The following is a 57671-nucleotide window of genomic DNA, read 5'->3' as shown; positions in this document are numbered from 1 at the left end:
TTGGTATAACTTTGGCCCTCAACCTTCCTTAGTCTATATGATAGTGGCAGCTACCTCGGTGTTGATCATCGCATGCCCTTGTGCACTTGGTCTAGCAACGCCGATTTCTACTATGATCGGTGTCGGTAAGGCAGCCGAGTTTGGCGGGCTAATCCGAAATGGAGAAGCGTTACAAAGAGCCAGTGAGTTGGATGTCGTCGTACTGGATAAAACCGGTACGATTACTCAAGGTAAACCTGAAGTAACAAATTTTGTCTCGTTGTCAGATGATTCAGAGTTTCTGCCTCTGGTCAATGCTTTGGAGAAAGGATCTAACCATCCGCTAGCTAAAGCGTTAATCGCATTTACTCAAAGTGAGGTGCGTGATGAAGCGCGCTTACCAGAAGTGTCAGATTTCGAGTCATTAACCGGACTTGGTGTTCAGGCTCAGTATGCGGGTCAACGCGTGTTGCTTGGCAATCGCAAGCTGATGAAACAGTTTAACGTCAATGTTGAATTGGTTACAGAGCATGCATTGCAGTGGGAGCAAGAAGCCACCACAGTGGTGTATTTTGCGATAGGCGCTCAAGTGCAAGCGCTGTTCGGTATCAGTGACCCGATTCGAGATGATGCTCGAAGTGCGATAAATCGTTTTCATCAGCAAGGCATTCATGTCGTGATGCTAACGGGGGATAACCACAATACAGCGAAGGCGGTGGCATCACTCGCGAATGTTGATGAATATCATGCGGAATTGATGCCTGAGGATAAGCTTGACTGGATTAAACAGTTGCAAGCGAAAGGGCATGTTGTCGGCATGGTCGGTGATGGTATCAATGATGCGCCAGCACTTGCTCAATCAGACGTTGGTTTTGCTATTGGCAGTGGTACGGATGTCGCGATTGAAAGTGCCGATATTACCTTGATGCGCAGCTCACTCCACGGTATCTCAGATGTGATTGGGATCAGTACTGCCACAATGAAAAACATTAAGCAGAACTTGTGGGGGGCGTTTATCTATAACAGCTTGGGTATTCCTGTGGCAGCTGGGCTTCTGTTTCCGTTCACGGGTTGGCTATTAAGTCCGATCATCGCTGGGGCTGCGATGTCACTGTCCTCTGTTACTGTTGTAACCAATGCTAATCGCTTGCGCTTTTATACACCAGCTTCAGCCTCTACAACCAATGAGGAGTAATACTATGTTAGTCAATATATTAGGTCTTACAGCAATCGTGTTTATAGTCTGGTGGTTTTGGGGTAAGAAAAACGGCTAAGGTGACAAAATTGTCATGAACCCCTCCCCACTCCTGATCTAAGCGTTGCGATAAACTGAGTCTCAGTTAAACGAGTTAAAGTTATTTTGGAGAGCAAGAGAATGAAAAGCAAAAAATCAGATTGTCACAAGAATGGTCATCATAAAGGTCATGGATGGATGATGGTTCTATGCGCGTTATTAATGGTGGGTATTCCATTATTTATTCTCTCTTCTAGCCAAGAGATATTTAGTTGGGCATACCTTAGTAGTGCGATTGTTCCATTAATCATCTGTTTAGCTATGCATGGTTTAATGATGAAGATGATGATGCCAAGTGAAAAGAAAGACTCCGAAGCCAACGAGCAATCGGTGGAAAAAATTGAAAACAATCAACAGTTCAAAGCATAAGTAAGGGTTAGGTGATGTTATGAAAAAGTTATATGTATCAGTGTTATTTAGTGGTCTAGTTGCGATGCCGGTGTTAGCAACAAGTTCCATCGATGATCAGCATCGACATCACAATGTCGCGCAAAATGAGAAAGTGCATGTTAAGCAATCTCACGCGGATAAGATGAAGGATCACGATAGGATGATGGAACACATGCAAATGATGCAAAGCATGAACATGGAAGACATGCCAGAAGAGTGCAAAAAAATGATGAGTAGCTGAACCAATGAAATACTCGTAATCAGAAAAAGAGATCCCCTTTACTTTTTCTAGTAAAAAAGAGCCGCCTCAGCTAACTGGGCGGCTCTTTATCGTTTATTGCCACAGGATTCATCGCAATTACAACAAGGCTGCTTATAGGGTTGCTTGATTTTGTTGTGGTGAAAAGTTTTTTGATTACCTACCACCTAAATCTCAATATGACAAAAATGTCATATTTGAGTGCCGGAAATCGTCACAATAATTTAGCTAAACTGAGTTCATCAAAACAGAAAAGGAAAAGTAAATGAACTTATTAAACAAAATGCTATTAACTAGCTCTATTTTGCTGACTAGCGCCGCTGCAATTGCTCAGCCGTTGTATACCGGTGGCAATTACATTAGTCGAGTAGATCATAAAACGGTATCTACTGATGCAGTGGGCTCTAAACAAGAAGCATACACGTTAGGGGCAGAAAAACTGTTAGAGTTTGAGGGTATGAGCGGGCGAGACTTAAATGCAGCTCTAGTCCTTATAAGAAGTTATGGTATTGGTCGAGATAAGACTCACCTAGAAGATGGAGGGTATGTAACTGTTCAAGAAAGATTGAATACTCAAGGTCAGCTAGAATATGTAGCGAAAGTACATCTTTATGTCCATTATAAAGAACGAGATGGCAACAACTAAACTCAGCAGAGCCCTTAGAACCTTAACTTGTTCTAAGGGCTAAGGAGCAGCTATGATTGATAAAGTTTCGGTAATATTTCAGGAACAAAAGCTTGAAGATATAGAATCGGTCCTCGCAGAGGAAGGAGTGCGAAGCTTCACGATTTATCAAGTACAAGGGCGTGGAAGTCATGCGAACCTAATTGATACCCATGCTTTAAACACACATTACCAACTCGATATTTTCATTGGTCATAACCATACTCAGAACTTGGTCGGTACTTTACTGGATACTTTATGTGTGTCACAAGAAGGGAATGGAATGACATCTATTATAGAAAACGTGTTGTTATTTGATAATAATACGAAAAATCAAATTTCTAATCCATCATATAATCACAAGCTCGATGTATAACATCCAAGGAAATCAAGGCATTTTTCTTATATGAAGTTACTCGTTGTAGAAGATGAAGAGAAAGCGGGAGCTTATCTTAAAAAGGGCTTAATTGAATCAGGCTACACTGTAGATCTATCTGCCGACGGTGTTGATGCTTTGTACTTAGCTACTACCAATGATTATGATCTGATAGTCTTAGACATTATGCTACCAAAGCTGAATGGGTGGCAGCTATTGCAGACGCTTCGCAGCAGTGAAATTTTTACACCTGTCATTATTCTATCCGCTAAAGATCAGGTGGAAGATAGAGTGAAAGGGCTTGAGTTGGGAGCGAATGATTACCTTGTCAAGCCGTTTGCCTTTGTCGAGTTACTTGCTAGAGTCAAAAATGCATTGCGTCATAAAACTACCACAGTTAAAACTGAGTCTGTTCTATGTATTGCTGATTTGAGCCTCGACTTGCTTAAACGAAAGGCGACTCGCAACAATGACACAATCCCTCTGACAGCTAAAGAATTTTCTTTGTTGGAGTATCTATTTGCAAAGAAAGGTCAAGTTGTCACTCGTACTCAGATAGCCTCCGCTGTTTGGGATATGAACTTTGATAGTGATACGAATGTCATTGATGCAGCAGTGAAAAGATTGAGGACGAAAATCGACAAGCCTTATCAGAACAAACTTATCCAGACCGTGCGAGGTATGGGGTACAAGCTTGATGACGCCGTAGAATGAAAAAATTACTAAATCAATCAATTGCACGCAAATTGGTGTTTATGTTTGTCACAGCCTCTTTTGTAGTTTTAGTCGTGTTTGCTTTAACGATCCAACACGCTATCAAGAACCATTTTAATGAGCAGGACTATAGGCACCTAGAAACAAAACTCCTTCCTTTAATAAGTACTGTTGAGCGAGATCTAGACTTGTTCCAGTCATGGGATATCTCAGCCTGGATATTAAACAATCAACAGGTGGTGCAAACGAACAATGAAGCTATTGACCTTCCATCTGAGCTGATAGGTAGCTCTTCATATGAATGGAGTGTAGGCAACAACCGTTTTCATGCTTTTAAGTTCGATTATCCTGAGGTAGAAAACGGTGCGATCGTGCTCGCAATGAATGTGACTCATCACAAGCTGTTTTTCGACAAGCTAAATACCATTCTATTTTGGACATTAGTTTTAACACTGAGTTTATCGGGTGCTTATGCATTAATCATTGTTAGAAATGGGTTACAGCCACTGAAACAATTAAAAGAGTATATCGAGCAAGTGAATACTAGCAACCTCAGCATTCGTATACCAAGTGACTCACTTCCAAAGGAGTTAAGCAACTTAATTATTTCTCAAAATGAAATGCTAGAGAGGTTGCAAGAAGGTTATCTCAGGTTGAGTGAGTTTTCATCAGATATTGCTCATGAGTTAAGAACACCGTTGAACAATATCTTGACCCAGACTCAAGTGGCACTTGGTATAGAGCGCTCCGTTGAAGAGTATCAAGACATTCTAGTATCAAACATCGAAGAGCTAGAGCGATTCAATAAGACCATTTCAGATACATTATACCTAGCTAAATCAGAGAATAGGCTTCTGCACAAGACCGATGCAGAGTTAGAGTTGAGAGAAGTAATCAACCCTTTGCTTGAATATTATGATGTGTTGGCAGAAGAAAAAAATGTTCGATTTACCCTAGATGGTTCCTCGACTCTGTTCGGTGACAAAGATATGCTTCAACGAGCATTTGGTAATGTGTTGTCTAATGCGTTGAGGCACTGCTTCCATAATACGGATATATCGGTAGTAATCTCCGAATCAGAAACGAGCAACAAGGTGATAATCAGCAATGTTGGTGAGCCTATACCTTTGAGCTCTTTGCCCTATATATTTGAACGGTTCTATCGTTCAGATAAGTCGCGTGCCCATAACGGAAGTGTTGGGGCTGGATTAGGACTTCCTATAGCTAAGGCTATCATGAAAGCACATCACGGAGATATCTTAGTAAATGCGAAGGATGAGCGAACTGAATTCGTCTTTATTTTCAATAATCTTTAACACCAATAAATTTGAAATATCACTATTGTTCATCAGTTTTTATAATGTATTATGAACGCGTAGTGAAAAGGTACGATATGACAGACTCTTTGAGACAAACAAGTATTTTGATTATCAGCATCTTAGCGATGTTGATGTCGAGCTACGTCTCGAGTATGCCAATGATGGATATGAGTGCAATATCGTCCTCTTCAATTCAAACCCAACGTTCTCACCATGACTCGATGGAAATGTCTGAGACTACAGCAAGCCATCATGCGATGATAGGCTGCCCACCGATGGATATAGAGATGACAAAGAGCGATAGTTCTACTCATTGCGATGGTTCATCTACCTCTGGTGGGGACTGCTGTAAAAGTGTGTGTACTAGCGTATTTTTTCCACTCTCATCTTCTCGATTAATCAGCATCTCTGAACCTGAACAGGCTCTGCGTCACCCAATCAAAATAGGCGTAACAGTAACTCGTATTCAGAGCTTACTGCGTCCACCCTCTGTTTAATTCAACTATCATAACTATTTAGCTCTCAATTCTATCTGCTGGAAGGCAGAAGTTGAGGTATGTCCATATCGTTTTATCGTGGATAAACAACAATGAGTATTGAATTAAACGGTTTCAGGGCATTTAACCCCCTGAGCCTTGGGTTTGCAATTGCACTTTATGCAATGCCTGCCCTGTCACATTCGGGGTCGAACGCGACTCCACAAACTATCTCAGCTTCGACGCAGCAGTTGAATGCACTAATTGAAGCGGCTTTAGCAAATGATACGAGTCGCTCTCAATATGCTGCGCAGTCACAGGCGATGCGTGAAACGGGCGTTGCAAGCTCGACTCTCATGGATCCAAAACTTAAGGTGGGCTTTGGCGGTTTACCTGTGGATTCATTTAAGTTTGACGAAGATCCCATGACGAACATTTCTGTTGGATTAATGCAACAGTTTGAACGGGGTGCAACGTTAGATCTTAACCAACGTAAAGCGAATCAACAGGCCGATGGTATGGCCTATCAGGTTCAAGTTCGTGAACGTGAAGTGGCGAATAGTATTACTCAACTATGGTTGGAGCTGGGCTACCTTCAATACGCAGAAACGTTGATTGAATCTAATCAACGTCTCATGGTAGAGATGGAGCAGTATATTCAAACCAATTACTCAATTGGTAAGAGTGAAGCGCAAGATCTGCTTAACACCCAACTTAAAGTCAACAAACTCGACGAAAAGCTGCAATCGAATCAACAAATGCAAAATCGAGCCGTAGCTCAGTTATCAGAATGGCTAGGCTCAGAGTGGTTAAATCACCGTTCCATTGATTCGAATCAGGCAGGCTATCAATTAGACTGGTCGCGTTTGAATACGCTTTTAGAGCAGCAAACCAGCAACACTCAGTACTACTCACTGCTTAACCAACATCCTATGGCGCAAATGGCTGACGCCAACATCTCTGCCAATCGCACCCAAGTGGAGGTTGCTGAACAATCTTATACACCACAATTTGGTGTCGAAGTGATGTATGCCTACCGTCAATCTGACAACATGAAAGGTGAGCCAGCTTCAGATTTGCTGAGTGCCTATCTTACTATGGATATCCCTTTGTTCACTGATAACCGCCAAGATAAAAATGTAGCGGCCGCTCAATACCAAGTGGGCGCAGCGCAGTATCAAAAAGATACGCTGCTCGCTCAAATGAACGCCCAAGTAAACGCATTAATGACGGACAGAATGAATCTCATTGAACGCATTCAGCGCTACCAAGAGCGCTTATTACCTCAGTCCAAAGCCCGCATTGAAGCGGTTGAGCGCGGTTATCAGAACAATACTGCTCAGTTTGGTGATGTCATCACTGCATCAACCGATGAATTGGCTCTTCAAATGGAGCTTGCTCGCCTAATCACCGATATGAACCAGGTCAATAGCAAGTTATCCATGTTACTTGGTGGTTTCGAATATCAAGTTTCTGCGCCAAACACTCAGTACAAAGAACAATAATAAAGGAATCAAGATGAGTACATTTAAAGTTGCAAGCCTAGCGCTACTGGTTGGTGGTGCATTGGGGTTCGGAGCGAATATTTACCTTTCAGGCATGAACCATAACATGGTTGGAATGATAGCTTCTGAGTCTAAATCAAGTGATGAACCTCTGTACTGGGTCGCACCGATGGACCCAAACTATCAGCGAGATAAGCCAGGAAAGTCCCCTATGGGGATGGATCTTATTCCTGTCTATGCTGATGATCTCAATGGTAGTAACGACAAGCCAGGAACAGTGAAAATTGATCCTGCTGTTGAAAATAACCTTGGCGTTAAAACAGATACTGTGCAGCAAGAAGTGCTTGCACCACGCATCGAAACTGTCGGCTATGTCGCCTTTGATGAGAGTCAACTTTGGCAGACCAATGTTCGAGTATCGGGTTGGGTTGAAAAGCTTTATATCAATGCTGTTGGTGAAAAAGTGAAACAAGGTGACACGCTGTTCACTCTGTATTCCCCAGAGCTTGTAAAAGCACAAGAAGAACTGATCAGTGCCTATAAGAGCCAGCGTAAAGGAATGATACAAGGTGCTACCGATCGTTTGATCACTTTGGGGGTTGACCGCAATCAAATTAAATCTATCGCCCGTCGAGGTAAAGCGTCACAAACCATTGAAATTAAAGCGCCGGCAGACGGCGTTATTGCAAGCCTCAATATTCGTGAAGGTGGCTACCTTTCTCCAGCTCAAGCGGTGATCAGCGCAGGTCCTTTGAATCAAGTATGGGTAGATGCAGAAGTCTTTGAGCGTCAATCTCATTGGATTAGACAAGGCAGTCAAGCATCCATGACGTTGGATGCCTTACCAGGTGGAGAATGGAATGGTGAAGTGGATTATGTCTATCCTATTCTTGACCCTAGTACGCGTACATTGCGTGTCCGCCTTCGATTCGATAATCCACAAGGTGAACTTAAGCCGAATATGTTCGCTAACGTCGCACTGAAACCGGTATCAAGTGATGAAGTGTTAACCATTCCACGCTCCTCAGTCATCCGTTCTGGCGGTATGACTCGCGTGGTTCTGGCTGAGGGAGAAGGAAAATATCGCTCTGCCAGAATTGAAGTTGGTCGTGAAGCCGCTGACAAGATTGAGGTCATAAAGGGATTGCAACGAGGAGATCGTGTTGTTACATCAGCGCACTTCATGTTGGACTCTGAGTCAAGTCAGTCTGCCGACCTATCAAGAATCAATGGCATCGAACCGACTGCCGAAACGGCTTGGGCAACAGGTGAAATTACTGATGCAATGCTTGGGCATAGGATGCTAACGATTAATCATAAGCCTGTTCCAGAGTGGGATTGGCCAGGAATGACCATGAACTTTATGGTGTCAGAGCAGGTTGAAATGGGACCACTTTCAAAAGGGAAAATGATCGACTTTGAAATGAAAAAATCTGAATCGGGTCAATATGAAATCGTTGATTACAAAGTCAGTGAGCTGAGCATAAATACAGAAGTATGGATAGACGGTGATATTTCTATGTTAATGGCAGACTTTGGTATGGTGACACTAAATCATGCCCCTGTGGCTGATTGGTCCTGGGATGCAGGTGAGCTCAACTTTTCAGTCGGTGGTGACTTTGAACTCTCAGGTTTTCAGGAGGGTGACAAAGTTCGGTTTCTAGTTGAGAAACAAGGATCCGATTATCTTCTCAAAGAGTTAGTTAAAAGTGAGGATAAGTAATGATAGGTGCCATTATTCGCTGGTCTATCAACAATCGCTTCTTAGTGTTGGTAGCCACTTTTGCCCTCGTATTTGGTGGGCTTTATAGCGTAAAAAACACTCCTGTAGATGCCTTACCTGATTTATCAGACGTACAAGTTATCATAAAAACAAGTTACCCGGGTCAGGCTCCTCAAGTAGTAGAAGATCAAGTCACGTATCCGCTTACAACGGCTATGCTTGCCGTTCCTGGTGCAGAAACTGTTCGTGGATATTCGTTCTTCGGTGATTCCTACGTGTATATCATTTTTAATGATGATACTGACATGTATTGGGCTCGCTCTCGAGTGCTCGAATATTTAAGTCAAGTAGCTCCAAACCTTCCCCCAAGCGCTAAGCCAACCCTTGGTCCGGATGCGACAGGTGTGGGCTGGATTTATAGTTATGTATTGCAAGACAAAACCGGACAGCATGATTTAGCCGAATTGCGTAGCTTACAAGATTGGTTCTTGAAATATGAGTTACAAACAGTTGATGGGGTGTCTGAGATTGCGACTGTTGGCGGTATGGTTAAACAATATCAAGTGCAAATTGATCCGGCTAAATTGCGTGCATACGACCTCACGTTACAACAAGTTAATATGGCTATTCAAGATGGTAACCAAGAGAGTGGTGCGTCCGTAGTAGAAGTTGCAGAAGCTGAGCACATGGTTCGAACCACTGGTTACTTGTCTAGTATTGATGACATTAAAGCGCTTCCACTCAAGGTAAGCAAAAAAGGAACCCCCCTATTATTAGGTGACGTTGCTGATATTGACCTCGGACCACAGATGAGACGAGGAATCTCTGAATTAAATGGAGAGGGCGAAGCCGTAGGTGGCGTAATTGTCATGCGTTTTGGAGAAAACGCGAGCGAAGTGATCAATAATGTTAAGGATAAGCTAAACGAGCTTCAGGGTAGCTTGCCTGATGGTGTTGAGATAGTGGCTACTTACGATCGTTCTACGTTAATCAATGCAGCGGTTGAGAACCTTTGGAAAAAGCTTGCAGAAGAGTTCATTGTTGTCGCTATTGTATGTGCGTTGTTCCTATTCCATATTCGGTCTTCGCTCGTTATCGCATTGAGTCTCCCTGTCGGTATTTTAGGAGCCTTTATTGTCATGCATTGGCAAGGTATCAACGCCAATATCATGTCGCTAGGAGGGATTGCAATCGCGATAGGTGCAATGGTAGACGGTGCTATCGTTATGATAGAAAACGTACATAAGCACATTGAACGGACTCCATTGACTGACAAAAACCGATGGCAAGTGATTGGTGATGCGGCGCAAGAGGTTGGTGCACCGCTGTTCTTCTCGCTACTGATCATCACGCTAAGTTTTGTTCCTGTATTCGCATTGGAAGGTCAAGAAGGCAAGATGTTCTCGCCACTCGCCTTTACTAAAACTTATGCAATGGCGGCAGCAGCCGGCCTTGCTATTACGTTAGTGCCGGTGCTCATGGGATATCTTGTTCGCGGTAAAATATTACCAGAGAACAAGAACCCTATTAATAAAGGTCTAATTGCCCTTTACAAGCCCTTACTGAATATTAGTCTCAAGCACCCGAAAAGCATGATTGTATTGGCTATTGCTCTTATGGGGTCTGCTTATTATCCAACAATGAAGCTCGGTAGTGAGTTCATTCCTCCTCTTGATGAGGGTGACTTGATGTATATGCCAACCACCTATCCAGGTATTTCTATTGGTAAAGCGCGAGAGTTGGTTCAGCAGACAAACAAGCTAATTAAGACGGTACCCGAAGTACAGACAACATGGGGTAAAGTCGGTCGTGCTGACACTGCGACAGACCCTGCTCCCTTAACTATGATTGAAACCGTTATTCAGCTTAAACCGCGTGATCAGTGGCGTGAGGGCGTGACAACTGAGTCGCTACGAAAAGAGTTTGATGACTTGATTCAATTTCCTGGTTTAACTAACGCATGGGTGATGCCTATAAAAACACGCATCGACATGTTGGCAACGGGTATCAAAACACCAATTGGAATCAAGATCGCAGGGAGTGATTTGGGCGAAATTGAGAAGATAGGTGCTCAACTAGAACCTATTCTTAACAATATTGCCGGCACTGCTTCTGTATACGCAGAGCGTGTTGCCGGTGGTCGCTATGTCACTATTGACATCAATCGAACAGCGGCAGCTCGGTACGGTCTTAACATCAAAGAGGTACAACAGGTAGTTTCTACCGCTGTCGGTGGTATGAACGTTGGAGAAACGATTGAAGGCCTTGAGCGTTATCCAATTAATGTCCGTTATCCACAAGATTACCGTGACTCAGTCGTTAAGCTAAAGCAACTGCCATTAGTTACCCCTAGTGGCGCTAGAATTGCCTTAGCTGATGTGGCTGATGTGCGCTATGAAGATGGACCACCAATGATTAAAACAGAGAATGCTCGTCCAAATGGTTGGGTGTTTGTTGATATCGATGGTCGAGATTTAGGCTCTTACGTTGAAGAGGCAAAGCAGGCGGTTGCAGAGCAACTTGATATGCCTGCAGGTTATTCAATTGCATGGTCAGGTCAATATGAGTACATGGAGCGAGCGAAAGAGCGCTTGGGTGTCGTGGTGCCTATTACGATTGCCATCATTATGCTTTTGCTTTACTTGAGTTTCCGCCGTATTGGTGAGGTGATGATCATCATGCTGACTCTGCCGTTAGCCATGGTAGGTGGCTTGTGGCTCATGCATTACCTTGGTTACAACTTCTCAATTGCGGTAGGCGTTGGTTTTATTGCTCTAGCTGGAGTTGCTGTTGAGATCGGGGTCATCATGTTGGTGTACCTCAACCAAGCATGGCACTACACCAAATTGGATGCCAAAGAGCAGGGCAAATCACTGAATGTAGATGATTTGAGTAGCTCGATTCAAGAAGGCGCTGGCTTGCGCGTTCGCCCGGTAATGATGACGGTACTTACTGTGATCATCGGTCTTATCCCAATCATGTACGGTGAGGGCACTGGCTCTGAGGTAATGCAGCGTATCGCAGCACCGATGATTGGTGGCATGGCCTCAGCTCTGTTACTAACACTTCTCGTTATTCCTGCGATTTTCAAGCTTTGGAAAATACGCGAACTCAAACACCACTAAACACACATACGGGCTAAGAACGAACTTAGCCCGTAAACTTATTAATGAAATAGTAAGGAATATAACCATGAAAAAGACACTACTAGCCGTATTACTTTCAATGACAGCAGCGTCAGCTATGGCAGAGATGGATCATTCAAAGATGGACCACAGTAATATGAACCGTGAGAGCATGGACCACAGTAATATGAATAATGGAGATATGGACCACTCTAAAATGGATCATTCAATGATGTCGATGGAAGGCATGTCTGATGTTGGCATGCCAGCAACAGGTGCAAAGCCTGATAAAGTGGTCCATGTTGTGTTGGCAGATGACATGACAATCAAGTTCAAAAAAGAAGTACAAATTGAACCGAATGATGTAGTTCAATTTGTGGTTATGAATGCTGGCAAGATTGATCACGAGTTCACTATTGGTTCAGCGAAAGAGCAACTTGAACATCGAGAAATGATGAAGAAAATGTCTCATCATATGCATGATTCTGGGAATGCAGTTACAGTAAAACCGGGTAAAGCTAAGCAGTTGTTTTGGCACTTCCACGGGGATAGCAAGGTTGAATTTGCATGCAATATTCCAGGGCATGCAGAAGCAGGCATGATTAAAAAAGTGAGTTTATAGGCGCTATAAAGGAATCTGATGATGTTAAAGCGTTCATTCATGCTAGTGGGGATGTTTAGTGTGAGCTTATTCTCCTATGCGTCGGAAGGCTCAATTTCAGCCGGTGAGTCGACTTTTCGTACTGTAGGGGGATATGGATGTATTGCGTGTCATGGGCTTTATGGTCAAGGGGGAGGTAACGTTGGTGGGAACATCAGAGGTAACTCCTTAAATGACCTGAAATACAGCCTAGAGCATGAACAAACAATGAAGCTTTTAGGCGACGGACTAAGTGAACAAGATAAGATAAATCTAGCAGACTACATGGAGTATCTTGGAACGTTTCAATTAGTGGATTGGATGTATGAAGGTACCAAGGGGGCGCTACTCTCAGTTTCTATAGATAGCGGCAAGAAGAGTCAGTTGGTGGTACTAAATAAAACGTTTGAGTCGATGTCAATTGATCTCTCCCCTTTGGCTGGTAAACATTTAACACTGCGTGTAGAGCCGTATGAAACTCAGTACTTTGAGTGGCTTCCTGAAAAGGGAGTATATGAGCTGAGTTATGGCGATGAAGCCGTCAGTATTAACGTAAAATAGATTTTAGTTAGGTAACTTTATGAGTAAAAAATTGAGACTTATTGCACTTTCATCTTTGATTTTGAGTTTTAACGTCTTTGCTAAGCCTGTTATTGAGCTTTATAAATCGCCTACTTGTGGTTGCTGCAAGGAATGGGCTGCAATTATGGAGAAGAAAGGCTATGAAGTGAATGTTAACCATGCTCGTGATTGGAGTGATGTCAAACAAGAGTTTGGTATGCCTAATCAACTGATGTCCTGCCATACAGCTGTCATTGATGGCTATATGATTGAAGGGCATGTTCCTGAGTCTGATATCAAACGTTTGCTTGAGGAGAAACCTGAAAATATTTCAGGAATTGCCGCTCCTGGTATGCCGCAGCATTCGCCGGGAATGGCACGACCAGGGCAAGAGTATAACGGCTTTAATGTGGTGTCTTTTGACAAGACAGGTCACATGAAGCTGTACAATAAGTACTAAAAGTCGATTAAGCATTTTGGGCTCTTGAGGTAAGAGAGGAGCTCTTTTATTAGTCTCCTAGAAGGTTAAAACCACCGACTTTAGTCGGTCAGCTTTAGCTATGATACTTTACAGCTTTGCACATAGTTGAAGTTGGATTGAAAGCACGAGAGCTAATCAGGCAAGTATGTCAAATGTTTGAAATCGACATACTCAAAGGGGTCAGCAAAGATCACGTGCATCTTTTGGTATTAGCCACCGAACGGATCCAAGTGAAACAATGATCGAAGAATATCTAGAGCATCATTTTGAGCCGAAGGTCGAAGATAACTTTCGAACTGAAAACGACTAACAACGGGTCTTTGACCCGTATCCGGACTTTCAGTCCGCAATACTAACCCACCTACTTTAGTAGGTGGTTGTTAAGTTAATTAAAAGCAGCACTTACACTAACTGCAACGAGCCCCCATCATTCCGCTTTATCCAAAAGTTTGTTAAGCGAGACTCGGGTTGACCAACCACTAAATGATTAGAAAGGACTGTCTCTTGTAACGCTCAAAAAGTTTCAAACTTTACTGTCATAATTCTGTTGTACAGAAGGTTATTGATCAATTTAGTTTCAAACTTTATTGTCACTTTTTGTATCTAGAGCTACTTGGTATTAAACCTTACAGGAGAGAAAAGTTTCAAACTTTAATGTCCTTCGACATTTGCTCAGGTATTGGTCGAACTGGCTTTACATGATGATAAATTACCCGTGAAAGTTACACATCGGGAAGCTCGTCACTGTATACGTAGTATGAGAAGTGATGACCGCCGAGAGGTAGTTGCTCACCTCAGCATTGTTGGAAAGCGAGAAAGTAATGGTTGGTGCAATTATGTATTGCCTTTTATTAATACGATTTGGCCAAGAGAGAGCGACTTTAGGACGTCTACTTTAACATCCGAATGGTTATCCTTGTTAGCAAGCTCTGGTGATAAATTCTCTAGTGTCTTCAGGTCTGTTCGCCGGGGGCTATCAAATGATATAAGAAATACCAATTGGTTATACAGATTTAAGCATGAAACTAATGGGGAGTGCTTAGCTGTACTATTTCCCGATGATGTACTTGATGTACTTGATCTTGTTATTCCTAATCATATTGAAACTATACCCTACGATTTAGAAGAAGTGCTTAAATTAATAATTGAGTCCAATTCGGCTCTACTGCATGATCCAAGGTATATCCGTTTAACTGGTTTAATTGAGAACTTTTAATACATCAGTTTTGATTATAGGGTGAAGACTTACAATTATACGTTAAGCATCTGTGAGTACTTTGGCAAATGGAAAAAAATCAATCTGTTGGATACTTACTTCCGCAATCCAACAGATTGTTTAGTCGTTACTTATCTTCTAGAACCTTAGCTATCGCTGCATCTAACTTATCTTGCATTTCTTTCGACAATCGCCCGAACTCATAAGAGAAGTTACGCCCCTTCACGCGCTTGCGTGCAAACATGCCTTTGCTATCGAATTGAGCGAGGGGAGTGACTTCCGCTTTGTCTGTCTCTTTCTTCGCTTCTGCGACTTTTAGCTCACCTTTAATTGCCGCGACAATTGCGTCTTTCTGGTCTTCCAGCGAATATTCAGCGTGAATATTGACAAGACTTTTCTCAACTTTCTTTGCAAAGCCAGCAATCTGCTTTTTATCATCACAGGTCTTCATCACCTTATCTAGCAAGGCATAGTCTGGATGTGAAAGGGCATTTACAACTGGAAATAGCTTAACCAGCTTCTCGTCTATGCTAGCCGCTTTCATCGCTTTACTTACACCTGCTTGGCTAAGCCCAACTTGCTTTGCAATTTCAGCCTGAGTAATCTCTGCGTTTGCCGATTTGATGGCGATACATTGTTGTCCAATCTCACGCAGATTGTGCTCTTTCGCCGTTTGTAACTGTTTAGCTAGAACTTTAGCATCACTGACGGAGATTTCGTCCTGAGTGACAAGGATACGGAAAGTTTCGACGCGGCCTTCTTGAAGTAAGAACCAAGCACGGCGGCGAGAGCCATCTAGCACATCAACCTTGCCTTCAATTTCTCGACCTACGGCAGGATAGAATTGTTGAAACTCCAGCGAATTTAGATCAGAGAGGGACTCTGCAGTAAGAAGCGATTGATCGCGTCCATTCACATCGAAAGTAACAAACGTTTCTTCACGAACTTGTTCGTATGACAGTGTCACTTCGTTAAACGTCGCAGTATTACCTGATGCTAGCTGCCAAACCACGCTCTGCCCGATAGATTCAAGACCAAACTGTTCTTGCAAGTATTCAGCGGCATTAGCGCCGGCTTTATCCAATTCTGCCGTCAACTGCTGCGTTAAAGTGGTCAGGTTCGCCTTAGCCGCTGATTGCTGTGCTTCTTGAGAACCTGGTGCGTTACCTAAAGGGCTACCGCCGCGTTTTTTCGCCATTATGCTTGCTCCTGTTCGCGCCACACATTAAGAATGTCACGCTGAATTTGACTGGTTACCTCATACCCATTTTGTTGCGCTGTTTGGAACGTCGATTTACTTTTTGGGTACTCACTCTTCGACATATCAAAAACGGTCGAAAGTAGGGAAGAAGCTTGTCTGATGGCTTCGCTATGTTTGAACTCCTTAGAGTACAAGTAAGGTGCAAAGTGATCGTAAAGACTGTTCATCAACTCAGTTGTGGTCGAGCTGTCACGATGGTTGGTAAGCAGGATCTTCATGAAGTCGTACCCATCATGATTCGCATTGGCCAACAGCGCCCATACTTGCGGAATGTAGCTGAAATATGAACAGGTCGCATCGATGTCGTTTTCCGTAATAGAAAGCGGGAATACCACACTCGTTGCGGCAAAGTAGGCGTTATAAGTCGCGTAGCCTAGTGATGGCGGAGTATCGATGATGATGATATCGAACTCATCTTTCACTGCATCAATGATCTCAGCCAAGATAGAGTAAGGAGATGGCAATTTATTACTGAAGACTTGCTCATGGAACCAACCTTCAATTGCTCGGTCACTCTGCGCCGCTGGTAGAATACGCAAGTTAGGGATGGTGGTTTCTAGGAACGCCTCAGATACCGCTTGCTCAAAAGTTTCGCCTTCATCCAAGTCAAAGTTACGCATAATGAGATCGCCCACAGACAAGTTTCCTTCCTGATCTGCCTCTGGCGCGTAATACATAGAGAGCGTCGCTTGGCCATCCATATCGATTAAGCCTACACGGTACTCTTGATGGAACTCTGTTGCTAAACCAGATGCGACAGTCGCGGCAGACACGGTTTTACCAACGCCGCCTTTCTGGTTTTGAATAACGATGACTTGCGCTGATTGTTGTTCGCTACGCAAGAACTTTGGTTCTTTACGTAATGCCTCTGGCAACAAGTCACGTACACGGTACATTTCTGCAATATCAATCGACCATTGAGAGTCTTGATGACGACGAGGATCAATCTCCGCTGCCGTGACGTATTTATCTAGCGTTTTAGCATCGATACCTAAGTAAGCGGATGCCTCTGCACGGGTAAAGTTGCGTAATTCTTTACGATGATTTGCCAGTAAACGTTGGTTACGGCGCTTAATGTATGCATCAGCACCCTGCTTAAGGGATTGAAAGTGCGACGTTGTTTGTAGGGTGTCCATTTCTGTCTCCATGTAGGAATTAGAAACAGTATATCCCTTAATTTTTAGAGTGTATATATAAAAATGAGGTAATTGTATCTTTTTTGACCTAAATTGTTATTCTAATAAGTTGTACGGTTCTACAAGAAACCAGTCAGATTTTAATAACGGAATAGCACACAGTTTTTAAAACGGAGTCGTGACCAGGTAACTGCAATAACCGCCAACTAAGTGTCATTATTCAGGCTGAATATTGACAAGTGCAGGGGACAACAGGCTCCTTTGTGACTACTCACCACCCTATCGGCCGATGCTTCTTATGTCGTTAGCCGTTGCTCAATAGTATTGAGACTTACGCAGCTTCCATAAACACAAACGACCGTCCAGCTGCCTTTAATTCTAGAATGCCTTTATCACGGATATTAAGAGCGGCATTTAAGTCGCGATCGATATCTGTAGTTCCGTAAGACGGACAATCCCATTTGCGAACCTCTAATTGCGCCAGTCTTTACAGCGCGTGTTGTGCTTCGACATAGGCTCTCGCGCCTTTGTTGAATCATTTTGCACTGAATCGGACGTTAACTTTATTTAAAACTGTATATACGTAATTAGATTTAGAGAACTGCTCCCATACATATCGAGCCCAGTTGCGTGTCGTTGGGAACATGAATCCTTCGGCCTTGCCTGTACACTGGCGACTCATTTTGACTAGCTTGCCGTTCCATCTCATAACGCCAGCCGTCTCTGGCATGTCTTCAAAGTCGTAGCAATATTGGTCGGGATACATGATGCCAACCGAGAAATTCCCATCGCCTCGCGTGTATGTTGTCGCCATCCATTTGTTTTCAAAGTGGTCGCGCGTGTCTACATTAACGCCAATAACTCCGTAATCGAACCCGTTGAATGTTGTTCATTGTTTAGCACTCTCTTATAGGTGCGAGTCATTAGCTGCGCAAGCCGTTGCTGATGCGGAAATCGCCACCGCTAGTAGTAGTTTTTTCATTTGTATACCTAAGTAAATGCTGTGTCGTGTTTAATTAATGCTCTTGTGAGTAGCTTGAGCGATTGCTGCGATTATTAGTGCTGTCATTTTCATACTTCTCTCGATGTTCTTGAGAAGTCCTTTTCAGAAAAGTGTTAATCCATAACACGTATAGGTTGGAAGTCTGCTATCTGATGTTGATAGAAAACATTTGTCGTAATTATAAAGAATGTTTATAAATCCACGCGTTTTAAAGGGTTATTTCTCGCAAATCTCAGGGTCGATTGCCATCGAATCCAAGTAGTGAGACAAGACATCAAAATAATCTTGATAGGGTGTTTCAAAAGATAAGAATGCGCCTATATCTGTAAGCTTGAATGTAGGGCGCTCGCCCTCCGTATCGACACTTGCCCTCGCAATTACCCCGATCACTAACCCTACCTTTTAAGCACTATGTGACGACGTCACTTATTCGGAGCTGTGCGACGAATATTAGAATGCGCTCACGCAGTGAGCAAGAAACATCCTTACAGCATACTCAGAACCTTTTTGTATGCCAGTTTGCCTCCGGCACAAAAATTGCCCTTCGCCTTGCCAGAATGCGCGAGCGTAGCGAGTAAGACTATTCACGGAATCATGCGTATATGTGTTGTGGTTTCCTGTCGTATGACAAAAGAATCTTCCAGCGCAGCCAGCTATCACTCTGTAATTTAATTTTAACATCAGTAGTTAAAGCTGGCTGTGGGGCCCGTCAAAAGCGTTCCTGAGAGTTACGTATATCACTGTTGTTTGATGCTTTTGATGGGAGGTTTCTCTGAGCGAAGCGATGTTTTACTTAAATATTTATTTATATATTTGTTTTTAATACAAAGTCTTAATATGGAGTTCTATAAAGCACGCCCTCTATATTAGGTGCATTTTAAGGTGAAACTTAAAGGGTAGAATGTAAGGGGATCTTTTGTGTGAATAATAATTTTAATGCTTAGAAGGTAGTTTCTTAACGAGAAAAGGGGAGGGAAGGATAAGAATGAAAGAAAAAGCCGGTGCGTAACGTTAGAGAACGTGACATAAATCACTCTCAATTATCAACAGGCGTGCGAAGTCCTCCGCTTGCGCGGATTCAATCAAAGGTAATTAGTGTGGATTGGGATGAAGAGGAAGATACGCTTCAAACACTCGACCTGTAGACTCAGCAATACTCTCAAATTTGTTGGCGTTCAAGAATATCTGTCTGACACCATTAGCGATTTCACGAAAGCTTACCCACGTATGACGTAGACCTTCTTTCATCTGACGCTTACGTGTGGCAACTATGGATTCAGCAACATTACTGTAACGAACAACTTTAAGATCACTAAAGAAACGTTCAGAGAACTGCTTGTAGGCAGGAGCACTACGAACAGCACCTTCACCGTCTTCCATTCGGATATTGATCGCTTCAGAGTGAAAGTAACCCGCTTGTTTTAGGTACTTAATCGCTTTCCCAAATGACTTTGGTGCAATGTACTCACCAAAGCGCAAGGCATAATCTTCTTGCAGTTGATAATAGCTCAGTGTTTTCATGCCAGCTTCGGTTGGCTTACCGACGCGGCCACTTATCATGTCAGTGTTACTTAACAGACAGGCTAAAACCTTAGCAACTAGCTCGCGAGCTTGGCGGTTGCGCATTTCAGATACCCAAACATCTAAAGCAGGGAAGCGGCTTGGATTATCAATAAACTCTTCGCAACCTTTAAGAATTGTTGCGAACTCAAGTGGGAGGTTTATGACTTTCGGCTTTTTCTTATCACGCAATACACGACGCTTTGTAAAGCCAATTTCCAAGTTAGTGAATGCTTTACCCTTTGCTTTAAGTCGAGCCTTCTCTGCTGCCACCGCGTCATGATGGATCTCTATACACTCACGAACTCTTGCTTTGCGATTAGCACGGTAGATAGCGTTGGATTCTTTTCTGAGCTTACGCGCATGTTCATCCTTCGCATCTAGCGCTGGATTGGGAGTGACTTGGCTGAGTGATTCAAAGGACTGCATAGCACACCCCGACAGAACTCAAGCACGAACGTAATGGAGTTACACCATTGACGATATAAACGCTTGAACTGAGAGTATGCTGTGATAGATCGCACCGAGGGCGCGTTAAATTAAACTGTGTCATGTTTTGATTTCCGTAGTTGAAGTCTAATCGGGTGGTAAGTCCGAGTAGTTGTCATAAATGTATAGCGAAAACCGAGAAAGATCAACGATCAACTTCAAGATCTTCAGATACAAAAAAGCCAGACCCTACGGAAGATCTGGCTTCGTTGCTGAATGTTATATACCAAGGTACCACCCTCAGCCACTCAATTGTCCTTAATACACTGCGTAAAACTCTACGCAGGTAGCGTGCTATGCAATGCACTCTGGACACTTAGGATTATAGTAGAACGTGTTTTTAAAAACAACCATACAACCTAAAAAAGTTAACATCTCTTGATTAAAGCAAGCATAGAAACCAGTTTCATATTAATTGGTTATTTATGAGTGTTTTAACCTCAGTTTTATAGGCATTTAATTGCAATATAGAACCCTCTAATTTATCAATTCCACATATAAAAAAGGGATTAACCCTTAAAGATGTCAGTTGAATTAGTACAGGCTTATGAAGTTAAAAATACTTTTCCTATCATTTCTAGCATTTGGGCTGGCTGGTTGGGGCGTCGCTATCACCAAACCAGACAAACTGGATCACCTTTCTTCTTTTATGACTTACAACTACGTGAAGTCAGTCGTTTGGTATCACTCTAGAGGCAAGCTAAAAGAACTAGAGAGTATCATCCTTAATGATGATTTAAGTGATGAAGAAGCTATAAAACGCAAAATCCAGAACATGCTCAAACACCGCACATCTGTTTACTTACGAGAATTTAATTCACTCGACGCTCCAATTCAAAACGTCGGGAACCACTACGAAGAAATGTTCGAGTTCGCGCCATTCTTAAATGACGTTTATGAGGTCGTTTTTTCAAACAAAGATGTTCACCTGAAACTAAGTTTGATTGCTGACATTATGGAGGCGTACCAAACAAGGGCGAACAATCAACTACTTGATCTAATGAATAATAAGGAAGCTAGGTTATGAAAAAAATTGCTGTTGTATTGTCAGGTTGCGGTGTCTTTGATGGCGCTGAAATCAATGAAGCAGTGCTTACGCTGCTGGCTCTTGAAGAGCGCGGCATCGCTTATCAATGCTTCGCTCCAGATAAGCCACAACTCCACACAATCAACCACCTAAAAGGTGAAGATAAAGAGCAAGCTCGAAATGTACTTGAAGAGTCTGCACGTATTGTTCGTGGCAGCGTAAGTGCACTATCAGAGCTGGACGAACAAGATTTCTCAGCGCTCATAATTCCTGGTGGTTTTGGAGTAGCAAAAAACCTATCAACATTCGCTACCGATGGCGCAGATTTTTCCATTGACGTTGAATTTCAACAAGTAATGACCGCCTTTGCGAGCAAGAAGAAGCCTGTTGGTTATATGTGTATCGCACCAGTGCTTCTACCTAAAGTGTATAACGGTGTTCGCTGCACAATTGGTTACGATGAAGAAACAGCAAGTGTAATCAACAGTCTAGGAGGGCTACATGTTGACTGCACTGTAGACAATATTGTCGTAGATAACGATTACAATGTTGTAACGACGCCTGCATACATGCTAGCTGGTAGTATTGCTGATGCTAAAAAAGGTATTGATAAGTTAGTAGAGCAGGTGGTTTCTTTGATTTAGAGTGCTACGCCTATGGAAAACACCTACGATATTCTCTGTACTATTGGAGTAAGTGCTTTTCTTGGGCTTGGGCTGTGGCTTGCTCTAGAGTTTTTACCTTTTCAATCAAATGGAAATGTCACAATAGCGACAACTTTAGAGGAAAAGAAATCTCCAAAGGCAGAACTCTTATTTGATGCATCTCAGAACGCGGTTCTACGTGGACAAGATGAGATATTGAGGATAAAACAGGGTAGTACCAACCACCGTTTTATTAGCTATCTGTTTGAGCATGAAGGCCAAGACATCCCTATTGAGCAGTTATATCAGGATCTCAGGCTGCCAGAAGATACTTACTTAAAAAAGCTTATCGCGAACACTAAGCTACCAAAGGAAATAAGGAGCCAAGCGTTCGTTGTGAGTAAAAGCACAATCCGCTTTCAGACAACTCTCGATTAAAAATGCAGCCGTGAGGCTGCATCATCGTGGGCAAATCGAAGATATAACACGCCCTAAAACATCTACCTTAGAAAGCTGTTGAAAAGTAAGAACTTCGTCTTTCTGACTACCTAAAGATTGCAACCTAACACCGGTTGATGTGAATGATAATCGGCGGATAGACACGAAATCTTGAGTTTTGAAAACGTAAAGTTTGTCGTCTTTATAATGTCGGTCTTCAAGATCGACAATCAACTTACTTCCGTCAGGAAGTATATCCCCCATGCTGTGACCTTCAACCCGAACATACACTAGTCGCTCGCTGTGACCTGAAGGGAGCAGTCGAGCATCAAAAAATACAGATTCATCGCCTTCTTTATAAGATTGAATCGATACCGCAAAACTCTCAGGAACTGGTGTCACTTTTGCTCCGTCAACACCAACTCGCAACCATTCGAAGCTAACATTGTAGTGTTCAGCCAGACGTTTGAGCTTCGCATCCCTAGGTATTATTAAATCTTTTTCCCATTTGTCGACAGTTGTGCCAGTTACCCCTGCAACATGTCCAACATCTTTTTTAGTAAGTCTGTTATTAACTCTTAATTCTTCTAAGCGTTGACCCAGTGTTTTCATAGTTACTCAACTCAAAATAGTCTCCTCAAATTGTAAAGTTATGACCATTCACAAAAACCTCACTAAAACCCTCTAAACATCACAAAGTGAACTTAAAGTTGATCACCAATTAAATTTAAGCTAATTTATAAACACACATACAAATACCTAAGTGACTTGCGAACTAGAGAGCCAAAAGAGGATCTAATTAATTGAAAATTAGGGTTTCTCATAACTTTCTCACTAGTCCGAGAAAACAAAATTACTTCTCAGAAAAAGAGAGCGTGATATGTATCACTGTCTTTTTAGGTATTAAAAGCACTTTATCCGTAGTTTAAATATGAAGTTAAAGTTTGAACTACAAAAATGGAAACTGGTAACTTCCATTTAGTTACACCGCTCTTTGTAAATTCTGGCCATAGGCAGATACTTCGCCGCAACCGAACGTTGGTAAACGTGCCCCACTGCATAGAGGTATCGATGAGGAAGCCCACAATATTCCTCAAACACACCCTGACGATTCGCAACCGTGGCGGGGTTCAGTTTTGCTCTGCGCTGATTAAAGTGAAAGAGCCTTACTTACTGACAGGATTTCGTCTATGACAGTGAAGTTAAAAAGATTCCGTTCGAATAAACACTTACGCAAAAAAACAAAAGTCGATAGAGCTATTAATTTAGCCGGTACGATTTCACGAAAGACCGACCCGCTTCGTCACCTCTACGTGAAGCACTCCCCACAGGAACAATCGGAGAACCAACGTGAATTGTGTTTTTAATGTAAGTAGCGCAAACCCGTGACTAATAGATGATAGCTATGTGTCACGTGTTTGTGCTTACCCGGAATAATCACTATGGCCACAATTCTTATTTCATTGTTAGCGAGTTACAGCAATGGAAAAACAAACCAATACTCCCTTTCTTCTCGTAGCGACTCTCGACGAACTTGAACAGCTACTAGAGCATCCAGAGTTAAAAACGAAACATCTCTACTGTCGTTTCCAAAAGGAGACGTTGCAGCATCACCACTTAATCGCGTTGAAAAAAAGAAGAGTACAGAGCGTTACCTTTACAAGCCCTTACACTATCTATCCGAGCAGTGTTCTAACGCAGCTCAAAGGTTTCGATAACTAACACCATTCCTTTTTCTTCGCTTCCGCTTTTTGTCTTTTTATTCAAAAAGGCGTCAATCGCTTTCGCTCATACATCAATGGCTGAGGGCTTTAATTTAAATGGTCTTATCTGACCTTTACCAAGGAAAATCCTATGAAAAAATCATTTTCAGAAAACAAACGCACTTCTCTTTTCTCTCTTACAGCATTCTTTGCGTTGGTTGCATTTTGTATTGCACACCCTGCATACGCGACGGACTTGTTTGCTGCAGGGAAAGAAACTATCAAAAACACAGCAGGGGAAGACTCAGCCGTAGAAACAGCAATGTTAGCGTCTGGAGCGGTTGGTGCTGCCGTACTAGGTTTCACTACTCGTAACTGGTTAGCGGCTGCGGGCGGTTTTGCGGGCGGCATGATCTTTTGGGAAGTCATTAAACCACTAGTAGGTTTGGCATAAGACAAAGGCGATGATGTTATGGATGATAAAAATTATTTTTTCTCTATCCCAAGACACCTAAATAAAGGGAAAAGCTTGGCGGGATTACCAAGAGACGAGGCAATCCCGGCCTTATTGGTCTTTGTACTGTTCTTTGCGGCGAAGCATTACTTGATAGGACTCATCCTGGCGTCTATCTGGTTCATGGGCTTGCGCTATATAAAAGTTCAATACGGTGAACACATCATCGCCTTATCTCTTTATTGGTGGGGCAGTGCTTCACTGAATAAAAACATCTTCAAACATACCCCTGCTTCTGAGCAGCGTTATTGGCTTTCTTAAGGGCCTAATATGAATCCAAAATACCAAGAAGACATACTCAGGCTGAGCAAATTACTCAACCTCCTTTTAGTAGTAGGTTTTGTCGGAAGTCTTGTTGTGAGCGTTGTGTTAGCAATCGCTCTAAGTAATGTATCGTCCGAAAAAAGTCGGACTCTCGTACCTCCTAGCATTTCGAGAGCATTTACGGTTTCCGATACCACCGTTGATGCTAGTTATCTGCACATCATGGGGGAATACTTTTTGAATCTAAAGTTGAACGTCACTCCCGCTAACGTAACCAGACAATACGGTTTATTGCTTGATTACGTTCCTGCAGATAATTGGCCAAGTGTGCAACCTACGCTGGTGAAAGATGCAGAGAATCTTCGAAAGCATAACGCTACCAGTCGATTCGATGCACTACCTGACAAGACACACATTTCATTAGAATCGATGCAATTTAAGCAAACCGGAAGCTTAGTCAAAACGGTAGGCGACAGAACGTTACCACCTGAACAAACAACTTACATTGTTCAAATGGCCTATATCGATGGTGAGATTGTACTCATAGGCATTAAAAAAGAAGGAGTAGGACAATGAAAAAATGTCATGCTTTGATCGCGATTTTACTGGCTCTTATGAGCCAGTTTTCGTTTGCAACCAATGTTCCTAAAAACACATTCCCATTTGCTGACGGTGACACAATTTCAGTGAAATTATCGTCAATCAATATCAACCGAATTTTAGTTAAAGGAGACAAGATAACTAACATTACTTGCCCTGATAAGTTTTGTACTGCAACCGGAGTACAACACGATAAGAACGGCTCCATATCGTTAAAGCTCAACGTGGCGTTACCTTTTACCGCTCATGTTCTAACGCAAAAGGGACGCTTGTTCGCTTTGTTTATCAATCCTCAAAGCATCCCTTCGGTTATCACTGAGTTTGTGCCTACCGATATACACTTATCACAACCATCTGTATTTGAGCGAGAGTTCGATTACCCTACAGCGATAGCAAACTTTACCAAAGCAATGATGCTATGGAAAAAAAATGGCACTCCTATTTCGGGCTTTAGTGTCCATCCTGTCGATCCAACATCCCTACCAAAAGACCGCAGCAAACTGCCTATCATTCCGAAGACTATTTTCGTTGGTAAGGACTATTCAGGCATCATCTATGAAGTACAAAACAAAGCAGAAGAAACCGTCGAACTCACTACGGCTCAGTTTTATAGCTATGCAGCTCGAAGTGCTGCTCTTGATGCTTACGAGTTAAAACCTAACGAGAAAACCTACCTGTACATGGTTACGGGGGGAGGGGTGAGCGATGTTCGATAAATTTAAAAAAGCCGTGTCTCGGGATGTCGATGGTGATTTTGAACAAGGCAGTATCGTAAATCAAAAAACATCCTCACGAAACATGTTGGTCACTACCGTTGTATTCATCTTGCTTGGGGGATTGGCCGCAGGAATATACAAATACACTAGGCCATCGGCTCCCCCCCAAGCGCCGCAAGCACCTGTGGAGTTTGGAGCCATCATCGAACAAGATTTTGTTGAAAAGGATAACCAATCCGCGCTTTCAGCTCAGCAAAGTGAACTGGCTGAAATGAAACAAAAAATGCAAAAGCTAGAATCGAGTTTTACCAGACATAAAGACAGTACAACGAGAAGAATAGCCGACGCTAAAGAAGAAACAAAGCGAGCAGTTGCACAAGAAATGCAAGAACGAGCTGCCGCAAGAGAAAAGGTTTTAGAGGATAGAATAGCAGAACTCGAACGAGGTCAAACGTTCCCTCAGAACAGCGTTATTACTCCTAATTCTAACACGGTCAATTCACCTGAAACGTTTGGTGAACGAAAGCTGCCGCCTCGACCAACGTCTTATTCAAACGATAACCCGGACATCAATCACATGCAGTATGCCCCTTCTGAACAAACACTGTTTAGAAGCGATTCTTTTGATAGTCACAATTTTTCCTGGGTTAGCGAAGAAGATACTTATCGTAGAACGATTGATAACTACGTGCCAACAGGCACTTTCGTTACTGCGATAGTTACAGGTGGTGCAGACACAAACGCTGGGGTTCTTGGCCAAGGAGATACGACTCCGGTGGTGTTCCAAACTTTCCATGAAGGCATATTGCCAAATGGTCAAAAATCTAGGTTGAACGACTGTACTATCACGGCTTCGGCTTACGGTGAAATATCGTCAAGTCGAGGAATAGTGAGAACAGATCGCTTGAGTTGTATTTTTGAAAACGGCGACATCTTAGACGTAGCAGTAAAAGGCACTGCTTTTAATTTTGGACGTAATGGCATACGTGGCACCACGATATTGAAAAACGGTGAAATCGTTCAAATGGCGGGGATTGCGGGGATCTTAACGGGTATAGGTGAAACCGGGGAAGCCTTGTCCCAAACCACTTCAACATCAGCACTTGGCTCAACATCGAGCGTCACTGGCCAAGATGCGGCATTGAACCTATTAGGCAATGCGACATCAAGTGTCGGTTCAAAGTTATCTGATTACTATATCGGCTTAGCTGAGCTCTATCACCCTATCGTAGAAATTAACCCCGGCGCTATCGTCAATATCGTGTTCTTAGAAGGATTCTCTTTAGATCCGGTAATGGCAGAAGAATACGAGCGCCAAGCAGCAGAACAGGAACTAAGAAGCAGTCAATCAAACGCTTATTTAGATGTGATTGGCAACGTGAGCAATGTTCCTAGCGTTGAAGTTCCTGTTAATCCGTTGGCAAATGACCTTGTAGGAGCGGGTATCCAAGTACCTGAAACTCCTTTTGGACGCAAATAAAGGAAATGATCATGATTAAATTATCTGTGGTTTTTCTCAGTGTATTACTGCTTGGTGGTTGTGCTGCCGGGCTAGGAGAAGATTTTAGCTGTAAGAAGGTAGGCGGTGTTCCGGGATGTACCTCAATGGACGAGATACGTAACAATATGGGGCATTATACAGCCCTGCCAAAAACGAATGCGAACGCAACGACTAAAGATGTTGCGCCCAATAGTTTCGTCACTTTACCAAGACGTGATCGACACGGTGAACCGGTTCGAACACAAGAAGAAGTGAAGAAGGTGACAACATTCCCATTTCGAGACATCAACAAACATTATATCGATACACTCGACATCTATTTCGTTTTAGATGAAAGCCGTTGGACTGGCCGACCAGCTCGAGCCATTTGGGAGGACTAGGCCATGTTGCTTAATTTCTTCAAAAAACCCAAAGAAGGATCGCTCACAGCGTTCTACCAAGATGTTAGAAAACATCAGAACCACTTTCATCATGAGTTGCCGTACCGAAATTTTGACAATGAAGAGGGGATATTCCAAAACCGTGCTTCTCACGGCCTTGGGTTTAAATTGGCCGTACTCAGTGGTGCGAACGATGAGCTCATACATTCGCTTAATAAGTTGGTTTGTGAGTTACCCCAAGGCGACAAGTGGGATTACCAATTGTCTTTATTTGGTCACAACAAAGTTGCTCATTACATCGATGCCAATGCGGAGTTAATGAGCAAGCGAGGGGGTATATGTAAAAGCCTAGCAGCAAGGGAAGCAGAATACGCTAAGTTCGCTGCAAGTGAAGGGTTCTTTCACAAGCAACGTCACCACTTTGATTTGCGCGATTATGATGCTTACTTTTTTGTATCAACCACGACCAAAGACGACGAAGCGTTGATCGAAGTACGCGCTTCCATCGAAACCGCTTTTCAACAATTAGGTATCGATGTTCAGAGGTTAACGCCCGAAGGTCTGCTTACATTTACCGGGGATGTCCTGAATTTCGACGCTGAGCAAGAAAGGCCAGTTGAGCGGAGCTACAACCCTTATGATCCATTAAACAAACAAGTGATGTCTCCCGATACTGAGTTGTTGATACGGCGCAATCACGTGGCCATTCGTCACACAAACCATTATGGCGAAGACACAAAAGGCCGAGCAGTATGTATGGGGCTGTTAAGAAAGCCTACTGATTATCGTCTGTATGCGCTGCCTGAATGTTTCGCTTCAATACGCAACATTGCCAGACACATGACTTGCCCTCATTTGCTTACCATTAACTTCCGCCAAGAGGTTACGGGCGGCTTTGAGAATGAGAATAACCGGAAAATTGCGGATCTCGTTAAGACGGTAAATTCGTCTTTAAAAATGTTTGTTCCCACTGCGGGAGACGAATTAAAGGAGCGGCAGGAATTACAAAAAGGATTAGCAAGTAAGGACTTCACGATAAGCTCAATGGTGTTAAACCTAACCTTGTTCACTAATGAAGGTAAACAAAGACGTGATGTTCAAGCAGCGAAAGAAGCGTTTTCAGCCACAGGGGTAGACGTCATGCCTCAAGTGATGCTGCAAAGCCAAAGTCTATTAACTGCTTTGCCTTTCACAATGAGTGAAGGGCTTTGGCGGGACTGCGGTGTTGTAGGCAAAGTCCATTCAATGAAAAGTTCTAACCTCGTAAATTTTTTCCCGATAGTCCTCGACGTTAAGCGACTAACAGGAGGTTTATTGTTGCCAACAATGCGAGGCCAAATTTCATTTTTTGACCCATTTAACTGCGGTAGTGACAACAAAAATATTGCTTTAACCGGGGGCTCTGGTGCGGGTAAAAGTTTCCTGGTGCAGAACATCGCGAAAGCCGTGTACGGTATGGGTGGAAAATGTTGGATTCTGGATAAAGGTGAAAGTTACAAAAAGCTCACACTAATGCTTGGCGGCACTTATCTCGACCACAGACGCATATTCCTCAATCCATTTACGCACTTAGGTAAAGTCGTAGAGACAGCGAAAAATGCAAAGGATGAATTACTCTTTGTTGAAGATAACGGCGAGGTGGTCAGTGTTGACCCAATCAAAGAAGCACTGAGTAACATCACTGCTTTATTTGCAACGATTGCATCACCTTACCAAGCACTTGAAGGTTATCAAATGGCCGTCTTGGGTGACGCTATTATTGCAGCCTGGGAAAAGAAGCAAACCGAAACAATAGTAGACGATGTTCAAGCTGAATTGTTCGAGTTAGCCGAGAAGCATGATAACGATAGACGCATCCGTGACATCGCCGTGCAACTTAACAAGTACTGTAAAGATGGCATTTACGGTGACACTTTCAATAAACCGTCAATGCTCGATCCAAACATCGACATCACCACACTTGAACTTGATGGCTTTAATGAAGACGTATTGCGACCTGTTATCTTTGCTTTGATTGTTTCCATCAACCAACAAATGTATCTGTCTGGCTCTCGCTCTAAACCTAAGATGTGCATCATTGAGGAAGCTTGGAGTTTGATGAGCGGCACTAACGCACAGACACGAACCTTTATTAACACAGGGTATCGTACTGCTCGTAAGTTCGGCGGTTCATTCTGTACCGTTACACAAGGCATTATCGACTTCTTTGTAAACGAAGAAGCTCGAGCCAGTTATGACAATTCAGACATTCACATGGTGCTTAGACAAGGCGATGGATTTGATAAATTCATGACCGAACACCCTAAAGCATTCAGTGAAATGGAAGAACGGATCATAAAAAGCTTCCCACGTGCGAGCGACGCAGGTTATAGCTGTGTTCGCATTAAAGCAGGTGGTGACGTCTCCTATCATCGAATGTTCTCAGACCCATTTTCCCGAGCTTGTTTAAGTACCGAACCTCATGAATTTGAGTTTTGTGAAAAGCTAATGAATAAGGGAATGCCCCTAATGGAAGCCATAGAATGCACAGCAGAGCAATTTTATGGTGATGAAATCAGGGAGTTTGAACAAGCATTAAAAGCCAAAGGAAAGTCAAATGATTAACCTCAAAAGCAATTTTATAGTTGTCGTATTTGTTATGAGTATCAGCATGACAACCTCATTTTTTACTTATCTTTTTTTAAGTTATAACTCACCAACCTTTGTCACTTTTAACGTCAAAGGGACTTTAGATCGTTATCACCAAGAGCTAATAAAAAAGGGACTTAATGTTGAAGAACAAACCATCAAGCTCACAGAGTTTTCAGAAATCATGCTTGAGACGGTGGATGATTTTCATAGAGAAACTAACTCGGTTGTGTTGGTTGATGCAGCAGTGGTCGGCGGTGCTACCGATGTATCGCCGCAGATACAAACACTCATTGTTGAAGCTTGGAAAAACAAGGGGAAACCATGAAAAGCAAAGCAGCAATAATTGTCACTTTCTGTATGGCGGTCATGTTTAGCCCTCCCATGACCGCGAAAGATTTAGGGCGAATAGGCGCTACGTTTCCAATTGGTGAAGTCGATATGCTTAAGTGGATTGACCAAAGACTGAGAGGATTCGAAAAGTCTGGCGAATTGGCCAGAATGCAAAATGAATTTTCTCAGCGAGTGAAACAAAGTGTCAAAAACCCTAAACCGTTAACCCTTCAACCCACAACCTCCCCCAACACATTTCTTGTTGACCCAAGCCTAACATTGGCAAAAGACCTGAAAGACGCGCACGGTAACGTATTTGTCAAAGCAGGAACGCGCATTAACCCCTTTGACACTGGAACTTGGCCAGAACACGCGCACAGGTATCAGTTCGAGTATTCGCATGTATTAATGTTCTTTGATGCACGTGACGAACAACAAGTTGCATTTGCACAAACGTTCCAAAGTGAAAAACCCATCAAGTGGATACTGACTGGCGGCAGTCCCAACCAGATAGCTGAAACATTGAATACTCGTGTTTACTTCGATCAACAAGGAATGTTAACCCAAAAGATGCACATCAAAGCCGTACCTAGCTTAGTTGAGCAATCCGGTACCAACTGGAAGGTCACTGAATTTGATGTCAGTAATGAGGTGTTATCACCATGAACAGGAAAGCGTATCTTTTACTATTGCTAGTATCGGGGCTTAGTTTTATGAGTACCCCGGCTAGGGCAGGAGCCACATGTGCGGGACACTTTATCAATCCAATATCTGATATATGTTGGAGTTGTATGTTTCCCATGACATTGGGCTCAGTCCCGTTAATCCCTTCGAACTACCCCGACACTCGTAACCCAAGTATGCCAATTTCATATTGTCCGAAACCGCCTCCGATATTCATGCAAATTGGGTTAAACATTGGTTATTGGGAACCTTACGCATTAACCGATGTGACGAGAGTCCCTTATTGCATGGTGAATATGGGAATGCAACTAGGCGGTGCGAACATGCAACGCATTGGAGGCCGAACAACATCAAGAGAGGCAACAAGCAGTGATGGTGGGTTTTATCATGCACATTGGTATAAGTACCCCGTTATCTATTGGCTCCAACTTATCCAGTCGTCAGCGTGTATGGCCACCGATGTTTTTGACGTTGCATACTTAACTGAAATAGATCCACTTTGGGATGATGATGAACTCTCATTTATCTTAAATCCCGAAGCGATTCTTTTCGGTAATCCCATTGCTCAACTCGCTTGTGTCCCGGAAGCCATCGCAACCACTAGTAATTCGGTGCTTCCTTTTGATGCCTTGTTTTGGTGTCTAGGTTCGCAGGGTAGCGCGTATCCCTTAACAGGGAACACCAACTACCGCGACACCCCAATACAGGCGGGGACATTAATCATGGAGCGATTAAATTACAAACTTCATCGTCAGGCCATTGTGTGGGAAACCAGTGGTGAAGACGGTGCGGTTTGTTATCAATACCCAACCCCAATCCTTCCCAAATCCCGTTATCGCTATCAAATGAGTGCGCCATATCCAGATGCAGGATGGTGTCACCCTTACACGACAACCACCTCTATTTGGGAAATGGGGCATGACAATCCTACTACTGGCGACAACTTTGGTTATGTTCAGTGGCGTAAGCGCAACTGCGTTTTCTTATAAAGGGAATTTGCACGATGAAAATAATTAAGATGTTTTTGAAAATCATAACCATTGTACTAGGTGCCTCATCACTTATAGCTGTTGGTCAGGTTGGTCAATTCGCTACTTCCTCAAACGAGTTACGAAGCCTAACAATTGCGAACTGGCAAAAAAATCATCCAGAACAGACGACTGTAGTACATCAGTTTACGAAAGAGTGTTTAAACCGATCGAAGGAGCGGTTAGAAAAACCACCAATAGAGCCTATTTTACTTATCACGATTTACGACTGTGGCAAGGATCTAGGCTTAGCTGAACTAATGCTCGAATTAGAACAAAGTGATCAACGCTTAACCAAGTTGGCTTGGCCATTGTCTAGTTTTGCAAATTGAGCTCGCTTTAGTCTGCTATATGCTCGCATGTAGAGACTAAAGGAGTACCACGTTTACGTGGATTCATACTCAAGAGAGGCACTTATGATATTGCTTATCAAAAATGTACGAGATTCCAATAACCCGCTTAGTCCTGTAGATGCCGTTACTTTCAAGGTGGTTTATGGTGAACCAACACTTAAAGAAATTAGTCACCTTTTAAGCGCCGAAGTATCCCCTGTCCTTGCCTTGGCCTATTCGTTAGAGACATTAGAAGGACACTTTTACACAAACCCAAGACAGTGTGTCCAAGGAATGAGTTTTAGCACGGAGGAATACCGTGAAGCTTATTACGAATGAACCTACCCCCCACACTCAACAAATCTTAACCATTCATAAGCACGCCACCTTATTCATCAAAGCCCCGGACGGAACTCAGTTCGCAAGGTTCTTCGCACCTAAAGGTGGTTGGACATCATTGGATTTATGGCAAGTTCACCAACTATTCCCCCCACAATGGAGAGAAAAGAACATTGATTTTTTTCTTGGTAACCACTGGATAGGGAGTAATCATTTTAAGGAATAACCATGTTTTACGCTCGCTCTATACTTACGTTGTGTGGAGTCTTATTTCCACTCTTAAGCCACGCCACACTAGGTTACACTCAAGAAGAATTACAAGCCTTCGCCCAACGAGAACAACAAGCCGCCACCTCGCTTCCTCCCTCTGAAATTCAACAAACCATTAAAGCTCAGCAAGATATTTCCCCTCAGTTTATCGACCAAGCGAAAGCTCAAGCACGTTACTGGCAAAAGCAATTAGACCCGAAGCTACTGCAAGGCGCTATTGATATTCCTTCGCCTTCACGAAACCCAAATGCAGCCCCAACAGGTGTCATGGTTTTTGTGTCGTTAACCATGCCAGAAAACAGCCTTAAAGCTCTGTTAAAACAGAGTGAAATTTGGGGAGTCCCTTTAGTTATTCGAGGTGTCCTTCCAGAAGGGTTTGCAGCTACAGCAGTTAAGATCCAATCGTTGTTACAACAAGGTCAGCAACCACCATTGCAAAGCGGTTTTGCTATTAGTCCTGAATGGTTTGAGACCTTCGATATAAAGGAAGTGCCAACCTTTGTCGCTGTAAAAGATGGGCGGTGTTTACCGAAGCAGCCTTGCAACCATAACGACTACGACATTGTGAGAGGAAATGTATCTCTTCCTAATGCTCTTGAGCAATTAGCAAAAGGAGATAACCCGGACGTTGTATCTCGAGTCTTACGAAGGGGGAAAGAATGAACCTTATTAGATTTGTGCTTTTATGGTCAATGGTGGCCAACGTACACGCTTCGAATCTGACCATTACGGATCAGGAAAAGCAATATAAAGATCATCTTAGTTGGGCTAAAGGAGCTCAACAAACCACTCCATCCAAATTAGATGTGAGCGATTATTGTGCTGACACTCAATGCGTCAACCAAGTTCACAACCCGCCACAAAAGGGAATGAGTGACAGCGCGATTAATAATAAGAAGACTGCCGAGTTTTACTCAAACGACACCGCAAAGGCCGTTCAAGACAACTTTAATAAAGGCCGTCCCGACGTTGAAAACGACCTTGATTATGAGTTTGCGCTTATCGGCCAAGAACATGCTTACGATATTAGTCATGGTCTTTCTAATCCGTATGTTGATTGCAACACTGGTACACAGTGTTTAGCGGAACAGACGACCAAAACATGTAAGGTATCAACGAATGCACAAGTTTCTTGTCATGAAACACCTTTTGTAAAAGAGCAAATTGAGACGTCAGGTTCGGTTAGCTTTACGCATTATGGTTTTACGCCAATTACGTATCAGCTCCCCGAGGGAGTAACGACCATTACTGGCATCGATTTCCCAAAAGTACTGACTTGCCAAGGCTTAATGTGCTTTGCGAACAAGGGGGTATTTTTTCGAGTCAATTCCACTATTGTCCACTCAGAACCTTATGACCCTTCAAAGTATCCATCTAACTCAGAGAAAGCACGCTGCACGTCAGGCGGGACAGGGAAGTGGTGTTTTGCCAATTACGCGCCATTTTCCAAGCGCTTTGAACTGCCAATTTCAAAGAACGTTTTAATTGATTTCGATAACGACTTTGGCTTGTTTGAAGGGCAATTTACCGTTCACTTCAAACAGAAAAAGAATGTCATGGCTTGGCGAAATACTTGTTCATCCTTGCTACCAGAATGCAAGCAGACACAACGGATTTGTGTGGAGGAGGGAGAAACACGAACCATAAACGGTGTATTAACTTATCTGCCATGTTGGAAATATCAGATCAATCATCAATGCGATGTTGGTAACAACTGCGATGCGCTTGCTTCATGCACTGAAAATAGCCGCTCATGCAGCCTTAAGTTAAATGGGATCTGCATACAGGAATCGGTTTCCAAAACGTGTGAAGTCAAGAATTGTACTCAGACCAACATGCAATGTGGTGAAGTCTCATTTTGTCTTGATGGTGATTGCTACGACGCAACACCACAAAGGTCGAATGACTTCAACAAGGCCGCATCCAATTTAGCCGCATTGAACGAAGCCGCAGAGGGATTAGGTAATCCACCTAAAATCTTTACGGGCAAAGCGATGCGTTGTACTGACAAGGCGTTTGGTTTTGCTGATTGCTGTAAGGATGGCGGTTGGGGAACCAGTATAGGTCTCGCAGAGTGCAGCGAGGAAGAGAAAGCATTAGGCCAAGCAAAAGAACAAGGGATCACGATTTATCTCGGCTCTTATTGCGCGAGTGAAGTACTTGGTTCTTGTACTCGCAGAAAGAAAACCTACTGCACATTCGATAGTAAGTTAGCTCGAATTGTTCAAGAGCAAGGCGTTCGAAAGCAATTAGGGATCAGTTTAGGTAGTGCGAAAAATCCCGTGTGCGGTGCAATCACGCCCGAGCAACTTCAAAACATCGACTTTGAATACATAGACTTCTCTGACTTCTACAGCGATATGCATGATAACGCTGACCTACCTTCCTCGAAAGAAATCCAAGACCGTCTACAAAGCGCGTATGGAGATTAAGATGAGCACTAAAGTGAACCTATTAGGCATTCTCTTATTGTTTTGGAGTTGCCTGATACAAGCAAACGACACACCTAAAGGTTGGAAGTGGTACAACGAACCTAAGCCGCCTTTAAAACAACCTAAGAAAAAACCGAAACCACTCCCCCCCAATACCGTCACAAAGGTAATGAGCGCAACAGAGCAAATGGACTGGTTTCATGAGGCGTTTAACGAGGCGGTGAACGATGCCACGATTAACCCGGAACACCCAGAGAAGTTACTTAAAGTTGAACGAATGAAGCGCTACATTCTCAAGAAGTCAACGCGAACCGGCATGACGTTCAAACAATTGCTACTTGATTACCCGGAGCTGTCTTACACGAAAGACCGTCCTACCGAACAAGCCGCTCGAAGCACTTACCACTCGCTTGAACGAAACAAAAAAATCGCCGCAGTTCAAAGGATGCAAGAAGAAGGATGGGGATTTTTCTTTATTTACGAAGGTAACGACTCATTAAGTAAAGCGCTCGCACCTTCTATACAACAGTTCTCTGATACCTACAGCATAGAGTTACTAGGACTTAGTAACGACGGCACATTTATCGAATCGGTTCGTAACAACCGTAACAACGATAACAAAGTGGTCGTCCCTTACACTCCCGCGCTAATCCTGGTGAACCCTCATACTTCCGAATTTAAGCCTTTGGTTTACGGCTTTATCTCACAAAGCGACTTACTAGGCCGTTTCTACAACGTAGCGACGGACTATCAAACCCCTGATTTCTGATTAAGGAGAAGCAACCATGTTAAAGCGAGCTCTTATTTTCTTTTTACTTTTCATTGCTGTGATGCCAGCTCAAGCAGTAATGCGAGACCAATACGCGATGGTGTTTTTCTTTGATAGTCGTTGTCCGATTTGTCATAAGTTCGCACCAAGATTCAAGCAGTTGACCGAAGCCTACCAATTACAAAGTTACGTGTTCTCGATAGATGGCCAACCGATTAACGAGTATCCAGTACCTATCCCTAGCACGAATGAAGTAAGTGCAATGTTCTTTGAGAATCCGAGAAGCATTACCGTCCCGGCAACATTTCTCATCAACGTAAACAGTCGAAAGTTCGTTAAGGTTTCCATTGGTGATGTGAGCTATGCGGAGTTAGAACAAAGCGTAAATGGCATTCTCAATGATGATGAAGTATTGGAGGCCATTCGATGAAAACACACTTATGCAAAGTTCCTATATGTGTAGCGCTTTCACTTGCGTTCACTAGCGGGGCAAACGCTTCTGGTGTGAGTGGTTCACTCGATAGTTTCTTTAATGGTTTGGGCTATCACACGAACGTCTCCAACCCTAACGCCTACAAGGGGCAAGCAGCCAATTACTATAACGGTGGCTCTTTGTTTGTCCGTTCCCCAATAAAGAACGCTCAACTAGTATCGGCCACTATTCCATCAGTAAAAATGGGGTGTGGTGGTATCGATGCTTTTATGGGGGGGTTCTCGCACATTAACTCTGATCAGCTCGTTCAATTTGGTAAGGCCGTCGTGTCTAACTCTGTTCCTTTTGCGGTTGATTTGTCACTGCAAACTTGGGCTCCCCAAATAAAGCAAATCCGAGACAATTTGCAAAGCATTGCGGATAAGTGGCTTAACCAGTCGATTAACTCTTGTGAAACCGCACAAGCTGCCGTAGGAGCATTGGCGGGAGCGTTCGGGAATGCACAAACGAAGAAACACATTTGTGCCACGATGGGAACGCACAACAACGCTTTTTCTGATTGGGTAGCAGCGCAGCAGGAATGTGGTGTAGGTGGCCAATCAAATACACAGTTGGCCAGAGCAAGAAACGAAGCAGCGTTAGAGGACGTAACCAAAACTAATCACAACATCGTTTGGTCTGCCACTTTAAAGAACAGCTTCTTATCAAGTGATACTGCTCTAGCTGAGTTTTTAATGAGTTTATCGGGTACGTATATTTACGATGCCACTGGCAAACCTCGTTATTACGCAAGCCTGTTAGCCGATAACAATAACCTGATCCAATCGTTGCTCGATGGAGGAAGCATAAGCTATTACAAGTGCGACAATACCAACATCAAGCAATGTCTAAAACTCACCGAAAGAACCCTGACGCTGAGTTCTGACAAAGGTTTGCAAAGTCGAATCCGTCAAACACTTGAACAGCTTTACACGGCCTTGGTTAATGATAGAGCACTAACCGATCAACAAAAGTCTTTCTTGGAGTTCACCGAAACGCCACTTCTTGCTGTCTTCACCAGTGCAGCAAGGGACAATCGCCTACCTAATTTTGCTGCTTACTCTCGAGTGGTGTCGATAGAGCTTTTGAATCGTTACTTAAAAGACATGCTCAACTTGGTTCAAACATCACTTGGTAATACGCAAGTTGACCCAAGAGACGTGTTACTCATAACTCGAGATATTGATAGAGCAAAACAGTTCACTGACGGTTTAGCCGAAAAAGCAGTGAATGAAATTCTAGTTCTTGAGCAACTTGTTCAAGCGCATAAGAGTAATGATACGGCGTTGTACCGAGAGCTTAATAATCGTTTACAGCAAAACCTAACATTTGGACAGTAGTTATGACGTTTGAATATTATGTTTATACACAAGGTGACTCGCTGCAACGGGCATTAAACGCTGTCGCAGCGTTTTTTCAAACAGCCAGTTTCGCCACTATGACATCTATCGCTTTGATGATAGGTGCGATACTTACGATGATTTACTTTTACGCAACTAGGGAGCCCAAACATCTTTATATATGGATGATTGTTTTTACTTTAGTGCCATCGATGTTGCTGCAACAAACAGCAAGGGTGCAGATCATTGATAAGACCGAACCAAGCGGGGTGTATTCCGTAGATAACGTGCCTTATCTCGTCGCTATCCCTACTTGGTTTTTTAGCACAATGATGATGGGCGTAACTGAAACGGTAGAAAGCATTTTTACTACTGTTGACGACGAACGTTATGGTAGAACCGGGATGTTGTTTGGTTCAGAGTTATACCAGTTGTCGAGGCAATCAGATTTAAAAGACACAGCATTACGCAAGCAATGGAATGACTTTTTTAAGAACTGCATAATTGGCGATATAGAGATTAATAAAAAATACACTTGGGATGGCCTAATGCAATCCTCAGATGTGTTCGCATTTCTTGATAGGTATCCAATGAGTCCACTACGAGGCATCATGGAAGACGGTACTTATCAAGATTTTTATACTTGTAGGCAAATTTATCCAACGGTAAAAGCTGGATTCACAAGTATGTCAGCTCAAGAGCTTGACCTAATAGCTACTTATTTGCATGGAGCGAAAGCAAGTACCTACAAAGCACACGTTCGCAATGCGATGCAAAACAGCTATCAGAAGTTCATTGGTGTTAGTAACAATGCAGTAGATATACTCAAGCAAAACATGGCGATGAATGCGATTCGATACAGCATCAACACTCTTGACCCTAACGCCAATTCAATGAACTACGCCTATACGTCAAACAAGATGCAACAAACATCAATGTGGGCGACGTTGGGGATGCAAGCACGTGAGTTCATTCCAATGCTCCATACAATGTTGTTCTTTCTTTTTTCAAGTTTGAGCTTCATTGTTGCTGTCGCTTCGATGATCCCTTCACTAACAAAAATGGTGCTGACCAACTACGTCAAAACCTTCGTCTACCTAGCAACGTGGCCACCTTTGTTTGCGATTTTAAACGCGATCATGTTGTGGTCATTAGAGGGAACGTCGAGCGCCAACGCCAATCCGTTAAATGGCCTGACATTAAGCAATGCAAATGCGTTAGATGAATTACACATGCGCTTTGGCTATATGGCAGGTTTTCTAATGATGACTATTCCAGTTTTGGCGGGGAAGGTGTTACAAGGTGGGATAGCCGTTGCTCAAGCGATGAACTATCAATTAGCAAGCATGATCAACAGTACCAACGCCAGAGTATCTCAAGCAAGCTCTACTGGTAGTATGGATTTCGGCAACTTACAGATGCAGAACCATAGCTTTAATAACACTAACAGTAACAAGTTTGACGACAACTTATTGCTTAGAACGGGCATGGCCACCATGCAGCAATCAGATGGTTCGACTATCACAACATTACAGAATGACGGTGGGCGCCGTCTTTATAATGCTCAAGAGGCAGAATCCAAACCATTGTGGCAAGGTCAAGTATCTAGCATGTTACAGAATAGTGTGAGTGACCAATACTCAAGCGCGTTAACGTCACAAAGGCAGAGTATGAATAATTTCACTGACAGTTATTCAAACAGTATGCAGATAAGTGATCGATGGAATGATGCATGGTCAAGTAATCGCTCATACGGAGATAGTTACAATGCTTCGACCGAAGGGCAAATTACGCAATCCCAATCTAAGATGGAATCGGCTATCGATAACATATCTCAAACAATGGGATGGACTCATGACCAATCACGGGCTTATGCGAACTCTGTAAGTGCCGGGATAGAAGCTAAATCACCGGGAAGCTTTTTAGGTTTTGGGGCTCATGCGGGGGTGAAGTGGAGCGACGACCAACGAGAAGCCTTTAGCAATATGAGTGCAGAGCAGAAGCAAGCACTGAACCAAGCAACGCAGCAGTACAATGAAGGAGCAACATCGATGCAACGTGCAGGGCGTAGCCTCGATGCAAAAGAGAATCGCAGTGAAGTGGAGCAGTACGCCCATGACTTTGCACTCAACCATCAACGTATGCAGAACGCTGCGGTATCGGTCAATGAATCCAATGCAGAAGTTGATTCACTTCAACACATGCAAACTCGTTTGAGTACGGATTCAACAACGTTTGGAGCAAGCGCAATTACTGGCTTCCAACAGTATTTAGAAGGAACTTTGAAAGATGATCAAAGCGTCGCTCGTTTGATGAATGCCAGCAAGCCAGAAGATTTAAGCGATGTACGAGAGCACTTTGCAAGATACACGCAAACAGAAGGTTTTCAACAAGCCTTCGGTGTATCTACATCAAACAACGATTTGGACGACTTGGCTAATATGTATCAACCTCGAAATCTCAATGTCTCGCCATCTTTGAACGAAGGGCAGAAAGATATCGTTGAGATTGGTGCAACAAAGAGCCAAGGCAAAGTCGAGGAAGTGACCACCGATATGATCAACCTTAAAGGAAGCGACTTATTGTTTGATAGCGGAGACTACAACAACGTGAAAGGTAATGTTTCGGTAACAGGTGGACACATGCAAGGGGAATCATCGAACCATTCAATGGAACAACAAATCGAACCCACTGTAAAAGCGCAAGTTGAAAGTAAGCTTACCCCTCCTTCAACCAACACTAGCCAACGTGAATCACCACAACACGGTAACTACCCTCATTACACCCCTGATAGAAAAAATGATGCTTAAATAAACAGTAATGCTAACAAGTGCATACCTATAAACGGTATCATGGTTAAGTAGTGCATCAGATTGGAGTACGTATCATGAAAAAAGCGATTTGTTTTTTGGTGGGCTTACTGTTCACTGTACCTGTATGGGCCGAACCCATTCCCTCCAAAAGTCTTGAACTGCAAGAGTTAATAGCCCAATTAAAAAAGCAATACGCAACAACCAGTTCAGATTTTGGTCTTAAAAAAATGAATGAAGTAAATAACCTATCTTATTTCATTCGCTTCAACGACCAACCGGACACACCAGAATATAAGCTGCTCAAAGCTTATTTATTAGGGTTACAACAAGCCCATATTAGTAGCATAAACCAACAGATTCAGACCAATGTTGTTCCTTGGTTTTGTCCAAGAGGTAAACTAAAGTCCGTCAGTTTATCAGCAAAGAACCCTACACAAATGATTGAAAATGTTATTTGGTTAGGTTTGGAGCATGATTTAAAGCTGAACCCTACAACCTTTACTGATTGGGACGGTGCTGCCGCTTTCGCACCGATAACAGGATTTGTTATGTACGGCTTTCAAACTAAGTACCCTTGTTATGAATCAATTCCTCAATCGCATCGTTTAGTCGGCTTTAAATATTAAATAAGCAACTGAACACCTTTAAAAGCGTGAACTCTTTGAGAGTCACGCTTTTTTTATGTCTCAAATAAGGAGGTCTATTATGGCCGCTAGAGGTATCAATAAAGTCATTCTCGTTGGCAATCTTGGCAACGATCCAGAAACGCGCTACATGCCAAATGGTGGCGCAGTTACAAATATTACAGTGGCCACGTCGGAGAGTTGGCGTGATAAAGCTACTGGTGAACAGCGCGAGAAAACTGAATGGCATCGCGTTGTACTGTTCGGCAAGCTTGCAGAAGTGGGCGCAGAGTATTTAAGAAAAGGTTCTCAAGTTTATATCGAAGGCCAATTGCATACTCGTAAATGGCAAGACCAAAGCGGTCAAGACCGTTACACGACCGAAGTGGTTGTTCAAGGTTTCAACGGTGTAATGCAGATGCTCGGTGGTCGGCCACAAAGTTCCTCACAACCGCAGCAAGGTGCTTGGGGGCAACCTCAACAACCTCCGCAGTATAACGAACCCCCAATGGATTTCGACGATGATATACCGTTCGCAACACTTGGTTTGCAATACCCGATGTTGCTGCACTGTATGGGGTAGAACGTGATCGACGCATTCTTTGAACAACGCCCTTTCGTTAGGGCGTTTACATACATCTCACATTGACAGGTAAATGTATGCAAACAAATTCCAGAAAAAAAAGTAACCACTTCACTCGCGGTGGCCAAGTTACCTTTCACGCAATACGCATGTTTTTCCAAGTCAATAACGTACTAGTCAAAGTGATTGGTTGGGGAGTTGTTTTATCGACTCTTATCCTTACGTTTTTGAATGCTCCGAACAATGCATTGTGGGGGGAGTTTTATTATTGGCGTAACTGGCTATACGTGAGGCTTGGAAAGCCACTTGATAGTGAAGTGGTAACAGTATGGGAAGGTGAGCGATACAAAGACACGTTGTTGTCACAGCTTGAAAACCCAATTTTACTAGATATTCACGCGACGATTTGGCACAACCTTCAAATATATTTTCTCATTTCGTTGATTCTAGGCAGCGTCATTTTCTCCCTTGCGTTGCGCTTTTTCAAAAACCAAGGCGAGAAGCAAAGTGAAGATTATCACGTGCGAGGTTTCCGCTTAGCCAGTCCAGAACAGATAACCAAAGCATTAAAGAAAAGAGCCAAGGCCAATAAAAAGCGTGGTTATGGGGAGGGCTTGATTTCGAGTTTCTTGCTTGATGGTATTGCTCTTTTTAAGCAGTTCTTTGAGGTTCAACATTTGTTGGTTGATGGAACAACCGGTGCGGGTAAATCGGTGTTAATTCGTAAGCTAGTTCGCTGGATACGAGCTCGAGGTGATAAGGCCATTATTTACGATAAAGGTTGTGTATTTGTCAGTAAATTTTATAACCCTGAGACTGACGTTATTCTCAACCCATTCGACAAACGTTGTGCAAATTGGGATGTATGGTGCGATGCGAAAGAAGCGCCTGACTTCGAGAACATGGCAGCAGCATTGATACCGCAACACGGTGACGGTGATCCTTTTTGGGTAGATTCTGCGCGAACTATTTTTTCATCTACAGCTTATCGCATGAGCCAAGACAATGAGCCACAAACGACCTCGCGCCTACTGAGTTTAATATTGACCTCTAAACTTGAAACTCTCGGAAGCTACTTAGAAGGAACAGAATCGGCGTCGCTTGTTTCGAAAGACATCAAGAAGACCGCCATTTCGATAAAGTCAGTATTGGCCACTTATATTAAAAGCCTTCGATTCTTGGATGGATTGGAAGATAAGAACAGACCAGAAGACTTACAAGAGAAGTTTTCGATCACTGATTGGGTGCAAGATGATAGTCGTTCAGGTTTCCTATTCCTATCAAGTAACGCTCAGCAACATGCTTCGCTTAGGCCACTTATCTCGATGTGGTTGGCCATCGCCTCGAATGCGATCTTAGGACTCGAGGAAGACGAGAACCGTCGCATTTGGGTGATAATGGATGAAATGCCAAGCTTACACAAACTTCCAGAGCTTGGAGCTATCATTGCGGAAGTGCGAAAGTTTGGCGGGTGTTATTTGATAGGGATTCAATCCTACGCTCAGCTTGTCAAAACGTATGGCCAGAATGCTGCAGATGAAATGTTTGATTTGTTGAACACTCGCTTTTTCTTCCGTGCGCCGTCGTCAAAAATGGCTCAAGTCTCATCAAAAGACTTAGGAGAACAAGAAATAGAACTCTCAAAAGAGAACGTTTCTTACGGTGCAAATACGTTACGTGATGGTGTTTCTATTGGCCATCAAACCGTAACTAGAGCTGTAGTATCGCCTAGTGAGATTCAAGCATTAGATGATTTGCAATGTTACTTACGAACACCAGGCATCGATCTTATCACTCGCCTCGACCTTCACTTTGACAAAATGCGCAGTGTTTGCCCAGCTTTCGATAAGCGCAATATTGTGCTGTCCGAAGCAATGAACAAAGCCTACGAGCAAGCCGTCTATCATGAGTGTGTTGCTCCTGGTCTTTTCTTAAGCAAAGAAGAACAAACTAAGTTACTCGACGCACAAGAAGCGACGTTTGAAGATGAGAAGCAGATGCAAGCCGAAGCCTCTCAAATGCAACAAGCGATGAAAAGCGAGACCGTAAATAATTTAATCTCCAAGGAACAGCAAGGCGATAGTGAACAGGAGTACCAAGAAGAGGCGCAACGCAACATTGAAGAAGCGTCGATTATGGAACCGGAAGCTGAGCTTGGATCTACCTACGACTAGTTATTTAGTTGGATCAACAAATGAAATTAGAGAAGCGAAATATATACGGGCAGACGTGTGCAGTGTTCTATATCAAAGCAGAAGACAAACAATTTTATATGTCGGAAACATTAACTGTAGATAACGTGGACACTCATATAGTTTTGGTTGATAGACATCGCTTTGAATCCGCATGGTTCAAAGATGGTGAACACAGCCACCTATCTAGAGGCTCAATAAACAGTTGGCGCAATGACCATAAATTTAACGACATGAGGCATGTATTTGACGGGGGAATTGAAAAACCCGTGCCTTTGGCCTTAATGCGAGCAGAAGAACAACCTAAGAGTGTTGGTTTTACTGATGGTGTGACTCGCACTATATGGTTGATAGCCAATGGAGCTAAGTACTTCCCCGTTAAGGTGTATGGTGTAAAAGCAGCATACCGGCTTCATAAACGGATTGGCGTTACATCAACCAGACCAATAGCAAAGAAAGAACTGCTTTCACTGTTACAAAACCACTCAGAAATTCAGTTATAACCTCCAGTAGATTTTATTACCGCAAAAAGACGCTTAGTTATTAAGCGTCTTTTTTTTGCGTGTAATCAGAGAAAGGAGACTCCGCGATGATGTCTATTAGTCCCTTAAAATCAGCGTCAAACGCTGCAAAATACTACTTAGGTGAAGAAAACCCTAAGCACCTTCCAGATGTATCCCTAGAACAAAGTGGTGATAACTATTACCTCAAAGAACAAGACCAAACCGAAAACACTTTTTGGCATGGTAAGTTAGCGGAAGAAGCTGGGTTGCTTGGTAAGCCTGTTGAGCAAGAAACCTTAACGTCTGTGTTATCCGGGCAACTTGGTGAAGAGACCATAAAAGGAAAAAGAGACGATCATAAATCCGGTTTTGACCTGACGTTCTCTGCTCCGAAGTCTGCCAGTGTATTAGCACTGGTAGGGGGTGATTCACGTCTTATCGATGCGCATAACAAGGCCGTAAAATTCACGTTGTCGGAGCTTGAAAAGGATGTCGCGCAAGTCACTAAAACGAATGAAAAAGGTGAGCGAGAATTTGTAAATTCGGAATCGATGATATTTGCCGTAGTTCGTCATAAGACAAGTCGAGAGAATGAGCCGCAAATGCACTCACATTCCTTAGCCGCGAATATCACTCGTGATGATGAAGGGAGTTTGCGCACTCTCGCTTCCACCATTAAGCAGAAAGGTGGAGTGATAAACGGTAGTGGTGAACGTATCTACAACTTTCAAAAGTATTACACCGCTCTTTATCAAAGTGAACTGGCTAAAGGCGCAGAAGAATTAGGATATGTCACTCGAGGTGTAGGTAAAGGACAATTCGAAATCGAAGGTGTACCCGAAAAGCTTCTTGATGCTTTTTCCACGCGCAAGAAACAAATTGACCAACAAGCATTAGAGTTTGGTGATAGCCAACAATCGAGGGATGTTGCGGCGCTTGATACCCGGAAGTCTAAGACTTACGAAAGTGATGCATCATTGAATACGAAATGGCAACGTGAAACCGTAGCAAAAGGATTTGAACCGAGTGAGTTGGTCAGTAACGCCAAACAAGTAATCAAGCGGGAGCGCGATCCTGAATCGGTAGCTAAAGAGGCGTTTGGGCGAGCAGTCGAACACCTTGGCCAGACTTCGACAAGTCTAAAACTTGAAAAAGTAGTGGAGCTTGCTGCGGGGTTCGGTCAAAACGACAAGCAAGCAAGCGCTCTTGATTTGAAGGTCGTCGCTGACCAATGGATAAAGGATGGCTCTCTCATTCCTTTAACGGAAAAAGGCAGCTACACAACAAAGCAAATGGTAGAAAATGAGAAAGCCTTGTTCAACATAACACAAGGCCGAACTCATCACTTGCGAACACCGGTCAACGAGTCCACTTTAGAAAAATTGAACCTCCCTCAATCTCACCGAAAGAAAGTAAGCGATATTTACGAATCAACTAAGCAGTTCCATGTTGTGAACGTGTACGGTGACAGCAAGCTGATAGCGCAAAACCTACTCAATGTTGGTAATCATGTAGGTAAGCGCGTACACCTCGTTTCACAAACAGCCAAAGACCAGCGTCAAGGTAGTGAGACCATCCAAAGAGAAAGTCACACCGTCTCAGCATGGGTGAAAGAACTCTTTGAGAAGGACAATCGTCATTCACTTCGTGGATTCTTAAACACGGGCGCCTCAATGACAAACAAAGATGTCATTCTGGTTGATAACGCGAACAAAATGAGCGCGAACGAGCTGATCGCAATGACGAGTAAAGCAAATGAATCTGGAAGCAAGCTTGTGTTGCTTAATCGCACTACAAGCCGCCAAGGGTTTAAAGCGAACAACTCAATTGACCTTTATAGCAAAGGGAACGTGGTTGAACATTCATGGGTAAACAACAAACAAATCGATAGTAAGGTCGTGTTGCATGATAGTGACACAAAGCAAATCGCTCAAACTTACGCACGTTTGCCAGACAAAGATCAGGTTCAAGTATTGGCCACCTCGAGTGTCGAGCAACGAAGGTTGACCAATGAGATCCGTAATTCACTACAAAACGATGGCCAACTATCGCGCTTGGGTATCACGTTGTTTACTCAGCAACCGCATTATCTTTCTAAGCAACAAAAGGACTTAGCACAGCACTACAAATCAGGAATGACGTTGCGACATTGGGAGGAAGGAAAACCCAAAGAGTACGTCGTGACAACTTCTGATAAGCAACTTAATGAAGTGCATGTACTAGATAAGAAAGATGGCCAAGAGAAAATATTCAAGCCGTCGTCGTCTGAGTTTAAATCACTCAACATGCAACTGTTCAAACCGGAAGCAATTCAAATAAACCAGGGAGAGCGCATCACGGCAACAAGTAAGCATTTCTCATCTGGCCTTGAAGCAAATGAACGTTACACGGTACTCAAAACCTCTGAAGATGCATTGACGCTTCGAGACAGTGAAGGAAATACAAAAACCGTTTCGCTCACTGAACTCAAAGACGCACCGATTAAGTACGACTATGCGCACTCAGCTAACCAAGTAGAACAACGCGCACACACTTTGATCTTGGGAAAAGCATTCACGTTATCGAAAGAATTGCTTAATGACCTTACAGAGAAAAGTGAGCGTATAGATTTGTTCACAAGCAATGTGGAGAAGGCGCATAAAGCACTAGAGAAAAGTGAGGTGAATCCATCAGCTATTGAGCGTGTGATGCACTCGAGTAACGTGAATGACCGTTACTTATCGAGCGCCACAGAAGCATCACTCAAAGGCGACGTTCAAGCAGCGCTTAAAGTTTTGGGACAAAGACAAGCGATGTCAGCCCAAGAAAAAGCGGTAAGCTTTGCCCTAAATCATCTAGCTGAAAAGGAAGCGGCCTTTACTCAAAAGGAATTGGTGGTTGAGGCCGTTCGATATGCTTTTGAGGAATCACAATCACCTATATCTAAGGAGCAAATTGAATCTGAGCTGAGTAAGCGGAACGATTTATTATCCGCCGAATACAGCGATGGCACTCGATGGACTACGCAAAAAGCGATAGACACAGAAAAGCATATCTTAGGCAATATCAAAGAAGGGAGAGGACAGCACCAACCTTATGCGACGCATGATCAGGTTGAAGACTACTTAAACTCGCAACCTCGTTTAACAGGAGGGCAAAAAGACTCAGTAACGCTTGTCACCACGACAGAAGATAGCTTTGTTTTGGTCCAAGGTTTAGCGGGTACTGGTAAGTCTACGATGCTCGAATCAAACATAGAACTGATCCAACATGCGACTAATGTGGGAGAGAACAAACTTAGAGAAGTGATTGGTTTGGCTCCAACCCATGCAGCAGTAAGTGAATTAGAGAGCAAGGGAGTGAAAGCACAAACATTAGAAAGTTTGTTGGCACACATTCGAAACGGCGAACGTACACCCACTGACTATGAAAATACTTTATTTTTCCTTGATGAAAGTTCCATGGTCAGCAATGGCCAAGCGCAGGAGTTTACCGACCTTGTTTTACAAAGCAATTCAAAAGCAACCTTGTTGGGGGATAAGGAACAGCTCTTATCTCTGAGTGCAGGTAAACCGTTCGGATTAGCTTTAAGCCAAGGTGACATCGATGTTGCTTATATGACCGACATTGTTCGTCAGAGAAGCGAAAGTAATCTTGGTGCAGTAAAGAACATCCTCGACAAACAACCTCTCAGTGCATTGGATAAGCTTTCAAAACAAGCACCGGATCATAGTGGTAGTACACAACATATCGTTTCTACGTTGGATAAGAACGCTAAAGATTCACCCAAGGCGCAGAGAGAGGCGACTGAGAAGCTTCCTTTCGTTGTTGCTCAAGACTATCTCAGCCGAACACCAGAAACTAGGGAGAACACACTTATAATCGCTTACACGAATGTAGAGCGAGATAAGATAACCGACTATATCCGTTCAGGTTTAGCGAAGAACAAAGAGATAGGTCAAGAGAACGTCATTGCAACAAGGTTGCGCTCAACCGGGGACAGCAAAGAAGAACTTTCGACGATGATGCCTTACCAAAAAGGACTTGTCATTAGTACCAAAGCGGGGGAATACGGAACAATTAAAGAAGTCAGCACGGAACATGGTGTTGTCATAATAACGGACTCTGAAACAGGAAAAGACAGATCGTTTTATCCGCGCAATAGAGACCACAAATTTACAACGCTATTTAGCAAGTCTGAAAGGTCACTTTCAACTGGCGATAAGATTGTTACACGTTTCACCGATAAAAGCCGAGACATCAAAGCGAACGTTGAGTATCGCGTTCACGCTGCCACTAAGGAACAAATCACCGCGAAATCAATGGATGGTAAAACTCTAACCATCGATCCAAATGAAATGAAAGATGGTCATTGGGATTATGCTTACACCCGGACTGCGGATATGGCTCAAGGTTCGACGTATAAGAACGTGATAACCACGATTCAAGGGAACGGGTCACTTACTAACCTAAGACGCGCTTACATCGATTTGAGCCGCGCTAGTGAGCATGTAAAGCTCTATACCGATAACTCAACACAAATGATGCGAAGTTGGTTGGCCAATGAATCAGATAAGCGCAGTGCTTTAGAAACCATTGAGAAGCAGCCAACGAAAGACAGCATGTACTTCAATGAAAGCCCGGTTCCTCAAGAGGACGTGCGCTTTCAAGATAAGGACGGAAGTTTCGACTACTCGAAGTTTAAGGAGCACATCAACGCCGAGCTACCTAGATACACAGAGAGCTTGGCCACACATATTTTAGGCAAGCCTAATCAGTCGAAATCAGACCGTGACTATTTAACTTTTGGAGTAGGCCAGTCAGCAATTAAAGTCAGCTTAACTGGTGATTATCGAGGTTACTTTAAAGACTATACGACTGGTGAAAAGGGCTCTTTGATTAATTTATTAATGAGCCATAAAGAGCTTAGTTATAAGGAGGCCATGAACTTAGCTAACAATATGATTAGCGAACCGGGTAAATACGAAATTGCAGCCAACGAAAAACATGATATTTTGGTCAAAACAACGCCAAGACATATAGCGCAATTTGAAGAACGGGCGAAACAATATATACAGGAGAGTGTTGAATTAAAGGGAACATTAGCAGAAACCTATCTGAACAAACTCGGTATAAATGAGCCACAGTCCGACCATGTTCGCTTTCACCCTACTGTGTATTCGTCAGAAGACCAATTATTCCATCCTGCAATGGTGACAAATATTCACAACAAAGAAGGAGAGACTAAAGCAATTGAGGTTACGTACTTGGATGACAAAGGCAATATTAATGAAAACCTTGATATAAATCCAAGAACGCTAGGAACTAAATCTAAACAAATAACACGCTTCCATGAAGGTGCTGACCTGAACACAACAATCATTAGCACATCAATAGAGAACTCATTCCTAATAAACCAAAAACAAAGAGGACAGTACGACATTATAAACGTAAACCACAAGAACGATATTCAAAACATATCAACCGATGAGTTACGAAGGAACATTATTGTTGTCCTCAGCAAAGGTAATACGGATTTGAACCCTAACAACATTGATAAGATAGTTGAAAACTTCTCTGGTAGAAATATTAACTTTGTGTCACCTGACAATATTCACTCTGAAATACAAGCTTGTATTGACAAGTTCAACGACAAAGGTGAAGTGACTCGTGATGATATTGAAAGACTAGATGAACTTGTTAATCCTCGTGACGATGAGAACACCCGAATTATTTCCCAACATAACAAAGAAGAGGACAGTAAGAACCTTGAACGATTTGAGCAGAAAGACATACCTAAACAAAAAGAGTTTGACTTTGATGAAATAGAAATCGAACGAGAGTTAGAGCGATAATAAAAGGTAGCCTATTGGCTACCTTTTTTTTCGCCTGAAAGAAAAGCTTCGACTCTTTTATCTATATCCGCTTTCACTTGTTGTCTGAAAGCGCCTGATTCTTTTTGAACTCGATATAGTTTTTCACCATCGAATGTTTGACCATGAATATTATCGGTCATAGCAGAGATGTGGCGAGTGTATCGATAGATCTCTTCCAAAAGCTCACGGTTCGAAGGCCGATCATCTTCTTCTTCGTTCAGTTTGATACGAAGCGCGAAGGTTAAGAGCTGCCTTGTTGCTTCTGCATCACTAAGGCTTTCTCTATCTCTGTATTTCTTGAAGTCGAGCTCTAACGATCCACGAAGAGAGCTTTGTAATGGGTAAGATCTAGACATGTTTTCGCCTTTTTTTTAGTTCAATGAATATCATTAATATACCAATGACATTTCAATCAAGCAAATCTACATGATTGCTTGAGAGCATTGCCATTAAAGGGATAAATAAGCATTCAATGAATTAGCATTATTTATTCATTGAAAAGCTTTCTACCCCTTGTCAGTACTGGGCCAAATGACATTTCAATCTATATGCATATTTTTCAATTACGATTTTTGCGGCTAATTAGTTGTGATTTTTAAAATTTATTTTCAGGTGTTTTGCTTTGAAAATCTTTTATAAGCTATTGTTTTAAAAGGCTTTAGATTTTACACAGACAACCATTCGGATTTTTTAAAATCCGCCGTGGGGTGTGGTCACTATCGCAACTAACAACATTCTCGAATTTTGTTAGTTCGGTTTTTGGTTCTTGCGCTTGATGTTTTGCTCGAAAGCGGAGCGCGAAACCAACTCAACAGAACAACATTAAGCTAACGAGGACTCAAGGGAGGGGACAAGGGAACAGCCACGCACTGAGAATAGTGCACTTTGTTGGCACGTAAGAACTTATTTTTTAGTCTTGGGAATAATAAACTTTCTGTACTTTTTGGATGTATACCTTTCTAGCGTTCTCAGTACGTTTGGAAAACCCTGCATTATAAGCACCAACACTATTCCAGTTATAGCCATGAGTTGCGAAATTAGAACTCAATACCCAAGCACCAAGCGACACGTTAAAACAAGGCTCATAAACATTTTGTTCGGTCACATCAAACTCTTTGAGTTTATCAAACCAACTAGAGTTAATTTGCATTAGCCCAAAATCGCGACTAACAACTTCGCCGTATTTATTTTTGTTTTCGTTATAAGCTCTTGGATTGTTACTACTTTCAACTTGAGAAATTGCCCTCAACAAATCTGGAGACACATTATAATGATGTCCGGCTTCATCAAAACAAAAAGCCGAACCAACACTAGGAAAAATGACCAATAAGAAAGATAATTTTTTCATAAGCAAAAATAATGGAGTCCAATAAGGACTCCATTATAGCGCATTAAGTGAGTACATTAATATTCGCTAGGTAACAAAATTGTAGTGCAACTACGATCACGCTCTGTGATAATCCACACTTTACGACCACAAATTATATAACTAGATAAAACTCTCTCACCATTTTTGGTTGCTTCATCATTGGTGATCTTATCTTCAATATCCAGGATTCCCCAATCACCACTTTGATGACGTCGTATATAAATGGCGAGATTTATTCCTAGATTATTACGAAGCATCGAGTCTACTCCCTGAGTATAAACTATTTTTCCAAGATCAAACGGGATGGCAGTACAAACGTATTTTTCTTCTTTCAATTTAGTATCAGTTAAGTTAACATTTGATTCGTTCACAATATGAACTCCTTTAGGTTGGTATTTGAACATGCCTTGATATTTGTGCGCGCAAATATCAAGGCGCTTTGCTTGTGCTTAATGCACGTCTTCGGTTTTGCAAATGTAGCTATACACTTGATAAATGTCGTCGTAGCTGTAACCGTACTCTTCCAATTTTTCTACACAGTCACAAATTTCACCTGTATAAAAGCATTCGTGGTTAAATAGCTCTCGGCGGATAATGGCGTTTTTGCCGTTTTCTGCAATATCTTGCGCTATACCTTCTTTGGTAATGTTCTCTAAACGGTCATATAACTTTTTCTCGCTGCCAACAGGACAGATTAAACCCGCTCCCATAGAAGAATATTTAACTCCCTCTTTTTTAGCTTCGTCAAACTGCTTATTAGAAAAGGCAAAGAATGCGCCGAACTCGTTAAAGGCTTGGGTCAACTTTTCGCTTGTGTAATCTGATAGATATTTCATGTTCGTTCTCCTATAGTTCTTCTTTCATTTCGATCAGTGGTCGAAATCAACAGACTCATCCATCATCGCGTTGTGAGCATTTATAGATTCAATCTCTAGAGCTTCATCGTCTTTCCTCATGGCATCGTGCCAACCGCTTTCCCAGTATTTTTTTCCTGAGCCGGAATAAGGGTTAGTTTTACCAGTTAAATACGCCTCGAAGCCTTCCTCGTAAATTTTTCTGCGTACTGGACTCAAGGCACCAGAGAAATAAGAGATATCATTTTTTGGTGAGCTTTCGTGCTCCAACGGCGGGACGTTGGTCGCTGCTTGGCATTTAGAGAGAGTTAGGATGGGATTTTGTTGCGTCATAGGGATTTTCCTTCTGTTTGAGTATCACTTTTATGGAGCCGCTTAAGCTGTCCGACCTCTCTCCATCGTTCTGCTTTGACAAGGGGCTAGTAGCCCTTAGCAACTTGTTGCTTTAGGGATACAGCGTGTACTTCCCTTGCAAATCAGGTTGTGGTGAGAGACGGTCAAACAGCTTGCGAGCGCCATGAAATGAAACGAGTCGAAGGAAAATCGACGCCAACAAACTCCGTCCTTACTCGAACTTAATGACAGGCAGTGAAATTCTTTTGCGTGAAGGATTGGGTATCTGGAAATTAGAAGCTCATTGAGCTCGCTCAATATCCGAGCTTCAATTTAGCGATACGAGCGCAGCGAAAAGCCTAACCCAAGGGGTCACGCCCTAATCAGGCATCGTAAAAACAACAAAAAAAGTAAGAGATAAGAAATGCTGAACAACGCTAAAAAGCGTTCAACTTACCAACAGAAACCGCCTTGCTAAACGACAAGACGGCTTGATCTCTAGTGAACTGAATAGAAAAAAACCTATCAAATGAGTTAGAAGCCAATTGGCATCCACTGAGCGAAATGCGCTTTCTGTGCATCTGTCAGCGATTCATCACGACCATTTAGCCAAGTGTCTAGCTGTGTGACCAAATCGCCTTTCTTGAGCGATTGAGCGCTTTGTAGCCACGCCTCTGACATAACAGGTCGAGCGATTTCAATCAGAGCGTCTTTATCAACGCGCTTCACAAAGCTGTCAGTGCTTGGTCGCCAATAGTCGGCAGCATCAAAATCAAGCTGTTGGTATAGGAACTCAAAGCTAAAACGGCTATCCCCAACCAGACACGGCACAAGCATCAGGGAAGTGGCAAAAGCAACTTGCTTGTGCTTTTCTTCCGCATCGAGCGCAACAAAGGCTTTAAAGCGTTCTTCTGTTCCTTCGGTGTCATACCAAGCCATATCAAGCGTTTCCTTGTGCAGCTCAATACGCTCTAGTGCTTTGTTCTCGCTGAACTCGCCCTGCTTTGGCTCAACAAATGAACGGTTCAACGCCATATCGACGGGAGTGCTTGCGTATAGACCGTGAGCCTTGACGCACAAAGAGAAGTGAAGTGTATCGAGCGCAAGCGAGGTGTTAAGCATCAAGGCATGTTTTGCCATTGCTAAGCGGTGCGCTTTCAGATCGTCGGTTAACGCAGCAGAGTAACTAGGCTCTGACGCTACAACGTCACCTATTGCACGGGAATCTCCCTCAACATCCCCTTCGCCTGCTTTGGTCTTTTTAGCGTTTTCCGCTTGCAAGGCTTTGAGTGCTTTGCGCTCAGACTTCGCAACCAAGCCTTTAATAACCTTAACCTCACCGTTGTAATCCAGAGCAAGAATGCACCCTGCTAACGCTTTCTCGGCTTTCTTGTACTGCCCTTTGTTGGCGGTCAACTCAAGATAACCACGGCTTTCGTCGTGAGTACGAGTTAGGTGAATTTCAGTCCACTTCCACCCCTTAGCTGTCAGCTTATCCGCTTCCAGTTGAATCTTTGCAGTCGCTAATGACTCCATTAGCGAACGGTCTTCAAAGTACACCTTGACAGAAAACAGGTCAGTTGTAACAACACCACCTGCTTGCTCATACGCTTCTCGGCCAACAAGCTTCACCAACCCGCTCGACGCCTCCAATGCTGTCTCTTTGAGCATATGACGCACTTGACGCTCATTGTGCCAAGAGCTGTCTTTCACTTTCTCCCATACCTCAAGCTGACGCTCTGGACTGGCAATCGTGAACAACATGACACGTTCAAAGGAAACATCCCCCTCACGGTACGCATCGAGGATAACGGACTCAACGGCTGCCAGTTTCATGCGTTGGTGTACGTAAAGCTGAGTTTTACCAAAACGTTGCGCTACGGCTTCCACCGTCGCCCCGTCCTCAATCATCTTTGAGTAGGCTTCAAATTCGTCTACAGGGTGCATGGCTGCACGAGTGACGTTTTCAGTCAGTGAGATTTCAGTCGCATAGAACTGCGCTTCTGACTCGCTCAATACTTTGACAGGCACAAGGTAGTCAGCATCAATGCTCCCTGCTTCAACAAGCGCATTCAGTTGATTCAAACGACGACCACCGCTCACTACTGGATACACATCATCCTCACAAGGCAGTGCAACAAGGTTTTGGATAATGCCATGAGCCAGAATCGACGCTTGCAACGATTCATCATCTGATTTGCTTGCTTTGCTCTTACGCACGTTTAAATCAGACACCACCAATTGACTAACAGGCAGCATCACAATAGAGATATCGCTTTGTGCAGTTGCCTGAGTGTCCAGCGGCGATACGCTGGTCGCATCTTGACGGTTAGAGGGCGTTGAGGTTTGAGTGATTGCGTTCATAGGAGTTCTCCTTTTAGTTAGTTGAGTATCACTTCGCTTATTGCCTGGTTTCATCGACTCAACTTCTAAAGGGCGCTTTGACAAGGGGCGAGCAGTCCTTAGCAACTTGTTGCGCTAGGAATGCCGCGTGTATCTTCCCTTGCGAAGAGGACTGAAGTTGAGAGATTTAGAAATCAGCGCAGTTAAGCAAGTGAGCTCAAGACAAAAGGCACCAAAAAGGAAAGCACCACCAAAGCGATTACGCCCTCAACACGTCAAGAGGTGAAAGAAAACGTAGTGCGTCGCTTCAGACGCATAACGGAGCAAAGTTCCGCACAACGAACAAAGTGAGTGAAGCCCATTAGGTGATTGCTCAAAGGAACTAAGCCGAACAGAAAGAGGGATAGCACCAAGTGAGGAACGAATCTGGTGCAAAGACCGATTTCGTCTTGAAGTTAGTTATCATGAGGGAATGCAGTAACGGAATGAACCGGACGCAGCAAAAAACGACCAGACAGATCGCCAGCCAAAGCTGTAATACACGTGTATTACACAAAGAATTTACGAGCTATCAAAAAAAGCCACCTGTAGAGAGGTGGCGAAATAGTCATTGGCTTATGTGTCGTGGTGAAAGGGAGTGTAGTAGGCAACAACAGTCCCACACCATTCAGCCGACAAAACTATGATACATATTTACCGCCAACAATAGTGAATCAGCTTGCATAATTGTCGATAGTTGCACGGTTTCAGCGAGGCGAAGAATGAGCCTCGCTGAAAAATTTTAGCTGTGCTTTATCAGGGCATCGTTACCGATGCCCTGCCCCGTCATTAATATTCGCTTGGCAACAAGAATGTTGTCACACTGCGATCGCCTTCAGTGATGACCCAAATACGCTCATCTCCAAATCTATACGCCGACAGAATACGCAAACCGTGACGTGTAGCTTCGTCGTTCGCAACCTTATCTTCTATACACAGATCGCCCCAATCACCGTTTGTATGGCGAGCTAAACAAGGCAGCAACAATAATTCATGCGGCAAGTCACCAAGCAGCTGGCTCACGCCTTGAGTCATCACAATCTGACCGAGTTCAAACTCTACAGCTGTACAAGTATAGATTTGAGTTGGTTTTTCATTTAATGTAGTCATGTTAATTTCCTCGTGAACGGTAGTTAACGGAATGCCTTAGCTTTTCTGTCGCAAGTGGAGCTAAGGCGTTTTTCTATCTGCCGTTAGTACGGCAGACGCTCAAACCGAAAGACCTTTTCACAAGCGGTCGATTCGTCAGTCACAACAAAGTCGCTTAGACGTTTCGTCACCTCTTCAAGATCAGCCGGAAAAAATCGAAAACTCTTCATAACTAGCCCCGCGTTAGCAAGCTCGCTAGGGCGCACATCACTTCCCATTGCCACCTTAAAAACCTCATCTTTAGAGGCAGCCTTCGACTCCAAGTTCGAGAACTTGGTCGGTTCTGGTTGCTTAGTGATGGTTGAGCGAATTACGTTTGAGTCAGTCATGGCTAGGTTTCCTTATGGAGTGAATTTCATCTTCGTCGTTGCCTGACCGTCCAACCCTCAAACATGGTTCTTCTGTGCAGGGGCGCGCAGCGTTTATATAC

Annotated in this window: 53 protein-coding genes and 1 pseudogene (1 of these 54 running past the window's edge); 41 read left to right on the top strand and 13 right to left on the bottom strand. The window is 43.1% G+C overall.

Annotation, left to right across the window (positions count from 1 at the left end; all coding sequences use genetic code 11):
- From L1076_RS23510 to L1076_RS23435, 16 genes and pseudogenes are all read left to right on the top strand, one after another.
- Positions 1 to 1174: the 3' end of a heavy metal translocating P-type ATPase gene (locus L1076_RS23510; protein ID WP_077461582.1), read on the top strand. Its footprint begins 1547 nt before the window's first position; only the last 1174 of its 2721 coding nucleotides appear in the window; its start codon lies beyond the left edge, outside the window; the stop codon is at positions 1172 to 1174.
- 180 nt (positions 1175 to 1354) lie between these two features.
- Positions 1355 to 1642 (top strand): hypothetical protein, encoded by a 288-nt coding sequence (locus tag L1076_RS23505; RefSeq protein WP_074373098.1) that lies wholly within the window; start codon positions 1355 to 1357, stop codon positions 1640 to 1642.
- 19 nt (positions 1643 to 1661) lie between these two features.
- The gene (locus L1076_RS23500; RefSeq protein WP_237304588.1) at positions 1662 to 1904 is read left to right on the top strand and encodes a hypothetical protein; all 243 of its coding nucleotides are present in this window, start codon (positions 1662 to 1664) and stop codon (positions 1902 to 1904) included.
- A 283-nt stretch (positions 1905 to 2187) separates the two neighbouring features.
- Positions 2188 to 2568: a DUF3316 domain-containing protein gene (locus L1076_RS23495; RefSeq protein ID WP_237304587.1), complete on the top strand. Its 381-nt coding sequence runs from the start codon at positions 2188 to 2190 to the stop codon at positions 2566 to 2568.
- A gap of 52 nt (positions 2569 to 2620) precedes the next feature.
- Positions 2621 to 2962 carry a P-II family nitrogen regulator gene (locus tag L1076_RS23490; protein ID WP_237304586.1) on the top strand — a complete coding sequence of 114 codons (342 nt, stop codon included), beginning with the start codon at positions 2621 to 2623 and terminating at the stop codon, positions 2960 to 2962.
- 30 nt (positions 2963 to 2992) lie between these two features.
- Entirely contained in the window at positions 2993 to 3676 is a 684-nt protein-coding gene (locus L1076_RS23485; protein WP_237304585.1) for a heavy metal response regulator transcription factor, read from the top strand.
- Positions 3673 to 4992: a heavy metal sensor histidine kinase gene (locus L1076_RS23480; RefSeq protein WP_054963216.1), complete on the top strand. Its 1320-nt coding sequence runs from the start codon at positions 3673 to 3675 to the stop codon at positions 4990 to 4992. The genes L1076_RS23485 and L1076_RS23480 overlap by 4 nt, the downstream gene beginning before the upstream one ends.
- Before the next feature lie 77 nt (positions 4993 to 5069).
- Entirely contained in the window at positions 5070 to 5492 is a 423-nt protein-coding gene (locus L1076_RS23475) for a hypothetical protein (protein WP_054963215.1), read from the top strand.
- A gap of 164 nt (positions 5493 to 5656) precedes the next feature.
- On the top strand, positions 5657 to 6976 hold the full coding sequence (locus L1076_RS23470; RefSeq protein WP_237304614.1) for a TolC family protein: 1320 nt from the start codon (positions 5657 to 5659) through the stop codon (positions 6974 to 6976).
- Between the two features lie 13 nt (positions 6977 to 6989).
- Positions 6990 to 8699: an efflux RND transporter periplasmic adaptor subunit gene (locus tag L1076_RS23465; protein WP_237304584.1), complete on the top strand. Its 1710-nt coding sequence runs from the start codon at positions 6990 to 6992 to the stop codon at positions 8697 to 8699.
- The gene (locus L1076_RS23460) at positions 8699 to 11824 is read left to right on the top strand and encodes an efflux RND transporter permease subunit (protein ID WP_237304583.1); all 3126 of its coding nucleotides are present in this window, start codon (positions 8699 to 8701) and stop codon (positions 11822 to 11824) included. Before L1076_RS23465 ends, L1076_RS23460 begins: the two co-directional genes overlap by 1 nt.
- 67 nt (positions 11825 to 11891) lie before the next feature.
- Positions 11892 to 12446, top strand: a complete 555-nt coding sequence (locus tag L1076_RS23455) for a cupredoxin family protein (protein WP_237304582.1) — start codon at positions 11892 to 11894, stop codon at positions 12444 to 12446.
- An 18-nt stretch (positions 12447 to 12464) separates the two neighbouring features.
- Complete coding sequence (locus L1076_RS23450) at positions 12465 to 13025, top strand: hypothetical protein (RefSeq protein WP_237304581.1); 561 nt, start codon at positions 12465 to 12467, stop codon at positions 13023 to 13025.
- Positions 13026 to 13044: 19 nt separating this feature from the next.
- The gene (locus L1076_RS23445; RefSeq protein WP_237304580.1) at positions 13045 to 13485 is read left to right on the top strand and encodes a DUF411 domain-containing protein; all 441 of its coding nucleotides are present in this window, start codon (positions 13045 to 13047) and stop codon (positions 13483 to 13485) included.
- Positions 13486 to 13613: 128 nt separating this feature from the next.
- Positions 13614 to 13816, top strand: a pseudogene (locus L1076_RS23440) (transposase); the annotation flags it as partial.
- 447 nt (positions 13817 to 14263) lie between these two features.
- Positions 14264 to 14722 carry a hypothetical protein gene (locus tag L1076_RS23435; protein WP_237304579.1) on the top strand — a complete coding sequence of 153 codons (459 nt, stop codon included), beginning with the start codon at positions 14264 to 14266 and terminating at the stop codon, positions 14720 to 14722.
- Positions 14723 to 14849: 127 nt separating this feature from the next.
- On the opposite strand, the gene L1076_RS23430 is transcribed toward L1076_RS23435, so the two are convergent.
- The 4 genes from L1076_RS23430 to L1076_RS23415 form a co-directional block, all read right to left on the bottom strand.
- Entirely contained in the window at positions 14850 to 15920 is a 1071-nt protein-coding gene (locus L1076_RS23430) for a ParB family protein (RefSeq protein WP_237304578.1), read from the bottom strand.
- Positions 15920 to 17119: a ParA family protein gene (locus L1076_RS23425; RefSeq protein WP_237304577.1), complete on the bottom strand. Its 1200-nt coding sequence runs from the start codon at positions 17117 to 17119 to the stop codon at positions 15920 to 15922. The genes L1076_RS23430 and L1076_RS23425 overlap by 1 nt, the downstream gene beginning before the upstream one ends.
- A gap of 535 nt (positions 17120 to 17654) precedes the next feature.
- Positions 17655 to 17933: a hypothetical protein gene (locus tag L1076_RS23420; RefSeq protein ID WP_237304576.1), complete on the bottom strand. Its 279-nt coding sequence runs from the start codon at positions 17931 to 17933 to the stop codon at positions 17655 to 17657.
- A 1281-nt stretch (positions 17934 to 19214) separates the two neighbouring features.
- Positions 19215 to 20111 carry a hypothetical protein gene (locus L1076_RS23415; RefSeq protein ID WP_237304575.1) on the bottom strand — a complete coding sequence of 299 codons (897 nt, stop codon included), beginning with the start codon at positions 20109 to 20111 and terminating at the stop codon, positions 19215 to 19217.
- 607 nt (positions 20112 to 20718) lie between these two features.
- Here L1076_RS23415 and L1076_RS23410 point away from each other — a divergent pair.
- Genes L1076_RS23410 through L1076_RS23400 form a run of 3 tightly spaced genes read left to right on the top strand, consistent with a single transcriptional unit; the run spans position 20719 to position 22280 of the window.
- Positions 20719 to 21198 (top strand): hypothetical protein, encoded by a 480-nt coding sequence (locus L1076_RS23410; RefSeq protein WP_045384382.1) that lies wholly within the window; start codon positions 20719 to 20721, stop codon positions 21196 to 21198.
- Positions 21195 to 21842: an isoprenoid biosynthesis glyoxalase ElbB gene (elbB, locus tag L1076_RS23405; protein WP_237304574.1), complete on the top strand. Its 648-nt coding sequence runs from the start codon at positions 21195 to 21197 to the stop codon at positions 21840 to 21842. The genes L1076_RS23410 and elbB overlap by 4 nt, the downstream gene beginning before the upstream one ends.
- A gap of 12 nt (positions 21843 to 21854) precedes the next feature.
- The gene (locus L1076_RS23400; RefSeq protein ID WP_237304573.1) at positions 21855 to 22280 is read left to right on the top strand and encodes a hypothetical protein; all 426 of its coding nucleotides are present in this window, start codon (positions 21855 to 21857) and stop codon (positions 22278 to 22280) included.
- Positions 22281 to 22301: 21 nt separating this feature from the next.
- On the opposite strand, the gene L1076_RS23395 is transcribed toward L1076_RS23400, so the two are convergent.
- Complete coding sequence (locus L1076_RS23395; RefSeq protein ID WP_237304572.1) at positions 22302 to 22892, bottom strand: XRE family transcriptional regulator; 591 nt, start codon at positions 22890 to 22892, stop codon at positions 22302 to 22304.
- A gap of 1218 nt (positions 22893 to 24110) precedes the next feature.
- Here L1076_RS23395 and traA point away from each other — a divergent pair.
- From traA to traI, 22 genes are all read left to right on the top strand, one after another.
- Positions 24111 to 24437, top strand: a complete 327-nt coding sequence (gene traA, locus L1076_RS23390; RefSeq protein WP_308683802.1) for a type IV conjugative transfer system pilin TraA — start codon at positions 24111 to 24113, stop codon at positions 24435 to 24437.
- Between the two features lie 18 nt (positions 24438 to 24455).
- A complete protein-coding gene (traL, locus tag L1076_RS23385; protein WP_104026881.1) occupies positions 24456 to 24758 on the top strand; it encodes a type IV conjugative transfer system protein TraL in 303 nt (100 codons plus the stop codon).
- A gap of 9 nt (positions 24759 to 24767) precedes the next feature.
- A complete protein-coding gene (traE, locus tag L1076_RS23380) occupies positions 24768 to 25337 on the top strand; it encodes a type IV conjugative transfer system protein TraE (protein ID WP_104026882.1) in 570 nt (189 codons plus the stop codon).
- Complete coding sequence (gene traK / locus L1076_RS23375; protein WP_104026883.1) at positions 25334 to 26077, top strand: type-F conjugative transfer system secretin TraK; 744 nt, start codon at positions 25334 to 25336, stop codon at positions 26075 to 26077. Before traE ends, traK begins: the two co-directional genes overlap by 4 nt.
- Positions 26067 to 27557, top strand: a complete 1491-nt coding sequence (locus L1076_RS23370) for a TrbI/VirB10 family protein (RefSeq protein ID WP_237304571.1) — start codon at positions 26067 to 26069, stop codon at positions 27555 to 27557. Before traK ends, L1076_RS23370 begins: the two co-directional genes overlap by 11 nt.
- A gap of 11 nt (positions 27558 to 27568) precedes the next feature.
- Positions 27569 to 27958, top strand: a complete 390-nt coding sequence (traV, locus tag L1076_RS23365; protein ID WP_237304570.1) for a type IV conjugative transfer system lipoprotein TraV — start codon at positions 27569 to 27571, stop codon at positions 27956 to 27958.
- Positions 27959 to 27961: 3 nt separating this feature from the next.
- Positions 27962 to 30562, top strand: a complete 2601-nt coding sequence (gene traC, locus L1076_RS23360; protein ID WP_237304569.1) for a type IV secretion system protein TraC — start codon at positions 27962 to 27964, stop codon at positions 30560 to 30562.
- Positions 30555 to 30914 carry a TrbI F-type domain-containing protein gene (locus L1076_RS23355; protein ID WP_104026887.1) on the top strand — a complete coding sequence of 120 codons (360 nt, stop codon included), beginning with the start codon at positions 30555 to 30557 and terminating at the stop codon, positions 30912 to 30914. The genes traC and L1076_RS23355 overlap by 8 nt, the downstream gene beginning before the upstream one ends.
- Positions 30911 to 31585 (top strand): type-F conjugative transfer system protein TraW, encoded by a 675-nt coding sequence (traW, locus tag L1076_RS23350; RefSeq protein ID WP_237304568.1) that lies wholly within the window; start codon positions 30911 to 30913, stop codon positions 31583 to 31585. The genes L1076_RS23355 and traW overlap by 4 nt, the downstream gene beginning before the upstream one ends.
- Positions 31582 to 32592: a conjugal transfer pilus assembly protein TraU gene (gene traU, locus L1076_RS23345; RefSeq protein WP_275424175.1), complete on the top strand. Its 1011-nt coding sequence runs from the start codon at positions 31582 to 31584 to the stop codon at positions 32590 to 32592. The genes traW and traU overlap by 4 nt, the downstream gene beginning before the upstream one ends.
- A 14-nt stretch (positions 32593 to 32606) precedes the next feature.
- Positions 32607 to 32963 (top strand): hypothetical protein, encoded by a 357-nt coding sequence (locus L1076_RS23340; RefSeq protein ID WP_237304566.1) that lies wholly within the window; start codon positions 32607 to 32609, stop codon positions 32961 to 32963.
- A gap of 567 nt (positions 32964 to 33530) precedes the next feature.
- Entirely contained in the window at positions 33531 to 34235 is a 705-nt protein-coding gene (gene trbC, locus L1076_RS23335; protein ID WP_237304565.1) for a type-F conjugative transfer system pilin assembly protein TrbC, read from the top strand.
- Positions 34232 to 36004: a type-F conjugative transfer system mating-pair stabilization protein TraN gene (traN, locus tag L1076_RS23330; RefSeq protein WP_237304564.1), complete on the top strand. Its 1773-nt coding sequence runs from the start codon at positions 34232 to 34234 to the stop codon at positions 36002 to 36004. Before trbC ends, traN begins: the two co-directional genes overlap by 4 nt.
- A gap of 1 nt (position 36005) precedes the next feature.
- On the top strand, positions 36006 to 36773 hold the full coding sequence (traF, locus tag L1076_RS23325) for a type-F conjugative transfer system pilin assembly protein TraF (protein ID WP_237304563.1): 768 nt from the start codon (positions 36006 to 36008) through the stop codon (positions 36771 to 36773).
- A gap of 16 nt (positions 36774 to 36789) precedes the next feature.
- Positions 36790 to 37203, top strand: coding sequence for a type-F conjugative transfer system pilin assembly thiol-disulfide isomerase TrbB (gene trbB / locus L1076_RS23320; RefSeq protein WP_237304562.1), 414 nt, complete (start codon positions 36790 to 36792; stop codon positions 37201 to 37203).
- The gene (locus L1076_RS23315) at positions 37200 to 38585 is read left to right on the top strand and encodes a conjugal transfer protein TraH (protein WP_237304561.1); all 1386 of its coding nucleotides are present in this window, start codon (positions 37200 to 37202) and stop codon (positions 38583 to 38585) included. The genes trbB and L1076_RS23315 overlap by 4 nt, the downstream gene beginning before the upstream one ends.
- A 2-nt stretch (positions 38586 to 38587) precedes the next feature.
- Positions 38588 to 41395 (top strand): conjugal transfer protein TraG N-terminal domain-containing protein, encoded by a 2808-nt coding sequence (locus L1076_RS23310; RefSeq protein ID WP_237304560.1) that lies wholly within the window; start codon positions 38588 to 38590, stop codon positions 41393 to 41395.
- Between the two features lie 77 nt (positions 41396 to 41472).
- Positions 41473 to 42024: a hypothetical protein gene (locus L1076_RS23305; protein WP_237304559.1), complete on the top strand. Its 552-nt coding sequence runs from the start codon at positions 41473 to 41475 to the stop codon at positions 42022 to 42024.
- Between the two features lie 79 nt (positions 42025 to 42103).
- The gene (locus tag L1076_RS23300; protein WP_237304558.1) at positions 42104 to 42604 is read left to right on the top strand and encodes a single-stranded DNA-binding protein; all 501 of its coding nucleotides are present in this window, start codon (positions 42104 to 42106) and stop codon (positions 42602 to 42604) included.
- Positions 42605 to 42681: 77 nt separating this feature from the next.
- Positions 42682 to 44778: a type IV conjugative transfer system coupling protein TraD gene (gene traD, locus L1076_RS23295; protein WP_104026902.1), complete on the top strand. Its 2097-nt coding sequence runs from the start codon at positions 42682 to 42684 to the stop codon at positions 44776 to 44778.
- A gap of 20 nt (positions 44779 to 44798) precedes the next feature.
- On the top strand, positions 44799 to 45299 hold the full coding sequence (locus L1076_RS23290; RefSeq protein ID WP_237304557.1) for a hypothetical protein: 501 nt from the start codon (positions 44799 to 44801) through the stop codon (positions 45297 to 45299).
- 86 nt (positions 45300 to 45385) lie between these two features.
- Positions 45386 to 51133 (top strand): conjugative transfer relaxase/helicase TraI, encoded by a 5748-nt coding sequence (gene traI, locus L1076_RS23285; RefSeq protein ID WP_237304556.1) that lies wholly within the window; start codon positions 45386 to 45388, stop codon positions 51131 to 51133.
- 11 nt (positions 51134 to 51144) lie between these two features.
- Here traI and L1076_RS23280 read toward each other — a convergent pair whose 3' ends face one another.
- The 8 genes from L1076_RS23280 to L1076_RS23245 all read right to left on the bottom strand — a co-directional run bounded on the left by L1076_RS23280 (position 51145) and on the right by L1076_RS23245 (position 57570).
- The gene (locus L1076_RS23280) at positions 51145 to 51510 is read right to left on the bottom strand and encodes a hypothetical protein (RefSeq protein ID WP_104026905.1); all 366 of its coding nucleotides are present in this window, start codon (positions 51508 to 51510) and stop codon (positions 51145 to 51147) included.
- A 554-nt stretch (positions 51511 to 52064) separates the two neighbouring features.
- The gene (locus L1076_RS23275; protein ID WP_104026906.1) at positions 52065 to 52502 is read right to left on the bottom strand and encodes a lytic transglycosylase domain-containing protein; all 438 of its coding nucleotides are present in this window, start codon (positions 52500 to 52502) and stop codon (positions 52065 to 52067) included.
- Positions 52503 to 52558: 56 nt separating this feature from the next.
- A complete protein-coding gene (locus L1076_RS23270) occupies positions 52559 to 52894 on the bottom strand; it encodes a type I restriction endonuclease subunit M (protein WP_237304555.1) in 336 nt (111 codons plus the stop codon).
- Between the two features lie 78 nt (positions 52895 to 52972).
- Entirely contained in the window at positions 52973 to 53359 is a 387-nt protein-coding gene (locus tag L1076_RS23265; protein WP_237304554.1) for a hypothetical protein, read from the bottom strand.
- A 33-nt stretch (positions 53360 to 53392) separates the two neighbouring features.
- Entirely contained in the window at positions 53393 to 53710 is a 318-nt protein-coding gene (locus tag L1076_RS23260) for a hypothetical protein (protein WP_237304553.1), read from the bottom strand.
- 534 nt (positions 53711 to 54244) lie between these two features.
- A complete protein-coding gene (locus tag L1076_RS23255; protein WP_237304552.1) occupies positions 54245 to 56074 on the bottom strand; it encodes a ParB/RepB/Spo0J family partition protein in 1830 nt (609 codons plus the stop codon).
- Between the two features lie 807 nt (positions 56075 to 56881).
- Entirely contained in the window at positions 56882 to 57202 is a 321-nt protein-coding gene (locus L1076_RS23250; protein WP_237304551.1) for a type I restriction endonuclease subunit M, read from the bottom strand.
- Positions 57203 to 57285: 83 nt separating this feature from the next.
- Entirely contained in the window at positions 57286 to 57570 is a 285-nt protein-coding gene (locus L1076_RS23245) for a hypothetical protein (protein WP_011998788.1), read from the bottom strand.
- Positions 57571 to 57671 lie beyond the last annotated feature (101 nt).

This window comes from Vibrio sp. MMG023, assembly GCF_021654215.1.
Lineage (GTDB): Bacteria > Pseudomonadota > Gammaproteobacteria > Enterobacterales > Vibrionaceae > Vibrio > Vibrio jasicida.
This window is presented reverse-complemented; position numbering and strand designations above follow the sequence as displayed.

What these genes read in the sequence shown, in the direction of transcription:
- trbC (WP_237304565.1), top strand. Translation starts at nt 33,531, where the DNA reads ATGTTTTACGCTCGCTCTATACTTACGTTGTGTGGAGTCTTATTTCCA.
- L1076_RS23300 (WP_237304558.1), top strand. Translation starts at nt 42,104, where the DNA reads ATGGCCGCTAGAGGTATCAATAAAGTCATTCTCGTTGGCAATCTTGGC.
- L1076_RS23460 (WP_237304583.1), top strand. Translation starts at nt 8,699, where the DNA reads ATGATAGGTGCCATTATTCGCTGGTCTATCAACAATCGCTTCTTAGTG.
- traK (WP_104026883.1), top strand. Translation starts at nt 25,334, where the DNA reads ATGAAAAAATGTCATGCTTTGATCGCGATTTTACTGGCTCTTATGAGC.
- traE (WP_104026882.1), top strand. Translation starts at nt 24,768, where the DNA reads ATGAATCCAAAATACCAAGAAGACATACTCAGGCTGAGCAAATTACTC.
- L1076_RS23305 (WP_237304559.1), top strand. Translation starts at nt 41,473, where the DNA reads ATGAAAAAAGCGATTTGTTTTTTGGTGGGCTTACTGTTCACTGTACCT.
- L1076_RS23420 (WP_237304576.1), bottom strand. Translation starts at nt 17,933, where the DNA reads ATGGCGACAACATACACGCGAGGCGATGGGAATTTCTCGGTTGGCATC.
- L1076_RS23400 (WP_237304573.1), top strand. Translation starts at nt 21,855, where the DNA reads ATGGAAAACACCTACGATATTCTCTGTACTATTGGAGTAAGTGCTTTT.
- L1076_RS23250 (WP_237304551.1), bottom strand. Translation starts at nt 57,202, where the DNA reads ATGACTACATTAAATGAAAAACCAACTCAAATCTATACTTGTACAGCT.
- L1076_RS23370 (WP_237304571.1), top strand. Translation starts at nt 26,067, where the DNA reads ATGTTCGATAAATTTAAAAAAGCCGTGTCTCGGGATGTCGATGGTGAT.
- traV (WP_237304570.1), top strand. Translation starts at nt 27,569, where the DNA reads ATGATTAAATTATCTGTGGTTTTTCTCAGTGTATTACTGCTTGGTGGT.
- traU (WP_275424175.1), top strand. Translation starts at nt 31,582, where the DNA reads ATGAACAGGAAAGCGTATCTTTTACTATTGCTAGTATCGGGGCTTAGT.
- L1076_RS23490 (WP_237304586.1), top strand. Translation starts at nt 2,621, where the DNA reads ATGATTGATAAAGTTTCGGTAATATTTCAGGAACAAAAGCTTGAAGAT.
- L1076_RS23435 (WP_237304579.1), top strand. Translation starts at nt 14,264, where the DNA reads ATGAGAAGTGATGACCGCCGAGAGGTAGTTGCTCACCTCAGCATTGTT.
- L1076_RS23455 (WP_237304582.1), top strand. Translation starts at nt 11,892, where the DNA reads ATGAAAAAGACACTACTAGCCGTATTACTTTCAATGACAGCAGCGTCA.
- traW (WP_237304568.1), top strand. Translation starts at nt 30,911, where the DNA reads ATGAAAAGCAAAGCAGCAATAATTGTCACTTTCTGTATGGCGGTCATG.
- L1076_RS23290 (WP_237304557.1), top strand. Translation starts at nt 44,799, where the DNA reads ATGAAATTAGAGAAGCGAAATATATACGGGCAGACGTGTGCAGTGTTC.
- traC (WP_237304569.1), top strand. Translation starts at nt 27,962, where the DNA reads ATGTTGCTTAATTTCTTCAAAAAACCCAAAGAAGGATCGCTCACAGCG.
- traL (WP_104026881.1), top strand. Translation starts at nt 24,456, where the DNA reads ATGGATGATAAAAATTATTTTTTCTCTATCCCAAGACACCTAAATAAA.
- L1076_RS23470 (WP_237304614.1), top strand. Translation starts at nt 5,657, where the DNA reads ATGCCTGCCCTGTCACATTCGGGGTCGAACGCGACTCCACAAACTATC.
- L1076_RS23465 (WP_237304584.1), top strand. Translation starts at nt 6,990, where the DNA reads ATGAGTACATTTAAAGTTGCAAGCCTAGCGCTACTGGTTGGTGGTGCA.
- L1076_RS23265 (WP_237304554.1), bottom strand. Translation starts at nt 53,359, where the DNA reads ATGAAATATCTATCAGATTACACAAGCGAAAAGTTGACCCAAGCCTTT.
- elbB (WP_237304574.1), top strand. Translation starts at nt 21,195, where the DNA reads ATGAAAAAAATTGCTGTTGTATTGTCAGGTTGCGGTGTCTTTGATGGC.
- L1076_RS23355 (WP_104026887.1), top strand. Translation starts at nt 30,555, where the DNA reads ATGATTAACCTCAAAAGCAATTTTATAGTTGTCGTATTTGTTATGAGT.
- L1076_RS23495 (WP_237304587.1), top strand. Translation starts at nt 2,188, where the DNA reads ATGAACTTATTAAACAAAATGCTATTAACTAGCTCTATTTTGCTGACT.
- L1076_RS23275 (WP_104026906.1), bottom strand. Translation starts at nt 52,502, where the DNA reads ATGAAAAAATTATCTTTCTTATTGGTCATTTTTCCTAGTGTTGGTTCG.
- traI (WP_237304556.1), top strand. Translation starts at nt 45,386, where the DNA reads ATGATGTCTATTAGTCCCTTAAAATCAGCGTCAAACGCTGCAAAATAC.
- trbB (WP_237304562.1), top strand. Translation starts at nt 36,790, where the DNA reads ATGTTAAAGCGAGCTCTTATTTTCTTTTTACTTTTCATTGCTGTGATG.
- L1076_RS23500 (WP_237304588.1), top strand. Translation starts at nt 1,662, where the DNA reads ATGAAAAAGTTATATGTATCAGTGTTATTTAGTGGTCTAGTTGCGATG.
- L1076_RS23450 (WP_237304581.1), top strand. Translation starts at nt 12,465, where the DNA reads ATGATGTTAAAGCGTTCATTCATGCTAGTGGGGATGTTTAGTGTGAGC.
- L1076_RS23485 (WP_237304585.1), top strand. Translation starts at nt 2,993, where the DNA reads ATGAAGTTACTCGTTGTAGAAGATGAAGAGAAAGCGGGAGCTTATCTT.
- L1076_RS23255 (WP_237304552.1), bottom strand. Translation starts at nt 56,074, where the DNA reads ATGAACGCAATCACTCAAACCTCAACGCCCTCTAACCGTCAAGATGCG.
- L1076_RS23425 (WP_237304577.1), bottom strand. Translation starts at nt 17,119, where the DNA reads ATGGACACCCTACAAACAACGTCGCACTTTCAATCCCTTAAGCAGGGT.
- L1076_RS23505 (WP_074373098.1), top strand. Translation starts at nt 1,355, where the DNA reads ATGAAAAGCAAAAAATCAGATTGTCACAAGAATGGTCATCATAAAGGT.
- L1076_RS23280 (WP_104026905.1), bottom strand. Translation starts at nt 51,510, where the DNA reads ATGTCTAGATCTTACCCATTACAAAGCTCTCTTCGTGGATCGTTAGAG.
- L1076_RS23430 (WP_237304578.1), bottom strand. Translation starts at nt 15,920, where the DNA reads ATGGCGAAAAAACGCGGCGGTAGCCCTTTAGGTAACGCACCAGGTTCT.
- L1076_RS23480 (WP_054963216.1), top strand. Translation starts at nt 3,673, where the DNA reads ATGAAAAAATTACTAAATCAATCAATTGCACGCAAATTGGTGTTTATG.
- L1076_RS23340 (WP_237304566.1), top strand. Translation starts at nt 32,607, where the DNA reads ATGAAAATAATTAAGATGTTTTTGAAAATCATAACCATTGTACTAGGT.
- L1076_RS23475 (WP_054963215.1), top strand. Translation starts at nt 5,070, where the DNA reads ATGACAGACTCTTTGAGACAAACAAGTATTTTGATTATCAGCATCTTA.
- L1076_RS23260 (WP_237304553.1), bottom strand. Translation starts at nt 53,710, where the DNA reads ATGACGCAACAAAATCCCATCCTAACTCTCTCTAAATGCCAAGCAGCG.
- L1076_RS23245 (WP_011998788.1), bottom strand. Translation starts at nt 57,570, where the DNA reads ATGACTGACTCAAACGTAATTCGCTCAACCATCACTAAGCAACCAGAA.
- L1076_RS23310 (WP_237304560.1), top strand. Translation starts at nt 38,588, where the DNA reads ATGACGTTTGAATATTATGTTTATACACAAGGTGACTCGCTGCAACGG.
- L1076_RS23445 (WP_237304580.1), top strand. Translation starts at nt 13,045, where the DNA reads ATGAGTAAAAAATTGAGACTTATTGCACTTTCATCTTTGATTTTGAGT.
- L1076_RS23410 (WP_045384382.1), top strand. Translation starts at nt 20,719, where the DNA reads ATGAAGTTAAAAATACTTTTCCTATCATTTCTAGCATTTGGGCTGGCT.
- L1076_RS23315 (WP_237304561.1), top strand. Translation starts at nt 37,200, where the DNA reads ATGAAAACACACTTATGCAAAGTTCCTATATGTGTAGCGCTTTCACTT.
- L1076_RS23415 (WP_237304575.1), bottom strand. Translation starts at nt 20,111, where the DNA reads ATGCAGTCCTTTGAATCACTCAGCCAAGTCACTCCCAATCCAGCGCTA.
- traN (WP_237304564.1), top strand. Translation starts at nt 34,232, where the DNA reads ATGAACCTTATTAGATTTGTGCTTTTATGGTCAATGGTGGCCAACGTA.
- traF (WP_237304563.1), top strand. Translation starts at nt 36,006, where the DNA reads ATGAGCACTAAAGTGAACCTATTAGGCATTCTCTTATTGTTTTGGAGT.
- L1076_RS23395 (WP_237304572.1), bottom strand. Translation starts at nt 22,892, where the DNA reads ATGAAAACACTGGGTCAACGCTTAGAAGAATTAAGAGTTAATAACAGA.
- traD (WP_104026902.1), top strand. Translation starts at nt 42,682, where the DNA reads ATGCAAACAAATTCCAGAAAAAAAAGTAACCACTTCACTCGCGGTGGC.